Origin of the sequence: Chondromyces crocatus, from assembly GCF_001189295.1 — a bacterium.
In the GTDB taxonomy this organism is placed as follows: Bacteria; Myxococcota_A; Polyangia; order Polyangiales; family Polyangiaceae; genus Chondromyces; species Chondromyces crocatus.
The window spans coordinates 5,123,475-5,181,145 of record NZ_CP012159.1; the positions used below are offsets into that span (position 1 = coordinate 5,123,475).

Annotated in this window: 43 protein-coding genes and 2 pseudogenes (2 of these 45 cut by a window edge); 28 read left to right on the top strand and 17 right to left on the bottom strand. The window is 68.2% G+C overall.

The annotated features are described in order from the left end of the window. The 5 genes in view from CMC5_RS18905 to CMC5_RS18925 are tightly spaced (at most 14 nt apart) and all read right to left on the bottom strand, a layout consistent with a single transcriptional unit that may run on beyond the window. A protein-coding gene (locus CMC5_RS18905) for a hybrid sensor histidine kinase/response regulator (protein WP_050431740.1) crosses the window boundary here: on the bottom strand, positions 1–1,421 show its 5' portion. Its footprint begins 997 nt before the window's first position; the window shows 1,421 of its 2,418 coding nt (coding positions 1–1,421); it begins with the start codon at positions 1,419–1,421; the stop codon falls past the left edge of the window. A gap of 1 nt (position 1,422) precedes the next feature. Further along, positions 1,423–3,246: a HAMP domain-containing methyl-accepting chemotaxis protein gene (locus CMC5_RS18910; protein WP_082362599.1), complete on the bottom strand. Its 1,824-nt coding sequence runs from the start codon at positions 3,244–3,246 to the stop codon at positions 1,423–1,425. Positions 3,247–3,260: 14 nt separating this feature from the next. Then, on the bottom strand, positions 3,261–3,818 hold the full coding sequence (locus tag CMC5_RS18915) for a chemotaxis protein CheW (protein ID WP_050431742.1): 558 nt from the start codon (positions 3,816–3,818) through the stop codon (positions 3,261–3,263). Further along, on the bottom strand, positions 3,815–5,413 hold the full coding sequence (locus CMC5_RS18920) for a CheR family methyltransferase (protein ID WP_050431743.1): 1,599 nt from the start codon (positions 5,411–5,413) through the stop codon (positions 3,815–3,817). The genes CMC5_RS18915 and CMC5_RS18920 overlap by 4 nt, the downstream gene beginning before the upstream one ends. After that, complete coding sequence (locus CMC5_RS18925; RefSeq protein ID WP_169796591.1) at positions 5,410–5,862, bottom strand: chemotaxis protein CheW; 453 nt, start codon at positions 5,860–5,862, stop codon at positions 5,410–5,412. The genes CMC5_RS18920 and CMC5_RS18925 overlap by 4 nt, the downstream gene beginning before the upstream one ends. Positions 5,863–6,079: 217 nt before the next feature. Here CMC5_RS18925 and CMC5_RS18930 point away from each other — a divergent pair, with 217 nt between their 5' ends. The 4 genes from CMC5_RS18930 (at position 6,080) to CMC5_RS18945 (ending at position 11,585) form a co-directional block, all read left to right on the top strand. Further along, positions 6,080–7,306, top strand: a complete 1,227-nt coding sequence (locus tag CMC5_RS18930; RefSeq protein ID WP_245678506.1) for an imelysin family protein — start codon at positions 6,080–6,082, stop codon at positions 7,304–7,306. Between the two features lie 5 nt (positions 7,307–7,311). Continuing rightward, on the top strand, positions 7,312–8,736 hold the full coding sequence (locus tag CMC5_RS18935) for a di-heme oxidoreductase family protein (RefSeq protein ID WP_050431746.1): 1,425 nt from the start codon (positions 7,312–7,314) through the stop codon (positions 8,734–8,736). Between the two features lie 20 nt (positions 8,737–8,756). Continuing rightward, positions 8,757–9,899 (top strand): imelysin family protein, encoded by a 1,143-nt coding sequence (locus CMC5_RS18940; protein ID WP_082362601.1) that lies wholly within the window; start codon positions 8,757–8,759, stop codon positions 9,897–9,899. Between the two features lie 159 nt (positions 9,900–10,058). Continuing rightward, complete coding sequence (locus CMC5_RS18945; RefSeq protein WP_082362602.1) at positions 10,059–11,585, top strand: HTTM domain-containing protein; 1,527 nt, start codon at positions 10,059–10,061, stop codon at positions 11,583–11,585. 87 nt (positions 11,586–11,672) lie between these two features. On the opposite strand, the gene rtcA is transcribed toward CMC5_RS18945, so the two are convergent. Next, positions 11,673–12,692 carry an RNA 3'-terminal phosphate cyclase gene (gene rtcA, locus CMC5_RS18950; RefSeq protein ID WP_050431748.1) on the bottom strand — a complete coding sequence of 340 codons (1,020 nt, stop codon included), beginning with the start codon at positions 12,690–12,692 and terminating at the stop codon, positions 11,673–11,675. Between the two features lie 168 nt (positions 12,693–12,860). Here rtcA and CMC5_RS45960 point away from each other — a divergent pair, with 168 nt between their 5' ends. From CMC5_RS45960 to CMC5_RS18975, 5 genes are all read left to right on the top strand, one after another. After that, entirely contained in the window at positions 12,861–14,183 is a 1,323-nt protein-coding gene (locus CMC5_RS45960) for a hypothetical protein (RefSeq protein WP_050431749.1), read from the top strand. Positions 14,184–14,292: 109 nt separating this feature from the next. Next, a complete protein-coding gene (locus CMC5_RS18960) occupies positions 14,293–16,560 on the top strand; it encodes a type VI secretion system Vgr family protein (RefSeq protein ID WP_050431750.1) in 2,268 nt (755 codons plus the stop codon). A 4-nt stretch (positions 16,561–16,564) separates the two neighbouring features. Beyond that, positions 16,565–17,581 (top strand): DUF2169 domain-containing protein, encoded by a 1,017-nt coding sequence (locus CMC5_RS18965; RefSeq protein WP_082362604.1) that lies wholly within the window; start codon positions 16,565–16,567, stop codon positions 17,579–17,581. Continuing rightward, entirely contained in the window at positions 17,578–18,267 is a 690-nt protein-coding gene (locus CMC5_RS18970; protein WP_156338721.1) for a hypothetical protein, read from the top strand. The genes CMC5_RS18965 and CMC5_RS18970 overlap by 4 nt, the downstream gene beginning before the upstream one ends. Further along, a complete protein-coding gene (locus tag CMC5_RS18975) occupies positions 18,264–19,451 on the top strand; it encodes a DUF2169 domain-containing protein (protein ID WP_050431753.1) in 1,188 nt (395 codons plus the stop codon). The genes CMC5_RS18970 and CMC5_RS18975 overlap by 4 nt, the downstream gene beginning before the upstream one ends. A 78-nt stretch (positions 19,452–19,529) precedes the next feature. On the opposite strand, the gene CMC5_RS48550 is transcribed toward CMC5_RS18975, so the two are convergent. Further along, a complete protein-coding gene (locus CMC5_RS48550) occupies positions 19,530–20,984 on the bottom strand; it encodes a hypothetical protein (protein WP_050431754.1) in 1,455 nt (484 codons plus the stop codon). Between the two features lie 284 nt (positions 20,985–21,268). On the opposite strand from CMC5_RS48550, the pseudogene CMC5_RS18990 reads away from it, so the two are divergent. Continuing rightward, positions 21,269–21,970: pseudogene (locus CMC5_RS18990) on the top strand (GNAT family N-acetyltransferase); the annotation flags it as partial. 986 nt (positions 21,971–22,956) lie between these two features. Here the strand turns inward: CMC5_RS18990 and CMC5_RS18995 are convergent. From CMC5_RS18995 to carA, 3 genes are read right to left on the bottom strand one after another with little or no spacing between them, the layout of a single operon-like run. After that, positions 22,957–23,646, bottom strand: a complete 690-nt coding sequence (locus tag CMC5_RS18995; protein ID WP_050431757.1) for a hypothetical protein — start codon at positions 23,644–23,646, stop codon at positions 22,957–22,959. Beyond that, on the bottom strand, positions 23,643–27,014 hold the full coding sequence (gene carB, locus CMC5_RS19000) for a carbamoyl-phosphate synthase large subunit (RefSeq protein ID WP_050431758.1): 3,372 nt from the start codon (positions 27,012–27,014) through the stop codon (positions 23,643–23,645). The genes CMC5_RS18995 and carB overlap by 4 nt, the downstream gene beginning before the upstream one ends. Positions 27,015–27,016: 2 nt before the next feature. Then, positions 27,017–28,147 carry a glutamine-hydrolyzing carbamoyl-phosphate synthase small subunit gene (gene carA, locus CMC5_RS19005; protein WP_425394839.1) on the bottom strand — a complete coding sequence of 377 codons (1,131 nt, stop codon included), beginning with the start codon at positions 28,145–28,147 and terminating at the stop codon, positions 27,017–27,019. A 749-nt stretch (positions 28,148–28,896) separates the two neighbouring features. Between carA and CMC5_RS44690 the strand changes: the two genes are divergently transcribed. The 3 genes from CMC5_RS44690 to CMC5_RS42690 all read left to right on the top strand — a co-directional run bounded on the left by CMC5_RS44690 (position 28,897) and on the right by CMC5_RS42690 (position 31,938). After that, complete coding sequence (locus CMC5_RS44690; RefSeq protein ID WP_156338722.1) at positions 28,897–29,679, top strand: S1 family serine peptidase; 783 nt, start codon at positions 28,897–28,899, stop codon at positions 29,677–29,679. 228 nt (positions 29,680–29,907) lie between these two features. Beyond that, on the top strand, positions 29,908–30,339 hold the full coding sequence (locus tag CMC5_RS19010) for a transposase (protein WP_281180885.1): 432 nt from the start codon (positions 29,908–29,910) through the stop codon (positions 30,337–30,339). A 306-nt stretch (positions 30,340–30,645) separates the two neighbouring features. Beyond that, positions 30,646–31,938 carry an IS701 family transposase gene (locus CMC5_RS42690; RefSeq protein ID WP_245678508.1) on the top strand — a complete coding sequence of 431 codons (1,293 nt, stop codon included), beginning with the start codon at positions 30,646–30,648 and terminating at the stop codon, positions 31,936–31,938. 221 nt (positions 31,939–32,159) lie between these two features. Here CMC5_RS42690 and CMC5_RS19020 read toward each other — a convergent pair whose 3' ends face one another. From CMC5_RS19020 to CMC5_RS19030, 3 genes are read right to left on the bottom strand one after another with little or no spacing between them, the layout of a single operon-like run. Then, entirely contained in the window at positions 32,160–33,374 is a 1,215-nt protein-coding gene (locus tag CMC5_RS19020; RefSeq protein WP_050431762.1) for a molybdopterin molybdotransferase MoeA, read from the bottom strand. Next, positions 33,371–33,880, bottom strand: a complete 510-nt coding sequence (locus tag CMC5_RS19025; RefSeq protein WP_050431763.1) for a MogA/MoaB family molybdenum cofactor biosynthesis protein — start codon at positions 33,878–33,880, stop codon at positions 33,371–33,373. Before CMC5_RS19025 ends, CMC5_RS19020 begins: the two co-directional genes overlap by 4 nt. A gap of 13 nt (positions 33,881–33,893) precedes the next feature. After that, a complete protein-coding gene (locus tag CMC5_RS19030; RefSeq protein WP_050431764.1) occupies positions 33,894–34,769 on the bottom strand; it encodes a patatin-like phospholipase family protein in 876 nt (291 codons plus the stop codon). Between the two features lie 170 nt (positions 34,770–34,939). Between CMC5_RS19030 and CMC5_RS19035 the strand changes: the two genes are divergently transcribed. Beyond that, positions 34,940–35,896 carry a prolipoprotein diacylglyceryl transferase gene (locus CMC5_RS19035; RefSeq protein ID WP_050431765.1) on the top strand — a complete coding sequence of 319 codons (957 nt, stop codon included), beginning with the start codon at positions 34,940–34,942 and terminating at the stop codon, positions 35,894–35,896. A gap of 124 nt (positions 35,897–36,020) precedes the next feature. Here the strand turns inward: CMC5_RS19035 and CMC5_RS19040 are convergent, their stop codons facing one another. Beyond that, the gene (locus tag CMC5_RS19040) at positions 36,021–36,851 is read right to left on the bottom strand and encodes an acyl-ACP desaturase (protein ID WP_169796593.1); all 831 of its coding nucleotides are present in this window, start codon (positions 36,849–36,851) and stop codon (positions 36,021–36,023) included. Between the two features lie 464 nt (positions 36,852–37,315). On the opposite strand from CMC5_RS19040, the gene CMC5_RS48555 reads away from it, so the two are divergent. The 7 genes from CMC5_RS48555 to rodA all read left to right on the top strand — a co-directional run bounded on the left by CMC5_RS48555 (position 37,316) and on the right by rodA (position 44,681). Then, the gene (locus tag CMC5_RS48555; protein WP_050431767.1) at positions 37,316–38,212 is read left to right on the top strand and encodes an RNA recognition motif domain-containing protein; all 897 of its coding nucleotides are present in this window, start codon (positions 37,316–37,318) and stop codon (positions 38,210–38,212) included. Between the two features lie 315 nt (positions 38,213–38,527). Further along, entirely contained in the window at positions 38,528–38,689 is a 162-nt protein-coding gene (gene rpmG / locus CMC5_RS19050) for a 50S ribosomal protein L33 (RefSeq protein WP_050431768.1), read from the top strand. A 322-nt stretch (positions 38,690–39,011) separates the two neighbouring features. Beyond that, positions 39,012–40,046: a rod shape-determining protein gene (locus CMC5_RS19055; RefSeq protein WP_044248224.1), complete on the top strand. Its 1,035-nt coding sequence runs from the start codon at positions 39,012–39,014 to the stop codon at positions 40,044–40,046. Between the two features lie 124 nt (positions 40,047–40,170). Further along, positions 40,171–41,025, top strand: coding sequence for a rod shape-determining protein MreC (gene mreC / locus CMC5_RS19060; RefSeq protein ID WP_082362608.1), 855 nt, complete (start codon positions 40,171–40,173; stop codon positions 41,023–41,025). 10 nt (positions 41,026–41,035) lie between these two features. Next, positions 41,036–41,563: a hypothetical protein gene (locus CMC5_RS19065; RefSeq protein ID WP_050431770.1), complete on the top strand. Its 528-nt coding sequence runs from the start codon at positions 41,036–41,038 to the stop codon at positions 41,561–41,563. After that, positions 41,560–43,551 (top strand): penicillin-binding protein 2, encoded by a 1,992-nt coding sequence (gene mrdA / locus CMC5_RS19070; protein ID WP_082362609.1) that lies wholly within the window; start codon positions 41,560–41,562, stop codon positions 43,549–43,551. The genes CMC5_RS19065 and mrdA overlap by 4 nt, the downstream gene beginning before the upstream one ends. After that, positions 43,548–44,681, top strand: a complete 1,134-nt coding sequence (rodA, locus tag CMC5_RS19075) for a rod shape-determining protein RodA (RefSeq protein WP_050431771.1) — start codon at positions 43,548–43,550, stop codon at positions 44,679–44,681. The genes mrdA and rodA overlap by 4 nt, the downstream gene beginning before the upstream one ends. Before the next feature lie 908 nt (positions 44,682–45,589). Here rodA and CMC5_RS48960 read toward each other — a convergent pair. The 3 genes and pseudogenes from CMC5_RS48960 to CMC5_RS19090 all read right to left on the bottom strand — a co-directional run. Beyond that, positions 45,590–46,153, bottom strand: a pseudogene (locus CMC5_RS48960) (GTP-binding protein); the annotation flags it as partial. A gap of 110 nt (positions 46,154–46,263) precedes the next feature. Continuing rightward, positions 46,264–46,989: a PA14 domain-containing protein gene (locus CMC5_RS19085; protein ID WP_050435985.1), complete on the bottom strand. Its 726-nt coding sequence runs from the start codon at positions 46,987–46,989 to the stop codon at positions 46,264–46,266. Positions 46,990–47,237: 248 nt separating this feature from the next. Further along, entirely contained in the window at positions 47,238–48,248 is a 1,011-nt protein-coding gene (locus CMC5_RS19090; RefSeq protein WP_156338723.1) for a rhomboid family intramembrane serine protease, read from the bottom strand. Between the two features lie 347 nt (positions 48,249–48,595). On the opposite strand from CMC5_RS19090, the gene CMC5_RS19095 reads away from it, so the two are divergent. The 7 genes from CMC5_RS19095 to CMC5_RS19125 form a co-directional block, all read left to right on the top strand. Then, positions 48,596–49,261 carry an RNA polymerase sigma factor gene (locus CMC5_RS19095; protein WP_245678509.1) on the top strand — a complete coding sequence of 222 codons (666 nt, stop codon included), beginning with the start codon at positions 48,596–48,598 and terminating at the stop codon, positions 49,259–49,261. Beyond that, on the top strand, positions 49,261–50,034 hold the full coding sequence (locus tag CMC5_RS19100) for a hypothetical protein (protein WP_050431775.1): 774 nt from the start codon (positions 49,261–49,263) through the stop codon (positions 50,032–50,034). The genes CMC5_RS19095 and CMC5_RS19100 overlap by 1 nt, the downstream gene beginning before the upstream one ends. Further along, positions 50,034–50,636, top strand: a complete 603-nt coding sequence (locus CMC5_RS19105; protein WP_050431776.1) for a hypothetical protein — start codon at positions 50,034–50,036, stop codon at positions 50,634–50,636. The genes CMC5_RS19100 and CMC5_RS19105 overlap by 1 nt, the downstream gene beginning before the upstream one ends. A 122-nt stretch (positions 50,637–50,758) precedes the next feature. After that, positions 50,759–52,375 (top strand): J domain-containing protein, encoded by a 1,617-nt coding sequence (locus CMC5_RS19110; protein ID WP_050431777.1) that lies wholly within the window; start codon positions 50,759–50,761, stop codon positions 52,373–52,375. Positions 52,376–52,587: 212 nt separating this feature from the next. Further along, on the top strand, positions 52,588–54,417 hold the full coding sequence (gene dnaK, locus CMC5_RS19115; RefSeq protein WP_050431778.1) for a molecular chaperone DnaK: 1,830 nt from the start codon (positions 52,588–52,590) through the stop codon (positions 54,415–54,417). Positions 54,418–54,741: 324 nt separating this feature from the next. Next, on the top strand, positions 54,742–55,764 hold the full coding sequence (locus tag CMC5_RS19120; RefSeq protein WP_156338724.1) for a hypothetical protein: 1,023 nt from the start codon (positions 54,742–54,744) through the stop codon (positions 55,762–55,764). A gap of 9 nt (positions 55,765–55,773) precedes the next feature. Next, positions 55,774–57,671, top strand: partial view of a M1 family metallopeptidase gene (locus CMC5_RS19125; RefSeq protein ID WP_050431780.1) — the 5' portion only. 148 nt of this gene lie beyond the right edge of the window; the window shows 1,898 of its 2,046 coding nt (coding positions 1–1,898); the start codon lies at positions 55,774–55,776; its stop codon lies beyond the right edge, outside the window.

Here is a 57,671-nt window from a genome sequence, read left to right on the forward strand (position 1 = left end):
CTCACCCCGGCTTCGAAGATCAGCCCCAGCAGGTCGCGGAGATCCACCCCCGCGGCCCCTGGATGACCGCGCGCCGCGGCAACCTGCCTCAGCGCCTCCAGGTCGACACCCTTCCCGTCGTCACGCACCACGATGCGCGCGTCCCGACCGCTGATCGACGCCTCGATGTCGACGCTGCCGACCTCCGGCTTGCCGTTCGCGCGGCGGACGTCGGGCGGTTCGATCCCATGATCGATCGCGTTCCGCACCAGGTGCAGCAGCGGCTCGCGGAGGCCATCCCGCACCCGACGATCGATCTCCACGCCCGCGGCGCGGATGGTCACCGACACGGGGCGATCGAGGGCGCGGATCAGCTCGCGCGCGGCGCGTTCGATCGCGGGAGAGAGCGTCTCCAGGGAGACCACCCGCAGCGCGCGCGCGCGGGAACTGAGCTCGCTGGCCCCGATCGTGACGTCACGCCAGGCCTGGTCGTCCTGCAGCTCGGCTTCGGAAGCCCACCCGGCGAGGGTCCGCACCGCGGTGAGGCAGCGGTCGACCAGCCGACGGGCCTCCTCCCGATCGAGATCCAGCACCTCGGTCGGCTGAGGGCGGAGAAGCTGCCGCGAGCGCGTGAGGTCGGCGGTCAGACTGCCCACGAGATCGGCGAGCACGGTGTGGCGCGAGAGCAACGAGCTCCGCCTCCCCGCCGAGGCCAGGAGATCCTCGGCCGCAGCGAAGAGGTCACCCAGACGCGCCACGGAGATCCGCACCGTCTCGTCGGATCGGGCGCCCGAATCGGCGGCTGCCTCGACCACGACGGGGGCAGGGGAGATGGAGGTCGCCGTGGCGCTGGAGGAGATCGTCGTGCCCCCCGACGCCGCCGGGCTGGCTGGCGGGCTTGCGGAGGTGGACCTGGTGGGGGCGGTCGACACCATCGTCGCCGTGGCGCCAGGCGCTGGGGGCGCCAGCGGTGCGGCGTGCGGAACCGGGGGGGGCGCGGGGGCATGCCCGCTGGTGGTGAGCGGCGCCGCTGCCTGGGGCTCCTCGGCGCTCTCGATCCGACGCTGCGCCTCGGCCAGGGCTTCGTCGTCCGGGTCTTCGCCTGACGACAGCCGCGTCACCGCAGCCCGCAGCGCGCCGAGCGCTACATCGAGATCCGATGCCACCTGGGCCGTGTCGACGTCGCCGCCGTTGCGTACCGGCGCGAGCCGGCTCTCGAGCGCATGACAGAGGTGCTCCAGGCCGGGGTACCCCACGGCGTGGGCCGCACCCTTCAAGCTGTGCACCGCCCGGTAGATCTCGGCGACGGCGGGCTGCACCTCGCTCGGCGGACCCCCGGGCACGAGCGCTTGCGCCTCGTCCTCCAGCAGCGCGACGGTGTCTTCCAGCTCCCCCCGGAAGACCTGGCGCAGCTCGGAGAGCAGATCGCGTCCCGTGGTCACGTCAGATCTGGTACTGCGCGGTCGCGTCGCGCAGCCGTGCGGAGAGTTCGTTGAGATCCCGCGCCGCGCGTTCGATCTGGCGCGTCCCCTCCACCGTCTGCGTGGTCGCTGCGCTGATCGCGTGCATGGCCGAGGAGATCTGGCCGACCCCGGCGACCTGCTGCTGGATCGACGCCAGGATCTGGGTCGCGCTCCCCGTCGCCTCGGCGATCGTCGTGGCGAGCTGCTCGATGCGTTCTCCGGCCTGTCGCGCCGTGTCCACCGCCGCCGTGACCGCCTTGCTCCCCTCCTCGGTCACCAGGACCGCCGCGGTCGTCGACTTCTGGATGTCCCCAAGGATGGACCGCACCTGACCCGTTGCGCGCTTCGACTGCTCCGCCAGGCTGCGCACCTCCTGCGCCACCACGGCGAAGCCGCGCCCGTGCTCCCCCGCGCGCGCCGCCTCGATGGCGGCGTTCAGCGCGAGCAGGTTCGACTGCTCCGCCAGCTCGTTCACGGTGGTGATGATCTGCCCGACCGTCTGCGCCTGCTCGGACAGCGCCAGGATCCGCTCCGCGATCGAGTTGACCTGCTCCCGCACCCGCGCCATCGCCGCCACCGTCCGGTCCACGGCCTCGCTCCCGGCGTTGGACACCTCGACGCTCCGCCGCGACAGCTCGGCCACGGCCTGCGCTTGCTGCGTCGTCTGCTGCACCGTCTGCGACAGCTCGTCCACCGTCGTTGCCGTCTCCGCCACGGCCGATGCCGACTCGCTGGCGCCAGCGCCATGCTCCTGGGTGATCGACAGGATCTCCGCCGTCGCGCTCGACAGCGCCCCGACCGCTTCGTGGGTGCGAAGCGTCATCGTCCGCAGCGCCCGCCCCATCGCGTCCAGGTTACGACCGAGCTGCGCCATGTCGCCCGCGCCCTCGGCCTCCAGCGCTCCCGTCAGATCGCCTCGCGCCACCCGATCCACGAACTCCGCGTAACGGGCAACCAACCGCGCCAGCGACTCGCGCGCTTCGGCCTGTTCCGTGGCGCTCTTGCGCTGCTCCTCGAGCCGCTCGGTGAGCTCGTCGGTCATGCGGTTGAACGCCGCGCCGAGATCCGCGATCTCGTCGTGTCCCTCCACGTCGGCGCGCACGTTCCGCTCTCCCCCTCGGATCTGCCGTGCCGTGACCGCGAGCTGGGAGACGCGCCCCGAGATGCTCTGCGAGAGCGCCAGCGCGATCCCCACGGCGAGCAGGACGATCAGCCCCCGGCCCACCGTCATGATCCAGCGCGACTGGCTCATCACGCCGTGCGCATCATCGTAGATGGTGCGCGTCCTCGTGACGGTGCTGCTCACCACCTTGTTCAGCTCCTCGAGCCCCTCGTCCAGGAGCGGCCCGGTGCGGGTCCGCACCAGCTTCACGCTCTCTTCGAAGTTCGCGTTGTTCCGGTTGAGCGGGTAAATCTCCCGGATCCTCCGGTTGGCCCACTCCCGCCGCAGCTCGCGCACCCGGGTCAGCTTCTTGATCCGCTCATCGTTCGACGGAAAAGCGCTCTCCGCCTCGTCGAGCGCCTGATCGAGGTCCCGCTCGAGCTGCGCGATCTCGCCCTCGATTCGCGCCATCTCGGTGGGATCCTGCGTGAGGATGTGCAGGTAGTTCCGCCCGCGGAGCCGCTCCATCAGCGTGGCGGCGCGGCCGAGCGCCTGCGTCGGCTTCACCCCGTATGTGTAGAGGCCTTCGAGCGCGTCTTCCGTGACACGATCTTGGGCGAACCCGTAGATGGCGAGCAGCAGCACGAGCGCCACCACGGAAAGGAACCCTGCCCAGAGCTTCGTACCAACGTTCCACCGCATCACGGATGTGGATGTTACGTACGGGCCATTCGAGGCAAGGGAATATCGATGAAGAGCCTCGAAGAAGCGAAAAGCGCATCGAGATCGAGCACCGTGGTGCCGTCGTGATCCACCCCGAGCAGCACGGCTGCCACCTCCGGGGCGACCGTGGGAGGGGGCTCCTGCAGTGACGCCAGGTCGAGCGGCGTCGTGCCCTCGATCGCGTCGACCACCAGCCCGACCATCTCGTCATCCTTCCCCAGGAGCACCATCCTTCCATGTTCGGGCAGCGCTGTGAGCGGCAGCCCGAGCACGGCCCGCAGGTAGAACACCGGCACGACCGTCCCACCGCGAACGGTGAGCCCAGCCACTTCCGGAGGCGCATGGGGAAGAGGGGTGAGCCGGAGAATCTCGGCCACGCCTCGGATGCGGCTGGTCTGCAGCGCGCATGGCTCTCCGGCGACCTTCACCCGCAAGACCTCCAGCTCCGGGCGCGCCTGGCCGACGTCGATGGGAAGCGCGATCGCGCGGGTGCGCGTCTCCAGCAAGGTCTTCTGTTCCGCGGTCCATCGGTCGAAGCCGTGCTCGCTCATGATGTTCCCTTCAGACCGCTGCTCGGCTTGCTACCGGCCCGTAGCGCCAGGGCTTGTTCGAGACGCTGACAGTAAGCCAGCGCGTCCACGACGAGTGTATCGCCGAGATCGGCGAGGCAGGCCCCCTCGGAGAGCCCGAGCAGCAGCGTGCGCGCATTGCGCAGCCCACGCGCGGCTTCGGCCTCCTCGCCGGTCTGTACTGCTGCTGCTGCGGACACCAGGTGTGCGGCAGGACTTTGCGGCGTGAGCATCATCGCGCGCCGCGCGTCCTGGCTCGCCGCCTCCGCCCGACCCACATCGAGCAGCACCGTCGCGCGCAGCAGGTACAGCGAGGTCTCCATGGGCTCGGCCACGATCGCCTCGTCGAGCAGCGTGAGCGCCCGCTCGGTCTCGCCAGCATTCGCGAGCCGCCGCGCCTCGGCAGCAGGTGGCTCGCCGCGCGCTGCCACGTCCACCACGCCACGCGCTCCACCCTCGGGGGCCAGCGCCGTCTCGGCGACGGCGACCTTCGCACGCATCGGTACGACCCTCGGCTGCGATCGCGGCGTCGGAACCGGCATCGAGGCGGGAGCCAGGGCAATCGAGGCGGGAGCCAGGGCAATCGAGGCGGGAGCCAGGGCTGCGGAGGGCGGCGGCGGGGTCCCGGCCGCGGTGTCTCCGGGCGCCGCCGCCTCGCTCCGCGAGAAGGGCCTCACCGAGGATCTCGGCGCCACCGTCGCCGTCGACCTCGCACACGCCTCCTCCTTCACCCCGGCATCGACTTGGTAGACGTTGTGCCCTCGCTCCCGGCGCGGCGTGAGGCCGCTGTCGCTGCCGGGCACCGGATCCGACGGCGCCAGGACCAGCCAGCCACCGAGCGACAGCGCCGCCGCCATGCGCAGGAAGAACGCGGCCCGCACCTTCTCGTCCAGGTAGATCAGGACGTTGCGACAGAAAACCACGTCGACGTCCGCCGGCCACGGCGCGCTGGGCCGGACGGCATCCGCCAGGTTCAGGGGCTCGAAGCGCACCAGCGCCTGCGCCTCGGGGGCCACCCGCCGCAGCGCGTCTTCCTGGATGAACCAGCGCCGCTGCACCTCCTCCGACACCCCCCGGAAGGACCACGGCCCGTAACGCCCTGCCCGCGCCCGCGCCAGCGCCGTCGGGCTCAGATCGGTGGCGAGCACCTCCACCCGGGCCCGCGCCGCCGAGCCGAGCAGCTCCAGTGCCACCAGCGCCAGGCTGTACGCCTCCTCGCCCGTCGCGCACCCTGCCGACCAGAGCCGCGCCTGTCCCGCCGGACGACGCCGCAAGGCTTCCGGGAGCGCCAGCTCGCGCACCAGCTGAAAGTGCTCCGGATGCCGGAAGAAGTACGTCTCTCCGACCGTCAGCGCCGACGCCAGTGCCTGCTGTGCCGTGGGCTCCCGCGCGACGAGCCGCTGCAGGAGCTGCATCGGGTCTGCCAGCCCGAGCGCTTGCATGGTGCGACCGATCCCCACGTCGAAGTCCCGCCCGCGACCTCGCGTGAACACCAGCCCCAGGCTCTCCTTGATCTCGGCCTCCAGCGCGTGGCGCACCGGCTCGGACAGCGCCGGCGCATCCCGGCTCGGCGTCATGCCGTCGCCTCGAGTGCGACCAGGCCAGCGTCGATGGCGCGCTCGTCGTCGAGCGACAGCGTCGCGTCGAGATCGTGGATCAAGAGGAGCCCCCCTTCGACCGACACGATCCCCGCCACGTGCGCGAGCGTCAGGGGCGGGGGCGACACCCGCTCCTCCGGCACCTCGAGCAGCCCCTCCGCCCGGTCCACGATCAGCGCCACCCGCCGCCTCGCGCCGCGGGCCACCACCAGGTGATCTTCCACCAGGGGAGGGCGAGGCGGGTGCCCCAGCCGCACCCGCAGGTCCACCGCCACCGAGAGTTCCCCGCGGTGCGCGATGACGCCGAGCACATGGGCCGCGGTCCCCGGCAACGGCGTGATCAGCACCCGCTGGACGACCTCCAGGACGCGTACCGAGGGCAGCGCGTACCGGACCTCGTCGAGGCTGAACGTGAGGACTTCCAGCACCGAGAACACCCTACCACGCGACTCCGGCGTCGGGCGACTCTGCGTGTGATCAGTCTTACGTGACTGTCGTTTGAGGCACCATGCCGGAATTTTCGACGCCCGAGCGGTCCTGGTCCCCCGTATCCCCGTTTTTGTGGGCGTCACTGCCCCTGGCGTCCCCGGTGATGTCAGCGTGCTGGCGTTATTGACAGCGATTCGAGGAACGACTTATGAGGCGATGAAAATGAATATCGACTTCTCTGCTCCGTTCCGCACCGCCGCCTCCTGGGGTCGTGGTCTGCGTGTCCTCCTCCCTGCGGCGGCGCTCCTCGTGGGCTGCGGCGGTGACGACGACGGCAACACCCAGCCCACCGACGACTTCGAGGAGAAGGCCGCGCCCGTCGTCGCCCGCTATGCCGAGCTGGTTCACAAGAACTACTCGGACGCGCTCGATGGCGTCGTGGCCATCCGCAGCTCCCTCGCGACCCTCGTGCAGACGCCGACCGCAGCCAACCTGGCGGCCGCACGCAGCACCTGGCTCGAGGCGCGCAACCCGTATGGCCTGACCGAGGCCTACCGCTTCTATTTCGGCCCCATCGACAACGACGAGGGCCCCGAGGGGCAGATCAACGCCTGGCCGATGGACGAGTCGTACGTCGACTACGTCGTCGAGCTTCCGGATTCCGGGATCATCAACGATCCCGGCATGCACCCGACGCTCGGCACCGAGGCGCTGGCCGCACTCAACGAGGTGGGCGGCGAGGAGAACGTGGCGACCGGCTACCACGCCATCGAGTTCCTCCTCTGGGGCCAGGATCTCAGCGACACCGGCCCGGGCGACAGGCCCCACACGGACTACATCGACGGCCCCGACGGCACGGCTGCGAACCAGACGCGCCGCGGCGAGTATCTCCTTGCTGCGGGCGATCTGCTGTTCGAGGATCTGGAGGGCGTGACCAACGAGTGGGCAGCAGGAGCGGAGAACTACCGTGCGACGTTCGAGTCGCGGTCCAAGCGCGACTCCGTGCGCGACATCCTCCTCGGCATCGGGAGCCTCAGCGGCGCCGAGCTTGCCGGTGAGCGCATGCAGGTCGCGTACGACACGAAGGAGGAGGAGGACGAGCACTCCTGCTTCAGCGACAACACGCACAACGACATCCTGTACAACGCCCTCGGCATCCAGAACGTCTACCTCGGCCGCATCGGCACCACCGACGGCCCGGGCATCGACGACCTGGTCGAGGCGCGCAACCCCGAGCTGAACAAGAAGCTCAAGGAGCAGCTCGAGGCGAGCATCACGGCCATCAAGGCCATCCCGGTCCCCTTCGATCAGGCCATCCTGGGTGCCGACACCGACCCGGGTCGCGTCGCCGTGAAGGCCGCCATCGACGCCCTGCGCGCGCAGACGCAGTCCATCGTCGAGGTGGCCGATCTGCTCGGCGTCGAGCTCAACCTGGAGGAGTAACTGCCATGTCGTCCGCGATTCGAGTACGAGCACGCGCTGGCTGGAGCCTGGCACTCATCACCGCCGCTCTGGCAGGTTGTGCCAGCGAGGAGCCCTCGGCACCGAAGGGCCTCGAAGCCGAGGTGGGTGAAGAACTGAGCGGTGGCGCGACCACCATCTTCGACACCTCTCCCAGCGCATTCTCGTACTCGGCGCGGAACATGACCTCCGCCCGTCGCAGCGACTTCTTCGTCGGCAACTCGTTCTTCCGCGACAACTGGGTCATCGCGCCCGCCTCCACGAAGGGGCGCGATGGCCTCGGGCCCTTGCACAACGCCCGCTCTTGCTCCTCGTGTCACTTCAAGGACGGTCGAGGGCGACCGCCGGAGTCCATCGAAGAGCCCATGGTCGAGATGCTCATCCGTCTGAGCGTCCCTGGCGTCGACGGCGTCGGCGGCCCCGCTCCGGAGCCCATCTACGGCGGCCAGCTCCAGCCCAACGGCATCCCCGGTGTCCCCGGCGAGGGCCGCCCCCAGGTGACCTACGAAGAGGTCCCGGGCACGTACGAGGACGGCGAGGCCTACAGCCTTCGGCGCCCCACGTACACGATCGAGGAGCTCAACTACGGCCCCTTCGCTTCCGACGTCATGCTCTCCCCGCGCGTCGCGCCTGGGATGGTCGGCCTCGGCTTGCTCGAAGCCATCCCCGAGGAGACCCTCCTCGCGCTCGCCGACCCCGACGACGAAGACGGTGACGGCATCTCCGGCAGGCCCAACCACGTCTGGGATGCCCACGAGCGCACCCAGGTGATCGGCCGGTTCGGCTGGAAAGCGTCGCTCCCCACCGTGGAGCAGCAGACCGCTGCCGCGTTCCTTCACGACATGGGGATCACCACCGAGCTGCACCCCGACCAGAACTGCACCGACGCCCAGGCCGAGTGCCTCGCCGCCTACGACGATGGTGAGCCCGAGGCGAGCGCCAAGATCCTCTCCCGGACCACCTTCTACTCCGCCACGCTCGCCGTCCCCGGCCGGCGCAACTGGGAGGACCAGACGATCCTCCGCGGCAAGGCGCTCTTCCACGATGCGGGCTGCGCCTCCTGCCACACCCCCAAGCTTCAGACCGGCGTCCTCGAGGACTTCCCCGAGCTGTCGGAGCAGACCATCCGCCCCTTCACCGACCTCCTGCTCCACGACATGGGCGAAGGGCTCGCCGACGACCGCCCCGACTTCGAGGCCGATGGCCGCGAGTGGCGCACCCCGCCGCTCTGGGGCGTGGGCCTCATCCCTGTGGTCAACCGCCACCAGTTCCTTCTGCACGACGGCCGCGCGCGTGGCCTGGCCGAAGCCATCCTCTGGCACGGTGGCGAAGCCGAGCGCGCCCGCGAAGCCTTCCGCGGCATGCCCAGCGAAGACCGCGAAGCCCTGCTGCGCTTCCTGGAATCTCTCTGATTTTCCCTGGAGTCTCTCCGATGTGGACACGAACGAACCGAGGCCTCGTGCGCACCGTGAGCGCCCTCGGCCTGGGCGCCTTCCTGCTCGCTGGCTCCGTGCGCTGCTCGTCGAGCGAGGTCGTCGACAACCGCGGCCCGGTCATGCAGGACCTCGCCCGCAACGTCATGCTGCCGACCGTCGAGGCCCTGGCCACCGCCTCCACCCGCCTCGCCCCCGCCCTCGGCGCCTTCTGCGCGTCCCCTGACCAGGCCACCCTCGACGCCGCGCAGGACGCCTGGCGCGCCCTCCGTCAGCCCTGGGAGCACACCCAGGCCTTCCTGTTCGGCCCCTCGGATCAGCTCGGCACGGCCAACGCCATCGACTTCTGGCCCGTCCGCACCGACAGCGTCGACAAGGCCGTCACCTCGGCCCCCGACCCGGTGACCCCCGAGCACATCGCCACCCTCGGCGTGGCCACCCGCGGCATGCCCGCCCTCGAGTACCTCCTCTTCAGCCCCGACGGCGGCGACGCTGCCGTCCTCACCTCCCTGGGCGCCGACACCCAGGAAGCCCGCCACCGCTGCTCCTTTGCTGCTGCCGTCGCCACCGTGATCGAGACCGACATCGCCGCCCTCGCCGACGCCTGGCGCCCCGAGAAAGGCGCCTTCGTCGACGACGTCGCCAGCGCCGGCTCTGGCAGCGAGACCTTCCCCCGCGCACAGGACGGCATCAGCCGCGTCGTCAACACCGCCGTCGAGCTTCTCCAGAAGGTGACCGACGGCCGCATCGGCGCCCCCTCCGGCACCCGCACCGGCGGCACCCCGCAGCCCGCGCTGAGCGAATCCCGCTTCAGCGACAACACCAACACCGACCTCATCGAAGCCGCCCGCGGCGTCGAAGCCATCTACACCGGCAGCGCGGGCGGCACCTCGGGCCTCGGCCTCTCCACCCTCGTCGCCGAGCGCTCCGCCGAGCTGGATACCGCCATCCGCAACCAGTTCACCGACTTCGTGAACACCATCCAGGCCCTCCCGGCCCCCTTGCGTCAGGCCGTCGAGACCGATCCCGCCGCCGTCGCTACTGCCCTCGAAAGCGGCCGCGCCCTCCGCCGCCTCATCGCCGTCGACCTCGCCGGCACCCTCAGCGTCACCGTCACCCTCAACGACAACGACGGCGACTAGTACTGCGTACCCTGGATCAGGGGCCTGTCGGCCCCTACGCTCCCGATGGTCGCTACCCCTGCTTTCTTCGCAGATCGCTTGGCCAAGGACCCGGGACGAACCTGGGGAACACGATGCCAGGTACTGCGTATCAGGGGCCTGTCAGCCCCTGCGCTCCCGATGGTCGCTACCCCTGTTTCTTCGCAGCCGCCTGACGGTCGACCTTCCAACCCGGCACCGCGCCCCCTGCGCGCTCTCCGCGCTCTGCGCGCCCGCCTCGCCGCCCCCGTCGACATCGCCTCCCTCGTCGCCTTCCGCGTCCTCTTCGGCGCGATGATGCTCCTCAGCACCCTCCGCTTCTGGGCGCGCGGCTGGATCCACGACGTCTACGTCGCCCCCACCTTCCACTTCCACTACTTCGGCTTCCCCTGGGTGAACCCCTGGCCCGCGTGGGGCATGTACGCCCACTTCGCGATCATGGCCCTCGCCAGCCTGTGCATCGCCCTCGGCTTCCACTACCGCCTCGCCGCGATCACCTTCTTCCTCACGTTCACCTGGGCCGAGCTCTGCGAGAAGGCCACCTACCTCAACCACTACTACTTCGTCAGCATCGTCGCCCTGCTGGCCGTCTTCATGCCCCTCCACCGCGCCGCCTCCCTCGACGCGCGCCGCGACCCCTCGATCCTCCGCCCCACCGCGCCCACCTGGGCCCTCTGGACCCTCCGCTGCCAGCTCGGCCTCGTCTACCTCTTCGCCGGCCTCGCCAAGCTCAACGAAGACTGGCTCCTCCGCGCCCAGCCCCTCACCCTCTGGCTCGCCGCGCGCCGCGACCTCCCCCTCCTCGGCCCCTTGCTCTCCGCGCCCTGGTCTGCCCACGCCATGAGCTACGCCGGCGCCCTCTTCGACCTCACCGTCTTCCCCTTCCTCCTCTGGAAGCGCTCTCGACCCTTCGCCTACCTCGCCGTCATCGGCTTCCACACCGTCACCGGCATCCTGTTCCCGATCGGCATGTTCCCCTGGATCATGATCGTCGCGACGCTGGTCTTCTTCTCTCCCTCGTGGCCGCGCCGCGTCTTCGCCCCCCTCCTGCGCCGCTTCCCCTCGCTCCTCCCCGCACCGACCGAGCCATCGCTATCGCTCACCTCGACCGAGCCATCACGCGCCACGGCCAGCCCCCCGACCTCCACACCGCCCTCTTCTGCAGCGCGAGCGTTCTCTCCAGCGGCTCCCTCTGCCCCCCAGCTCTCCCGCCTCGCCACCGCCGCCCTCTGCGCGCACTTCGCCATCCAGCTCGCGTTGCCCCTTCGCCACCTGCTCTACCCTGGCCACTCTGGCTGGACCGACCAGGGCTTCCGCTTCGCCTGGCGCGTCATGCTCATCGAGAAGACCGGCCTCGTGACCTACCGCGTCCGCAACCCCGTCACCCAGCGCGTCTGGGTCGTCGACCCGGTCGAACGCCTCACCCCCCTCCAGGTCAAGATGATGGCCCTCAGCCCCGACATGATCCTGGAGTACGCCCACCACCTCGCCGCCGACTTCGCGCGCCGCGGCGAACCCGACGTCCAGGTCTTCGCCGACGCCTACGCCGCCATCAACGGCCGCCTCAACCAGCGCCTCATCGACCCCACCATCGACCTCGCCCGCGAACGCGACTCCCTGCTCCCGGCCCGCTGGATCCTCCCCCACACCGATCCCACGCTGCGCTGACCTGCGCGCCGCACGGCCGCCGCGCCATCCGCGCGTCGACGTGCTCACCCTCTCTCGAAGCGCTCCCCGTTCGCCTCGGCGCTTCCCTCAACCGCTCCCCACCTCCACCCGCCAAGCGTCCTCGCCTTCCTGCTCGAACCGCGTCTTCACCCCCAGAAGCTGCTCCAGCAGCCCCGCATGCGTCCGCGTATGCGACGACGGCACAACCGACCGGAACGACCCCCCTCCCGCCAGCGCCATCGGCAACAGAAGCTGATCCGCCAGGTACTCCCCCACCGGCACCCCGGCCGCCTCGTACGCCTTCACCTCCTTTCCCAGCCGCTCCCCCACCACCTCGGCGCGCACCCCCCGCTCCCCGAAGCTCGTGAACACCTCCGTCACGTGCTCGCTCACCACCTCGGCGGTCACCACGTTCCCTGGCCCGGCCACCCCCTCCAGCACCTCCGTGTGCAGCCACGCCCGCTCCCAACCCAGCACCTTCGCGGCCGCCTCCACCTCGCGCCGCGCGACGTGCACCGGCAGGTTCGCCACCCGCGCCACGAGCCGCCGACTGCGCACTTCCCCTCGCTCCAGCAGCGTCAACTTCCCCAGCGGCGCTGGCGTGATCGAAACCCGCACCCGCCCCCCGCCGCCCGGATAAAACCCGTACCGCTCCAGCTCCGCCGTCACCACCGGCCCCATCCGCTGCAACAGCGGCAAGTACGCCCGCTCCATGAAGTCGAACGGCGGCGCCATCGGATTGTGCGTCCCGCCCTCCAGCACCAGCTCCGAATCCCCCTGCGCCGACAGCAGCGCTGGCAGCACCGTCTGCAGCACCAGCGTCGCGCTCCCTGCGGTCCCCACCGCGAACGTGTGCACCCCGGGCGCGATCGACCCGGGCCGGAACGTGATCTCCGTCGACCCCAGCGCCGCGCCACTCACCTCCGCGCAGCCCACCCGCGCCGCCGCCTGCACCGCCGTCAGGTGCTGCCGCGCCAGCCCTGGCTTCGCGCGCCCCGCCCGCACCCGCACGAGCTTCACCGGCGTCCCCGTCACCAGTGACAGCGCGAGCGACGTCCGCAGGATCTGCCCCCCACCTTCACCCGTCGACCCATCGATCGTCAGCATCCTCGCGCCCTCTTCCTCGACTCCAGCGAGTCCAACTCCATCCGACCACCGGCTCCGGCGCCCAGCGCCCACGCTCGCGGCCCCAGCACGACCTGATACAACCACAGCATGAACGAAGCACGACAGCTCCGCTGCCCCGCCTGCGGAAGCCCTGTTCCCTTAAGAGACGTGAACGCCGCGGCCGTGGCCTGCCCTGCCTGTCGCGCCACCATCACCATCCCCGACGCCTTGCGGCACGCGCTGTCCTCTCATGGTGCCTCTGCGGTCGCAGGCTTCGCCGCCGTGCGCGCCGAGGCCGCCAGCGCCGCCACCGAGCGTGCGACGAAGGCTGAGCAAGAGCGCCGCGGCAACCAGATGTACGTGATCTACGCCGTGGCGATGGTCGCGCTGATGATCCTCTCGTACGCCTTCTCATACGCTCGCGTCCCGAACTGGCTGGGCACCCTGATCTTCACCCCGGTCATGCTCCTGCTGATCTTCGCCATGCTCTGGTACCCCATGTCGGGGGCGGGGAAAGGCACGCCCGCGCCCATCGTGAGCCCGGTCGCGGCGCCCCTCACCTGTCCTGGATGCGGTGGTCCCCACACCATCCAGGCTGCTGATCCTGCGGCTCCCTGCCGTCACTGTGGAACCGCCGTCGTTCCGACCTCCCAGCACCTCGCCCACGCGAGCGCGACCGCCATGGCCGTCGTGCTGCGGGAGCGCATGGCCCGCTACCGCGAGGAGCGCCGGCACCTGCTTCGCTACAGGTGGAGCTACAACGTTCCTCCGACCACGGTGCAGCGCTGGGCGCCCGTCGTCGGGGGCGGGGTGTTCTCGCTGCTCATGCTGCCGCTGGCCGTGACGAGTCTGACGGGGGCCGCCGAGGGCCGGAAGAACATCGGAATGTTCGTCGTCCTCACCTGCGGAGGCGCTCTGTTCGCGTACTTCTCGCATCAGCAGAACCAGAACGATGTGCGCACGGAGCACGCCGTCAGTTCCATCGCCCACGAACTGATGACCGCGCGGAGCGGACAGGGGCTGCCGAACCCCAGCGGGTGGCTCGACGCCTGGTGGGCGGCTCCCCTCGAGGGCCACCTCTATCCCTGTGGCGCCCACTATCGGGTCATCGCACTCCAGCCCCTCGGCTATCAGGTGCTCCTCGTCCTCAACCTCCGCCATGTGGGCATGCACAAAGGGTTTCAACCCACGGTCCAGCTCATGCTGTCAGCCTGGATCCCGGGCATCACCGATCGCAGCCTCGAGGAACTCGGCACCGTCGACCTGCTCCGCCGCTCGCCCACCCACGTCAAGCTCGTCGACGCCATCGAGATGGCTGGCTTCCGCGTCGAGCCCAGCACCGGCGGCCTCCTGTGCTTCCCCAGCGACGAGACGATGCACGCGCTGCGCTCGCAACCCGAGAAGCTCCACGTGCTCCCCTACGTGCTCGACGCCCTCACCCTCCTCGCCACCTACCTCGGCGCCCAGCGCTACACGCAGCCCTTGCCCTGATCGGCGCCCTGTACTCCCCGCGCATCCCCCCCTTCCGAGCCCACCACCGACGCTGTTAGCCTCCAGCCCATGGGGAAGGGTGGGGGACCGACGACATGAGGAGCCACGCGTGATCGAAGACGTCTTCTTCGCATGGGAGGGAGCCCAGGGCCCCGACGGACCCTGGCGCCACCTGGATGTGCTCGAAGTCCGCGGGACGGAGGCCCTCTCCGCCCTCTACAAATTCGAGATCGAACTCGTACGCCACGAGAACGCACCCGACGTCGGCGTCGAAGACCTCGTCGGCGCCCGCGCCGCCTTGCGCATCGCCACCAAGGTCGAACCCGCGTACCGCCTCATCCACGGCGTCATCGCCTCCGCCGAGGAACTCGGCGAGATCGACCACGGCACCCGCTACCGCGTCGAGCTGGTCCCTCCCCTCGTCCGCTCCACGATGATGAAGAAGAGCATCATCCACCTGGAGAAGACCCTCAAAGAGATCCTCGAGAAGACCCTCACCCGCACCTCCTGGGGCGCAGGCCTCCTCCCCCGAGACGCCGAGGCCCCGGAAGGCCCCGACGACGACGGCGACTTCCGCACCTTCAAGCCAGCCCGCGCCGTCTTCTCCTGGCGCTGCCTCGACATGTCGCGCCTCGCCGACCCGAGCGCGCGCCCCTACTGCGTCCAGTACAACGAGAGCGACTTCGCCTTCGTCTCTCGCCTCCTCGAAGAAGAAGGCGTCGCGTACCACTTCGAGCACACCCGCGACGAGTGCATCCTCGTCCTCTCCGACTACGACGCCGGCCGCCGCCGCGTGAAGGGCCACCTCGGCCCTGGCATCCTCGGCCACGTCGTCGAGAACGTCCGCATCGGCAGCCGCTTGCGCCCTCGCTCCGCCTCCCTCGACGACTACGACTGGCGCAAACCCCAGCTCGACCTCCTCGCCCAGTCCCCCGCGGGCGTCACCGACTTCCAGACCCACGAGCACCCGGGCCGCTACGAGACCTCCCGCGAGCTGGGCGAACGCCTCGCCGAGAAACGCGAACAGCGCCTCGACACCGAGCGCACCTGGGCCACGGCCGACGCCAGGAACCGCATGGTCCACGCCGGCACCCTCTTCACCCTCGACCACCCCAACAGCCGCTGGAGTGGCGACTACCTCGTCACCGAGGCCCGGTACACCCTCCGCCAGCGCGGCAGCTTCTCCTCCAGGGGCAGCCAGGGCGACGACGACATCTACCACGTCCACCTCACCGCCCTCCGCTGCGGCGCCCCGGGCAAGCCTGGCGAGTCGAACTACCGCCCCGCCCGCATCACCCCCCGCCCCCGCATCCAGGGCAGCCAGACCGCCGTCGTCACCGCCGATCCCTCCGCCGCCGAGGCCGAGATCAACGTCGGCGGCCCTCAGGACATCGGCTGCATCCGCGTCCGCTTCCACTGGGACATCGACTCCGGCCGCCACGCCATCGAGCCAACCTCCTGCTGGATCCGCGTCAGCCAGCTCTTCGCTGGCGCCAGCCACGGCGGCATCTGGAACCCCCGCGTCGGCGAAGAGGTCATCATCGACTTCCTCGACGGCGACCCCGACCGCCCCCTCGTCACCGGCCGCGTCTACAACGGCGTCAACAAGCCCGCCGAGAGCCCCACCGCCCGCCCCACCTGGAGCGCGATCAAGAGCTACGTCAGCCCGCGCAACGACAACTACAACATGATCGCCTTCGAGGACCTGCAAGGCAAAGAGCAGATCGTCGTCCACGCCGCCCGGAACCTCGACGAGACCGTCCTCGCCACGCACAACACCGGCGTCGGCGGCGACCAGAACTACGGCGTCGGCGGCAACCAGAACATCTCCGTCGACCGGAACCGCGATGTAACCGTCCACGGCAGCGAGACCCACACGGTCGATGGCAATCGCGCGCTCATCGTCCACGGCGACCAGACCCACAACATCGACGGCTCGGAGAAGACCTGGATCGGCGTCGATCAGAGCGTGTTCGTGAGCGGGAAGCGCGGCGTTCTCGTCAACGGCGGTGACAACATGCTGAACGTCGCTGCTGGCAATAACCTCATGACGATCTCTGGCAGCCACAAATCAAAGGCAGGTGACGATCACAAGTTCATCTCGCATGGCTTCAAGGTCGAAGCGGTGCTCACAGACCTGACGCAGGCCATGCTGACGGCCCAGTCGGGGAGCGCCAAGATCAGGATGACCGACGGGCTGATCGTGCTCGACAGCGGCGGCGGTGCGACGCTCGTGATGTCCGGAGACTCGGTTGCCATCAAGGCCTCCAAGATCTTCCTCGACGGCGGCGGTGCCATGGTGATGTGCCACGGCCAGATCGACCTGCTCGCCTCGCTGATCAACGGCAAGGCCGGCAACATCAAGCTGAACGGCTGATCGCATGCTCGTTCGCAACAAATCCGGCCGGCAGGTCAGCCTCGCCCGGACCGTGGTGAATGACGACCTCTCCGTCGCTGCACTGGTCGTCTCATCCCATTACCGCGCCCAGAATGGCGCGCTCGACCCCCTCCGGGAAGTGCCGGTGCCCACCCCTGCTGACCCACCTGACCGCAGAATGATTGCGCTCTGGAGGGGCGTGAGTGTGACGGCGGCAGGAGATGCGTATTGCCCTGTGACACCCCCGTTCGTGCGACCCGTCGCCCTCCGGGTGGGCCCCGAGATCCGGCGCCTCCTCGTCTTTGGAGACCGGCGATGGACCCGCGGGAACGACGGCGGCCTATCGGTGACGGCGCCGGCGAAGTTTGACCCGATGCCTTTGTCGTTCTCTCGTGCTTTCGGCGGAAGCCATGAACTGGGGCCTGGCCTGTTCCCTGGTACCGACCTCCCGATGCCTCGGCTCCAGGTGGCCTATCCCCTGAATCCCGCCGGGGTGGGCTTCTACGAGAGCGTTGCTTCAGCCGAAGACCAGCTCCTTCCGAACATCGAGCTACCCGACCAGCTCGTGCAGCGGGTCGATGATCGGCCCGAGCCAGCAGGCTTCTCCTCCTGTCCGGAGCTTCCGGCCCTGCGGCTGACGGAGGACACGATGTCCTCGCGCGATGGCCAACCCCCGAGGGGCCTTCAGCCACTCTCCATCGAGCAGCGACTCTCTCTCAGCCTTCGCGCTCTCCACCACGCACCAGGTCGCCTCATCTTCGCGCGTGTCCCCGTGGGAACCGAGATGACACTCGATGGGCTCGGTGCCGCGGCAAGCGCGATCCGGTTCGAGGTGCCACGCTCGCCGATCCGTGTCGGCATCCGGCGTGGGAGAGGAGACGAAGAGATCGCGCCCTCGTTGCGTAGCGTTCACATCGACGCCCGCTCCAGTGTCGTGTCGCTGGTCCACGCCCACACCTTCCACCATCATCCCGAGCGCGCCCCGGACTGGGTACGCGTCATCGCGCGGGGCAGCGTATGAGCGCCAATTTTTACAACAACTGGGGGATGGTCACGGGGGTCGACGTCCACTTCTTCATCATCCCAGCCAAACCCCCCATCCTGCCCTGGCCGCTCGTGTTCGGTGCGCCTTTCGAGTGGGTTCCATCGTTCCACAGCAAGCGGACCGAGAGCATCACGTCGATGGATGCCTTGATGATCCAGGGCGGCTTTGACCTGTACCTCGTCATCCATGTCCCGCTCGGGCCGCCCCCAGGCGCCATTGCCCCTGTGGCCACCATGGCCAAGATACTGGCCCTGTCCGGCTCCAAAGCGCAGCTGGCAGTCCAGTCGGTCACGGGCGAGGGAGGCAAGCTCGCCTGCTGCATCGTCGGGATGTTGAGCAAGAACGTCGAATGCAATGACCCGATCGATATGCTGACGGGGAATGTGCTCCAGCTCAACACCGTGCAGACTCAGCCCACCGCGGGCGACTATGCGAGCGCTCTGGCCAGTTATGCGGTCGACGCTGCGCTTGGTTGGGGGATCGGCAAGGGAATCGAGAGGGGACTCTCGAAATTCAAGGTCCAGGATGCAGTGGTCGAGTGGTTCACGGATGTGATCATCAAGCACGTCTGGCGACGCACGCCCGACGTTGTGGGGGAACGCGTCGATCTTCCGAGCTGGGTCGGTGACAAGGTTCAGAAGTGGATAGACGGAGAGAAATGACCACGTCGTCCACCTCGTCGGCCCCGAGCCCGCACCTGTTCTCTTACCGGCTCCCTGGCGGGCCGTACCAGATCGGCCTCGTCGCCAAGCGCGCCTACCGCATCCCCCAGCGCGGCGCCGCCGAGCCCCTCGCCGACGTTCCCATCGTGTGGACCGAGCCCGACTGGATCGAGTCCCACGCCGTCCCTGGCACCCGCAGGTTCCTCCACGACAGCGACAAGTTCGCCACCGCCAAGCCTGCCACCGACGTCCTCCTCCTCGGCACCGCCCACTCCCGCCGGGGCAACGTCCGCGCCCTCGACACCGCCATCGAGGTCGGCCCCGTGCGCAAGACGGTCCATGTCGAAGGCGACCGCACCATCGAGCGCGCCCCCGACGGCGGCCTCCGCTTCGGCCCAGCCGAAGGCTTCGAGACCCTCCCGCTCACCTGGGAGCGTGCCTATGGCGGCCGAGACCTCGACGAAGAGCAGCGCCGCTGGCCCAGGCCCCGCGGCAAGATCGACCCCCGCGTGCGCCCTGACCCCAACGAGCCCCCGCACGGCACGCTCACCTACCCCCGCAACTACGTCGGACGCGGCTACCGCCTCGGCCCGGACGCCGAAGCCCGCCTCGTCGGCACCCTCGCCCCCAACCTGGAGGACCCGGCGCACCCCCTCGACGCGCGCCGCCTCGCCATCCCCGAGCTGATGGACTGGATCGATGGCCCCATCCCGGCCTGCTACGCCCCCATCGACTACTTCACCTTCCCCCGCGCCATGTTCGTCCTGCGCCCCGACTTCAACCCCCCGCGCCGGAGGCCCTACGAGATCGACCTCGGCGCCCTGCGCACCGAGGACCTCGACGAACCCGCCTCCCCGCTGCCCACCGGCGACCCGCGCGCCTACCTCTGCGCGCCCCCGGGCCTTGGATCCCACCGCCTCCTGGGCCACGAACCCGTCAAGCTCTGGAACCTCCACCGCGACCGCGACCTCGTCGCCTTCGACCTCCCCGGAGACCGCCCCACCGTCGCGCTCACCCTCCCTGGCGTCGGCGTGAGGACCCTCGAACCCCACCTCGCCACCGTCCTCCTCGAACCCGACGAAGACCGCCTCACCCTCACCTGGGGCGCCGCCCTCGACGTCGCCATGGTCTTCCCCGACGAAGCCCTCGCCGAGATCGGCGTCCACGTCCGCTTCCCCCGCTGACCTCTCACCCGCGTCGCGACCGAAGCCCCCCTCCAGTCGCGTGCAGACCGCGCTTCCCCCGCTCGCGCAGGCGACCTCTCACCCCGGCCGCTTCTGGAGCAGCTCCCGGTAGCGCCCCGTCAGGTGACGCCACCGCTGCATCAGCGCTGGATCGCGCGCGAGCTGCTCTTGCCAGCGCCGGTCCACCGCCCGCCAGATCGCCACGCTCGCCACCTTGTAGCGACCCAGCGCCTGCTCCCCGTTCGCTCCCCCGAGCGACCACTCCGCGCACAGCGCCGCGTACTCCTCCAGCGACAGCGACGGCAGCTCCTGCGGTAGTGGCGGCGCCTCCGCGGGCGCCCCCGACGCGGACCCCGCCTGCGCCCCGGCGAAGGGCAGGGGAGCGCCCGTCTTGATCATCCCCTCGGGCAACGCCGTCGTCTCCCCCAGCGCCCGGTTCACCGCGTGTGGAGCGGGCGACGACGTCGCCGGCGTCGTCCCACGCGACGCCTCCGCGGCAGCGGCAGCCGACGGCGCAATCCCCGCCGGACGCTCCGTGAACGGCAGCGGCTTCCCGCGCGGAATGGGCAGCGCATCCGCCGTCACCGCGCCTGGATGCGGCCCGACGCCAGCTCCACCAGGCCCTCCTTTCGCGCCCACCAGCGCTGGCGGCACAGGGGTGATCCCGGGCGGCAACGCCATGATGCCCGGCTTCTTCTCCCCCTCGGGCCCTCCCGACGACGCCCCCGCCGACGACGCCCCCGCCGACGAGAGCCCCGCGCTGCCACCCGACGGCGCCCCTGCCGCTGCCGACGCGGACGTCGCCCCTTGCGACGCCCCGCCAGCGGGCCCGCCCTCCTTGAGGTACGACGGCACGAACACCTGCCGCGCCGCCCCCTCGCCCGCGGTGACCGGCGCCTTCCCCAGCACCGGAGGCGGCACGAGCCTCGCGGCCGCGATCGCTGCATCGTCCACCGGCCGCAGATCCGGGAACGTGTCGGCCGTCGCCGGATCGTGCAGACCCAGCAACCCCGACGCTTCCCGCGCCCCCTTCGCATCACCCCCCGCACCCGACCCCAGCGCCGCGCCGCGCGCGACCGATGCCGCCGACGCCGCCGACGCTGAAGCCCCCAGCGCCGCCCCTCGTGCCGTCGACGCCGCCGACGCCGTGAGCCCCTTCGGCGCCGCCTCCTCGCCCCCGGTGGCACCAGGCAGCGGAGCGAAGTCCGGATCCTCCTCCGCCCCTGGCAACGACACCCCGGCGCGGCGTCGCAGCTCGTCGGCACAGCGCGCCCCGTACGTCGCGGCGAGCTGCGCGTCCCCCGCCGAGATCCGGTCGATCATCGCCTGCGTCCAGTGCGCATCGGCTTCCGCCCAGTCGCTCGCGCTCACCTCGGCGCGCGACAGGATCTCCGCCCGCGTCTCCGGATCGCGTTGCAGCCGCTGCGCCGACAGCTCCACCCATCGCTCGAAATCGAGCGGCGGCTCATCGACGTCATCGAACAGCGGATCCCGCTCCGTCCCTTCGCCCATCACGTCCGTTCCCTCGCCCATCGCGCCCAGCGTAACGGTGACCTCTCACGGCGTGAAGCGGGCGCGCGCGCGAAACTGGACCCCTCGGGATCTCCATTCTGGAGCCCCTCACCCGACCCGCGCCGCGCTACCGTCGCCTGACGATCGCAGCCTCGCCTCCGCAGCGATCCACAGCGCAACGCCGTTCGCGAGCACAGCACGGTCCGTGAGCGCGACGCCGTTCGTCGGGCGCGACGCCGTTCGTCGAGCGCAACGCTGTCCGTAGAACGGAGCGACCTCTCCACACCGCCCGAGGAAGCCCACCGATGTCCACCCACCTCAACGATCTCGGCCAACCCATCGGCTCCCCCTTGCCTGACTGGACCCCGCGCCCGCCGCCTGCGCGCGTGACCCTCGAAGGTCGGACCTGCCGTCTGGAACCGCTGGACCCCCAGCGCCATGCCGACGACCTCTTCGCCGCCTACCGCGCAGCCCCCGACGGCCGCGACTGGACCTACCTGACCGTGGGCCCCTTCGACACCCTCGACGACTACCGACGCCACGCCGAGCGCGCCGCGAACAGCGCCGACCCCTTGCATTCCGCCGTGATCGACCGCGCCTCGGGCCGCGCCGTCGGCACCTTGTCCCTCATGCGCCACGACCCGGCGAATGGCGTCATCGAGGTCGGCAACGTGACCTTCTCCCCCCTCTTGAAGCGAACCCCCCTCTCGACCGAGGCCCACTTCCTGCTCATGACCTACGTCTTCGAGACGCTCGGCTACCGCCGCTACGAGTGGAAGTGCGACAACCTCAACGCCCCCTCCCGCAAGGCCGCCGAGCGCCTCGGCTTCACCTTCGAGGGCATCTTCCGCCAAGCCGTCGTCACCAAGGGCCGCAACCGCGACACCGCCTGGTACGCCCTCCTCGACGCGGACTGGCCGCCCCTTCAGCGCGCCTTCCAGGCGTGGCTCGCCCCCGAGAACTTCGACGCGCAAGGCCAGCAGCGGCGTTCCCTGTCCGAACTCCGCTCCCGCTGACCCGCTGACCGCTGCGCCTCCAGGCCATCTGAGGGCGTTTGCGCCGCGTCGTGTTTCCGGACGCGCCGCGCTGCCTCGATGCGACGCGCCGCCGAGCCTTGGCGTCGTACGAGCCTGCGCGTCGTCAGTGGTACGAGCCTGCGCGTCGTCAGTGACTGGCGGCGATGAACTTCGACCCGGATGCCGGGGGACCGTGGATCGCGGACGATCGTAGTTAACGTTCGGCGGAGATAACGCGCGTTGTGCAGCGAGACGCTGTGTCTGGCAGACACATCGGCAGGCAGACCTACCCGCCGGCCATTGCACCCGCTGGCAGACGCACCCTCGGAGAGCGCACCTGGCAGGCGCAGTGGATGGCAACCGTCCCCGCTTGCAGCCGTACCTGCTGGCAGAGGCAGTGGACGAAGTGCGCCCCGTTGTCGCCCTGGGAATCATGCCCATGGAGCTCGCGGAGCCGGAAGAGTGAGGGAGCCGTCCGCGGGACCGTGATGCAGGGATGAAGCTGCCTGACGGAGCTGACCCGGCGGAGATAAAAACTCAGAGACCCCCCTCAGTGAGCTGACCCCTCGGAGTTAAAAATTCAGAGAACTCCTGATGGGAGTACACCCTCGTGAGCTAAAAACTCAGAAAAATCCTGAGTGAGCTGACCCCTCGGAGTTAAAAATTCAGAGAACTCCTGATGGGCATACACCCTCGTGAGCTAAAAACTCAGAAAACTCCTGAGTGATTCCGTAAGGGGGAGTTAAAAATTCAGAGAACTCCTGAATGAGCTGACCCCGAAGAGATAAAAATTCACGCAGCACCTGATGTGGATACAGGGCGTTGCTTGGTCGATTCAGGGAGTCCCTGAAGGAACACCTCCTCGCCTGACCGCCGGGACGTAACGCTCACCAGGGAGCGTCGGTCAGCGTCTCCGGCATCAGCCGACCATCTCCGCGTCAGTCGGCGTCAGTCGGCATCAGCCGACCGTCTCGGCGTCAGCTGGCGTCTTCGGGATCGTCGGCGTCTTCAGCGAGCCGTGACCACGGAAACGGCGCTGGTGCGGGCTTGTCGTTCAGCCCGATGCGCTCTCCGTCGAGCGCGATCTTGCGCATCGCCAGCACCTCGACGTTGCCTTCGCTGGCCTGCAGGGCGACGGCAGCAGCTTCGGTCCGCGCTTCGCCGCCGATCGTCGCGTGCCGGTCGCCAGCGACCTCTTCGCGCAGCGCGCCTCCAGCGCTCACCGTCAGGTCGCCCTCGGCGCGCAGGGAAAGCTCGGGCGCGGCCAGCGTCATCTTGCGCGCGGCGGTCAGCTCCACCTCGGCGCTCGCGAACGACAGCACGGGGCCGGCATCCGTCACCTCGATGCGCAGCACCACCTCGCCACGACGACCACGGATCACCAGCCGATCGGCCGGCTCTCCCGCGCTGATCTCGTAGCGCCGCCCGGACGTGAGGGTCACCTCGGCCGACGCACGCGGCGCATCCACCTGCGCGAGCGCATCCCCCCGCGACGACGCCACCTGCGCGAGCACCCGCTCCGGTGCCCCTGCGCTCTCCGGCCCTGCCGCGGCGTGCGCCCCCCCAGGGCCCGCCGTAGCCTCACCCTCCACGGCAGCCTCGTCCTCCACCCCGGTGGCCTCGGCGGGCGCCACCTGGCCCCTGGCGTCGCCCCCCGGCCGGCTCACGGCAGCGCCACCGGGCTGCGGGCGAGGTACTCGTCGTAGGAGCGGATGGTCAGGTCTTGCAGCCGCTTCGAGCGCAGGGCTTCCACCACGGCGCGGGCGAGCTGCAGGTCGGTGATCAGGGGCAGGCCGAGGTCCACGGCGCGGCGTCGGATCAGGTAGCCGTCGGGGCGACCGAACTGGTCGTACTCGACGGGCACGTTGATCACGAGGTCGACCTTGCCCTCGTCCATGGCTTGCATCGCGGTCTCTCCCTCGTCGGGTTGCTTCGCGAGGGAGGTGCAGGCGATGCCCACGGCGCGCAGGGCTTCGGCGGTGCCGGGGGTGGCGTAGATGGGGAGCTTCAGCTGGTCGGCGATCACGCGGGCTTCGTCGGCGAACCAGTACTTGTCTTGCAGGGGGCCGAGGGAGAGGAGCACGCCCTTCTGTGGGATGCGGAAGCCGGTGGCGAGGAGGGCGTGCAGGAGGGCTTCGTGCAGGTCGTCGCCGAAGCAGCCCACCTCGCCGGTGCTCGACATCTCGACGCCGAGCATCGGGTCGGCGCCGGTGAGGCGCGAGAAGGAGAACATGGGCGCTTTCACGGCCACGTAGTCGAGGTCGAGGCTGTGGCTCTCCACCTTGCGAGCGACGCCGAGCATGCGCCGGGTCGCTTCGGCGACGAAGTTCACGCCGGTCACCTTGGAGACGAAGGGGAAGCTGCGCGAGGCGCGCAGGTTGCACTCGATGACCTTCACGTCGTTCATCTTGGCGAGGAACTGGATGTTGAAGGGGCCGGTGATCGACAGGGCGCGGGCGATCTTCTGGGCGATCTGGCGCACGCGGCGGATGGTGGCGATGTAGAGGGACTGCGGGGGCAGGACCAGGGTGGCGTCGCCGCTGTGCACGCCGGCGTTCTCGATGTGCTCGCTGATGGCGGCGAGGACGATCTCGCCGCGGTCGGCGACGGCGTCGATCTCCACCTCGCGGGCGTGGGTCTCGAACTTGGACACGACGACGGGGTGGGTGGGGCCGACGGCCTTGGCGCGGGCGAGGATGCGGCGCAGCTCGTTGGGCTCGTGGGCGACGCTCATCGCGGCGCCGCTGAGCACGTAGCTGGGGCGCACGAGGACGGGGAAGCCGCCGACCTGGTTCACGATGTCCATGGCGGCGTCGACGTCGGTGACGTGCGCCCAGCGGGGCTGGTCGACGCCGAGCTGGTCGAGGAGATCGCTGAACTTCTTGCGGTCTTCGGCGGCGTCGATGCTGGCGGCGCTGGTGCCGAGGATGCGCGCGCCGGCCTGGTGCAGGCGCAGGGCGAGGTTGTTCGGCACCTGGCCGCCCATGCTCACCACGATCCCGTAGGGCTGCTCGCGCTCGTAGATGTCGAGCACGCTCTCGAAGCTGATCTCGTCGAAGATCAGCTTGTCGCACGTGTCGTAGTCGGTGCTGACCGTCTCCGGGTTGTAGTTGACCATGATGGTCTCGTAGCCAAGCTCGGAGGCGGCCCGGATCGCGTTGACGCAGCACCAGTCGAACTCGACGCTCGATCCGATGCGGTAGGCGCCGGAGCCGAGGACCATGATCTTCTTGCGCCAGGAGGGCGACACGTCGGACGCGGCGGCGTGGTAGCTGGAGTAGAGGTAGTTCGTCTCCGCGGGGAACTCGGCGGCGGTCGTGTCGATCTGCGCGAGGTGCGGGACGATGCCGAAGCGCTTGCGCAGCATGCGGATCGAGCCGCGCGGGGCGCCGGTGAGGGTGCCGATCATGCGGTCGCTGAGGCCGAGCTGCTTGGCGCGGCGGAGGACGCCTTCCTCGATGGCCTCCTCGGGCGGGGGCGGGCTCGCCAGGGTGGGCGGTGGCACCGTGGCGCGCGAGGGCGGGGCTGAGGGCGAGCCGTTCGACGAGGGGGCGACGGACGGGGAGCGCACGGGGCTCGGCGGGGCGACGGGGCGCGGGGGCGGGCCGGGGCGGAGGGCCGACAGCTCGCGGTGCATGTCGACGATGGGCTCGATCTGGTCGAGGAACCAGCGGTCGATCTTGGTGAGATCGTGGATCTCGTCGACGCTCATGCCTTCCCACAGCGCGCGCGCGACGGCGAAGATGCGGAAGGGGGTGGCGTTCACGAGCTGGTCGCGGAGATCGGGCAGCTCGAAGGCGAGGGGATCGAGGCCCTTCACGCCGATGTCGAGCATGCGGATGGCCTTCTGGATGACCTCGGGGAAGGTGCGGCCGATGGCCATGACCTCGCCGACGCTCTTCATCTCGCTGCCGATGCGCAGGGAGGCGCCCTTGAACTTGCCGAGATCCCAGCGGGGCATCTTGCAGACGAGGTAGTCGAGCGAGGGCTCGAAGAACGAGGTGGTGCGCCGGGTGATCGCGTTCGGGATCTCGGGCATGGTGTAGCCGAGGGCGATCTTCGCGGCGACGTAAGCGAGGGGGTAGCCGGTGGCCTTGCTCGCGAGGGCGCTGGAGCGGCTGAGGCGCGCGTTGACCTCGATGACGCGGTAGTCGGAGCTCTTCGGGTCGAGGGCGTACTGGATGTTGCACTCGCCGACGATGCCGAGGTGGCGCACCGTCTTCAGGGCGACGGAGCGGAGGAGCTGGTACTCGTGGTCGTTCAGCGTCTGCGAGGGGGCGACGACGATGGACTCCCCCGTGTGAATGCCCATCGGGTCGAGGTTCTCCATGTTGCAGACGGTGATGCAGCCGTCGCGGCCGTCGCGGACCACCTCGTATTCGATCTCTTTCCAGCCGCGCAGGCACTCCTCGACGAGGACCTGGGGGACGCCGCCGGCGAAGCCGCGCGCCACGGCCTCGGCGAGGACCTCTTCGTTCTCGACGATGCCGCTGCCCTTGCCGCCGAGCGCGTAGCCGCCGCGGAGCATGACCGGGAAGCCGATCTCGCGGGCGGCCTGCATGGCCTCGGCGGGGGTGCGGCAAGCGCGGCTGCGCGCGGTCTTGACACCGATCTCGTCGAGGCGGTCGATGAAGAGGCGGCGATCCTCGGTGTCGCGGATGGTCTTGATCGGGGTGCCGAGGACGCGGACGTTGTGCTTGTCGAGGATGCCGCTGTCGGCGAGCTCGAGGCCGCAGTTGAGGGCGGTCTGGCCGCCGAAGGAGAGGGCGATGGCGTCGACCTCTTCCTTGACGATGATGCGCTCGACGAGGTCGGGGGTGACCGCGCAGAGGTGGATCTTGTCGGCGAGGCCTTCGCTGGTCTGGATGGTGGCGATGTTCGGGTTGACGAGGACCGTGGCGATCCCCTCTTCCTTGAACGCCTTGATCGCTTGAGAGCCCGAGTAGTCGAACTCCCCGGCCTGGCCGATCTGGAGCGCGCCCGAGCCGAGGACGAGCACGCGGCGGGGCTTCTTGGGGAGGTAGGCGCCGTACATGGTCAGTGGCCTCCGCGGGTGTCCCGCGCGTCGTTGGACATGGCGCCGCAGAGGCGCAGGAAATCGTCGAAGAGGTACGCGGCGTCCTTGGGGCCAGGGTTGGCCTCGGGGTGGAACTGGACGCTGAAGAAGGGCCGGACGCGAGAGCGGATGCCCTCGTTGGTGCCGTCGTTGATGTTCACGAACCAGGGCTCCCAGTCGGCCGGGAGGGACTCGTTGCGCACGGCATAGCCGTGGTTCTGGCTGGTGACGTAGCAGCGGCGGGTGAGGAGGTCCTGGACCGGCTGGTTCACGCCGCGGTGGCCGTAGGGGAGCTTGAAGGTGTCACCGCCCGCCGCGAGGGCGAGGATCTGGTTGCCCATGCAGATGCCGAAGATGGGGCGGGTGTACGTGCCGAGGAGGCCGCGGATCTGCTCGACGAGGGCGGCGACGTCCTTGGGATCACCGGGGCCGTTGCTGATCAAGATGCCGTCGGCGAGGGCGGCGTGCTCGGCGAGGTTCGCATGCCAGGGGACGCGATCGACGGTGGCGCCGCGTTCGAGGAGGGAGCGGACGATGTTGTCCTTGGCGCCGACGTCGACGAGGAGGATGCGGAGCTTGCCGCCCTCGTGGAGGATCGGGGCGCTGGGCGCGACGGCCTGGAAGACCTCGCGCTTCATGTCGACGGCGTGCGCGCTGGTGCGGTCGAGCTCCTGGTCGGCCGGGAGGAGCCAGCCCTTCATGGTGCCGGCCTCGCGCAGCTTGCGGGTGAGGGTGCGGGTGTCGATGCCGGTGATGGCCGGGATGCCCTCGCTCGCGAGCCAGGCGCCGAGGGAGCGCACGGCCGCGTGGTGGCTGTACCGCTCGACGTAGCTCTGGACGATGAGGCCCTGGACCTGGATGCGGTCGGACTCGTAGGGGCCGTCGAGGGTGCCCGCCTTGCGGGGGGCGGGGACGCCGTAGCTGCCCACGAGGGGATAGGTGAGGGTGAGGATCTGCCCGCGGTACGACGGGTCGGTGAGGGTCTCGACGTACCCCGTCATCGCGGTGTTGAAGACGACCTCGCCAGTCACCGCGCGGGGTGACCCGAAGCTCGTCCCGACCATGGTGCTCCCGTCTTCGAGGACGAGCTTCATCCGGTGCGCGTTCATCAAGGCGGCGGGACTATCTTCCAAGCGGCCGGGTCACGCAACAGCACGCAGTGAGGGAGCGGCGGGCCTGCGGGCGGAGGCGGCGAAAGTGATGAGCCTCGGTCGAGCCTCTGCCACGCTCGGCCAGGCCGCACGGTATGCTGTTCGTGGCGACCCTCGGCCAGGGACAGCGGGGTTGTCCCGTGCGGGACACGGTCGCGTGGTGGATCGACTTGCTGTTCCGAGGCTCCTAGGTTTCCGGGGAAGCAAGAGCTGTGCGGGTTGTGGGGGCGGCCGCATAACCTGCTGGATCCAAGCTCCTCGACCCTAGCCAAAACGCGTTGGAGGTTTGATGCAGCTGGAGATCCTGAACCATCAGTGGATCATTGGGGAAGACGTCCAGCCATGTTGGCATTTCTTGCCATGCAGTCAGGCTGTGAAGCCGATGGGTGGTAAGCCTGAGAAGCTTATTGGGCTCCCATCTCGAAAGCCCTTCCTTTGAGGTCTCTGATGGCGAGGAAGGGCGTCTCTGGATGGGAACTACCATGGACGGTGATCAAGGTCGCCCGTGAGTCCAGCAGAGTGGCGTCTGGGCAACCCTGCACGTGGTTCGATGCCTTTGTTTGAAGGATGGGTGACTATAAATAATCACCGCCAAGAGCTAACTGCAGCTGTAGTACTGAAGGCGAGGAGGGACTAAGGCGTTCATATAGCGCGAGGGATACCACGCTACAGGTTGTAGGCGATGAATTTGGACGAAGATCGGAGTCAGTATGGCGAACTATAATTTTAACAAGTGGTTCCGTGCCATGCGCCACATGATTGCTCACTCATCGACAGCAGTTTGGGGCAGGCGGCGGAGCATTGCTCCTGGACAGAGTTCGTTCGTTAGTGGCACTGGAACCCTGCTAGAAATTCACGGCTGCCCGATAGTCATGACCTGTTTTCACGTTCTAGAACCGATTGATGACGACGTCATGTTTGCCACAGGACGCCTCACCGAACAGAGGGAACGAGTGCATAGTCATAGAGTGTATGATGAATCGATCGATCTAGGAGCAGCAATTCTAAATGATCGTTTTTGTCCTGGTGATCGTCGATTTGTTTCCGCGAGCGATGCGGTTTTGCAAAACATAGATCGTGGTGAACCTGTGATTGTTTATGGTTTTCCAATGGGTCACCGTAAGATCCAAGTAGGGGCCAAGGTTTCTGCCGACGAAAGGAAGGCTTGGTTCAAATCAATGACTTATCTCTCAGTGATAGGCTATGAGCGTTATAATACTGCGCTGCAAGGCTACTTTCCGACGATTGAGTGGCTGCCGGCATCACATCCAGACATGGTACGGATCCTTCAGGTTTCGATTCCTGCTGGTGAAGATATCGACCGACGCGGATTCAGTGGCGGACCCGTTTTCTTGGCGAATTCACGTAAGCTAATCGGTCATGTTACGCATGTTCGGCAAGATGGCGATAAATCATTTTTCTTCGTGCCAATTGCGCGGAGTTTGGATTCTCTTTCTAAGCGAATTAATACAGTGTACGAACTGAAAAGCTAGATGTTTGTTGCAATGAGTGCTCGTTTCCTGTAGTGGCTATTCGACTTGGTGACCGTGTTCTTTAGAGCGGCATCCCGGATCCCATTATGGTGCGAGCGCTGAAACGAGCCGGGCTCGTCCGAAAAAAAGACACTACGTTCCAGCGAGCAAGACCGGCCTCCGGTTCAACGAGCGAGGCAAGCGTTTCGGCGCCGCGCGCGTCGGCATGGGTCCACCAAACTGATTTTCATCGACGAGTTTGGAGTGAACCTCGGGCAAACACGACGCTATGGCCGAGCGCAGCATGGGCAACGAGTTTGCGGGCATGCTCCGGCCAAGACTGAGCCGAACATCACGCTGACCATCGGCTTGTCACTGCAGGGCATCGTGGCTCCCTTGGCCTCTGAAGGTGCGACGAACGGTGTGACCTTCGACACGTACGTTCGTACCCAGCTCGCTCCGCAACTGCACCCAGGCGATGTCGTCATCGCCGATGGACTCGGCCACCAGCGAATGCGCAGCGTGCGCCAAGCCGTGCATGACCGCGGCGCTCACCATTGGATCTTGTCGCCCTACTCACCGGATCTCAGTCCCATCGAGGAAGCTGGTGCCAAGATCAAGCACTTCATCCGAGCGGAAGGACCTCGTACGATGGCGGATGTCTACGAGGACTTCGGCTAAATAAGCGCAGGGCAGCAGCTCCTCAACGGATGCGGCAGGATGGTTCAGGCATCGCGCCGCGTACGCCTATCCTCGTACCAAACCATCTTGGCCGCCGCTCTAAGATCAAACACTTCATCCGAGCTGAAGGTCCTCGTACGACGGCTGATGTCTACGAGGCCCTCGGCCAAGCGCTGGGCAGCATTTCTTCAACGGATGCGGCAGGATGGTTCGGGCATCGCGCGGCGTACGCTTATCCTCGTACCAAACCATCTTGGCCGCCGCTCTAATACTACAGTTGGACTTGGCTCTTGGCGGTGATCATGCATGGTCACCCATCCCTCGAAGGCATCGAATGACACGCGGGGTTGCCCGGACGCCACCCTACTGCACGCACCGGCGGCCTTGACCACGGTCTGGGACAGCGCTTGGTCACACCTGCTCGAGCGCGTGGGCGTGCATTTCTCGCGTTCTGATGTGCGGACTCACGCTGGTGCTTACCTCAAAGGCTTGCTCAGCCCGGTGGAAAGAAAGAATGGCTGGCAGCTTGCGGAGGTCGTCGGCGACCAGACGCCCTATGCATTGCAGCACCTGCTGGGTCGAGCGCGTTGGGATGCTGATGCGGTCCGAGACGATCTACGTGGCTACGTCGTCGAGCATTTCGGCGATCCAAGCGGTGTGCTCGTGATCGACGAGACGGGATTCCTCAAGAAGGGCACGCACTCGGCGGGCGTACAACGCCAGTACAGCGGGACGGCGGGGCGTATCGAAAACTGCCAGGTTGGTGTCTTCCTCGCTTACGCCACACCGCACGGTCATACCTTCATCGATCGCGCTCTGTATCTACCTGCGTCGTGGCTCGATGACCGCGGTCGATGCGAGCGCGCCGGGATCCATGCGGATGCGACCTTCGCGACCAAACCGCAACTGGCCTTGCAGATGCTCGAACGAGCGCTGGATGCTGGGGTAACCGCTTCCTGGGTCGTCGGAGACGAGGTCTACGGTCAAGACAGCAAGGTACGACAGTGGCTAGAAGAGCGCCGGCAACCGTACGTGCTTGCAGTGTCCAGTCAGCATCGCATCTGGAGGGACTTTCGACGGCTCAAGCTCAGCGAGCTGGTGGACCAACTTCCTGCCAGGGAATGGCACCGTCTCAGCGCTGGCAATGGTTCCAAGGGACCACGATGGTACGACTGGGCGTACGCTTGTTGTGAAGGCCCGGAGCCCAAGTCTTGGCAACGCGGCATCCTGTTCCGTCGCAGCGTCACGGATCCGTCGGATGTTGCTTACTACGTGGTAGGAGCAATCGCCCCAATCCCACTCAAAGCGCTCGCCTGTGCGGCCGGCAGCCGTTGGACCATCGAGGAGAGCTTTGAAAGCGCCAAAGGCGAGGTCGGTCTCGATCACTACGAAGTGCGCAGTTGGACCGGATGGTATCGCCACGTCACCTTGGCGCTTTGGGCCCATGCCTTCCTGACGGTCCAGCGAGCCGCTGCAGACGCCGAAGCGCCGAGAAGAAAAAAAGTCCGCTTCACCGGCTCACGACGCTCCGCTGATCCCGTTGACGGTCCCCGAGGTCCGACGTCTGCTCTGGTGGCTCCATTGGAACGCGCCTCCTGAACCAGACGCCGTGCTGCGATGGTCGTGGTGGCGCCGCCACCATCAAGCGATAGCTCGCCGCTGTCATTATCGACGCCGAGGAGCACGGTCTGCGTAGGTACAACTGTAGTACTAACCGCTTCGACTGTCGGGAGCGACGACGTCAGAGGCGCCCGTCATAATATATATATATATATCATGCCTGGGGAGTTCGGCAGTACGCGTGAGTGCGAGCCCTGCGATCAGGCTTCGCTGAGGCGCAGGGCCCAGAGGCGCTCGCCGTCGGCCACATGATCCTTGTCGGCGGGGACGAGGATGAGGGCGTCGGCTTCGGCGAAGCTGGTGACGGCACCCGAGGCCTGGTTGGGGAAGAGGTGGGCGACGAGCTCGCCCGAGGTGACGTCGAGGCGGGCGCGGAGGAACTCGGTGCGGCCGGGCTGGCGGCGCACGGAGCCGCGGATGCGGACGGAGAGGCGCGGGGCGTGCGGGGAGAGGTCGCCCTGGAGGGCGCGGAGCAAGGGGAGGCCGAAGAGGGTGAACGTCAGCGAGGCGGAGGCGGGGTTGCCAGGGAGGCCGAGGACGTGGGTGGTGGCGTCGCCCTGGGTGGCGCGGCCGACGCAGAGGGGTTTGCCGGGCTTGATGGCGACGCGCCAGAAGTCGAGGGTGACGCCAGCGGCTTCGAGGGCAGGGCGCATGACGTCGCGGTCGCCGACGCTGACGCCGCCGATGGTGACGACGAGATCGGCGCCGCGGAGGGCGTGGCGTACGGCGTCGCGGGCGTGGTCGGGGTCGTCGGCGACGAAGGGGGCGATGCGGGCGATGGCGCCTGCTGCGCGGGCGGCGGCGGCGACGAAGTAGCCGTTGGACTCGGGGATGGAGCCGGGTTCGCCCGGGATGCCCGGGGCGCGGAGTTCGTCACCGGAGCAGAGGATGGTGACGAGGGGGCGGCGGGTGACGAGGAGGACGGGGCGATCGAGGGCGGCGGCGAGGGCGACCTTGCCCGGGGTGAGGCGGGCGCCGCGGGCGAGGGCGATGGCGCCCAAGGCGAGGTCGGCGCCGCGGCGGCGGATCCAGGTGCCGCGCTGAGGGGGCGTCTGGAGGGTGATGGTGTCGCCGGTGCGCTCGACGTCTTCTTGCGGGACGATGGTGTCGGCGCCTTCGGGGAGGCGGGCGCCGGTGAAGATGCGGCACGCAGCGCCGGGTTCGAGGGTGGGCAAGGGGCCGCCGGCAGCGCTCTCGCCGCGCACGGGGAGGGACCAGGGGGCGTCGCCGACGAGGGTGTCGAGGGCGAGGGCGTAGCCGTCCATCGCGGTGTGATCGAAGGGGGGGAGGGCTTCGTGCGCGAGGAGGTCTTCGGCGAGGATGCGGCCAGCGGCTTCGTCGAGGGGGACGCGCTCGGCGCCGAGGGGGGTGGCGGAGGTGAGGAGTCGGTCGAGGGCCTCGTCGAAGGAGATCATCGGTGGTGGTGGCCTCCACGACCCGAGGCGAGGGCGACGGCGTGGGCGAGGATGGGGGCGAGGAGCTGGTTGACGGCGAGGTCGAGGGCCTTGGGGCTGCCAGGGAGGGCGACGACGACGCGGCCGCGCATGACGCCGGCGAGGGCGCGGGAGAGGATGGCGTTGGGGCCGACCTGGTCCCAGCTCAAGCGGCGGAAGGCTTCGCCGAAGCCGTCGAGGGTCTTGTCGAGGAGGGGGGTGAGGGCCTCGATGGTGCGGTCGCGCGGGGCGATGCCGGTGCCGCCGGTGAGGACGATGGCGTCGGCGGTGTCGTCGTCGCAGAGGCGGCTCAGGGCCTCGGTGAGGAGGGTGGGCTCTTCGCGGAGGATGGCGTGGGCGACGAGGTCGAAGCCGGCGTCGCGGAGGAGTGCGCCGAGCAGGCGTCCGCCTTCGTCGTCGTCGAGGGTGCGGGTGTCGCTGAGGGTGAAGGTGGCGACGCGGACGGGGGGCCTGGAAGGGGCGCTCATGGGGAGGGGGCGCTCAGGAGGCCGTGGGTCGCAGGGCGGTGTCGGAGGTCATGTCGTCGTTCGCGGGCGGGGGTTCGCGGCGGACGGTGGCCTCGATGATCGTGATGCGGTGAGGCATGGTGAGGGCCTCTTCGAGCGGGCCAGGCGAGAAGTCGAAGCGCTTCTGGCGAAGGGGGCGCTCGGGGTAGATGAGGCGGAGGCGCACGTGGGGCGGGACCTCGGGCGGGCGCTCGGGGGCGAAGATGGTGCGCGCGACGACGCCCTCGGGGTACGGGGTGACGACGGTGATCTCTTCGGCGCCGCGGTTGACGAGGGTGTCGATGAGGGTGTTGTCGGCAGCGCCGCCGTCGACGTGCAGCTCGCCGTCGAGCCAGGTGGGGCGCGCGTAGACGATGGGGATGTAACAGCTCGCGACGATGACGTCGTGCATGTCACGGCGCTCGCGGCTGGAGTGGATGACGAGGCCAGGGGGCGCTCCGGGTGGCGTCACCTCGGCCGCGCGGGTCTTGCGGCGGAGGAAGGAGGAGAAGGAGCCGACGGCGAAGGGGACGGCGCGTGTGGTGGCGACGAGGAGTTCGGTGTCGGTCTGGTGCAGGCGTTCCTCGGGGAGGTAGCGCTCGAGGGCCTGGCGCAGGATGACGCTCATGCCGAAGACGCTCCGCTCGCCCTTGAGGTAGCCGAGGGAGGTGACGGGGGTCTTGGCCATGGAGCGCCACATGGTGGGGCCGTCGGCAGAGAGGCCAGCGACGGTGATGGCACCGCAGATGGATCCAGAAGAAGCGCCCGCGACGAGGTCGAAGCGCTCGCCTGCTTCGGCGAGCCTGGCCATCACCGCGAACTGGAAAGCACCCCGGCAGGCGCATCCGGGCAGCGAGAGCGCGCGCATCATGGGCGCGGAGCCTAGCCCAAAGCCGCGGACCGGTCACCGAAGGTCGGCGAGGTTCGGGGGTGGTCGTTCGTGGGCGGCGATGTTCGGTGGCCGTCTCCGTCAGGTGGCTTCGTCCGCGGCTGCGCGGCTAGCGGTGGCTTCGCCTCCGTCGCTGCGCTAGGGGAGGCGCCGTGGCAGAGCCCCTGATCCCGTTCATCAACGCGCCGGAGATCCCGCTTTCGTTCCTGGAGCACGTGCCGCTCCTGGGGAACTACATCAACCCGGCGAACCCGCCCTCGATCAAGCCGTTCGGCACGCTCGTGGCGCTCGGGGTGTACATCGGGTCGGTGATCGCGATGCGGCACGCGCGGGAGCGCAGGCTGGACGAGCGCAAGATGAACGAGTTCATCCTGTGGATCTTGATCGGCGGCTTCGTGTGCGCGCACGTGCTCGACGCGATCTTCTACCACCCGGAGCGGGTGCTGCGGGATCCGCTCTACTTGCTGCGGCTCTGGGACGGGCTGTCGAGCTTCGGTGGGTTCATCGGTGCGCTGGGTGGTGCCGTCGCGTGGAGGATCTCGCGTGCACACCCGATCCTGCCGTTCTGCGAGGTGGTGAACAGCGCGTTCCCGCTGGCGTGGGTGTTCGGTCGCGCGGGGTGCGCGTCGGTGCACGATCATCCGGGGCGGCTGTCCGATGCGTGGTTCGCGGTGCGGTGGCCGCACGGGGCGGGCTACGTGGGGCGGTTCGATCTGGGGCTCATCGAGATGGTGCTGACCATCCCGATGGCGATCGCGTTCCTGTGGTTGTGGCATCGCAAGCCGTTCCGGCCGCTGGGCTTCTACACGGGGATCATGTGCGTGGCGTACGCGCCGGTGCGGTTCGGGCTCGACTTCATGCGCGAGAACGAGTCGACGCTGGTGGGCGGCGATCCGCGGTACGGTGGGCTGACGCCGGCGCAGTGGGCGTGCTTCGGGCTGCTGGGGCTCGGGCTGTACTTCCTGCGGATGGCGATGAAGGGGGACGGGGCGAGCGGTGGCGGTGGCGCGGTGGTGCCCGCGGACGACGAGTCACCCGACAGCGAGCGCGAGAGCGATCCAGAGCCGCGCGAGGGCGGCGTGGTGGATGCGCCGGTGGTGCGGGGGTAGTCCTGCGTTCTTCACGTTCGTCCCGGGTCCGTTGCCAAGCGATCTGCGAAGCAAGCAGGGGTAGCGACCCTCGGGAGCGCAGGGGCCGAAGGCCCCTGATCAGGTGCTCTTGGGGTACGCAGTACTAGACCGCGAGCTGGGTGGCGTCGGCGCGGTGGGGGACGCGCTGGGGCATCCAGGTCTCGGGGGCGTAGCCCAGGCCGTGGTCCTTCACGTAGCGGCTGAAGAGGTCGAACCACTCGAGGCCGGGCAGCTCGCGGATCTTGGACTCGATGCGCGGGATCGCCGAGCCTTGCGCGCCGTCGAAGAGGAACGTCAGGACGTGACACGCTTCGGCCGTGGGGCACATGCCGTCGCCCACCGGTGTCCAGGCGATCTTCAACGCCTTGCTCGTCACGACCTGGGAGGTGCGGGAGGCGAGGAAGCGCCGGGCGCTGTGTCGATAGAAGGCGTAATGGCGGAGTTCCTGCTTCATGATCCGCTGGCAGATCGTGGTGAGCACGGGGTGGTTCACCCGCTCGATCAAGGCCTGGTAGGCGCTGTACGTCGTCAGCTCCTGGATGGTGCCCCAGACCATGTGCAGCGCAGGGAAGCTGTCGACGAAGACGTGAGAGATGACCTTCTGACCGAGCTCGTCGATGTACTCGTTGAGCGCGCGCTTGCGGAAGAACTTGTTCCGGTAGTCCTCGCCGATGTCCTCGCCGTAGGCCTCGAGGAAGCGACGGAACGCGCGGCCGTGGAACTCCTCTTCGTAGAGCCAGGCGGTGAGGAACGGGATGAACTCGGGCTCGCGCTTCGAGGTGTTCGTCTTCATCAGCGCCTTCGTGTAAAAGAAGGTCGATCCCTCGGTGATGAGGAAATAGCGGAGCGTGCGCAGGGCCTCGGGTGTGAGTGGGTAGCGGGGGATCTCTGCCCACGGGATGTCGGTGAGATCGACCTTCCCCGATGTCGTCATGAATCGCTCGATATCGAAATTCTCCGCCATAACTAAGACCTCGAACTGGTGTTAACATGGTTCGGGCGAGGACGGAGCAGGTCGGCTGTCGCTGATTTGCGGCTCCGGAGAGCGGGCCGTCGAGGAGGGGGGGGCCTGACATTCCGGCCAGAGGGGCCTCGGAGGCGGCCGACAATTTCGCTGCATCTGGCCCTGGCGGGTCCCTTGACGCGGGAGGGGCGCCGGATATCGTGGGGTTGAGTTCGCACCAGAAGGTCGTTCATCAGACTCGATGGTCGAAATCGGCGCCGTGTCTCCCTCCAGGTTGCTCCCCACCCCAGCACGCGATTCGAGCTGGCATGCATCCAGAAGGGGCCGCGGTGTGCTCGCTGGCAGTGACGTCGTCATCAAGTCCGGGCAGCTTCGATGGTGTCCGGCAAACACGATACAGAGGGACTCGAAGGGGAACTCCCCTAGGTTTTCAAATGGCTGAAGATTCGCGGAAGTTGTTCGTTGCGGGCTTGCCCGATTCCATCACCGAGGATGTGCTCCGACAGCTCTTCGAGGCGACAGGCGGAAACGTCGTCGAGGTGAGCCTCCCGAAGGATCGGGCGACCGGGCGTCCGCGAGGCTTCGGCTTCGTGACGCTCGCGACGACCGATGAAGCCAATGCGGCGCGGCAAGAACTCGACGGGTCGTTCCAGGGCGGCAAGTCGATCTCGGTGCGTCCGTTCCAGGCCGAGCCCCCGAAGCGCGAAGGGCGCCCGATGGGGCCTGGCGGCGGTGGGCCTCCGGGCGCTGGCCCGGGAGGGCCTCGTGACTCGATGGGGCCGGCGGGGGCACCCGATCGTACGCTCTACGTCGGCAACCTCCCGTACGATGCGTCGCCAGAAGAGGTCGAGTCTCTGATCACGGCGACGGGATCCGGGCCGGTGGTCCGGGTGCATCTGCCGATGGATCCGGATGGTCGCAAGCGAGGCTTCGGCTTCGTGACGATGGCCAGCGCAGAAGCGGCGAAGGGCGCGATCGATGGATTGCGCGGCGCCGACGTGCGCGGTCGTCGTCTGGTGGTGAACCTGGCGCATCCGAAGGGGGAGCGTCCCCCGCGTGAAGAGCGGCCCGGTGGCTTCGGCGGCGGCGGGATGGGCGGCGGCGGCGGTGGCTTCTCGCCTGGTGGCGGTGGCGGTGGCGGGTTCGGTGGGCCTCCCCCTCCGCAGCAGAGCAGCCCCCCGCGCAAGGGCTTCGAGGAGAAGCGTCGGCGTAACTTCGATGACGGTCCGCCTGGCGCCGGTGGAGCCGGTGGCGGCAGTCGTCGTGGTGGCGGCGGTCGTGCCAACCAGTGGGATCGTCGAGGTACGACGGACGACGACTGGGACGACTGAGAGAACCGCACCGCCCACGGTGAGTTGACCGGAAAGAGAGCCCTCGGGCTGTGCCTCAGGGGTCTCTTTCCGCCTGCGGTGGGCGGTGTTCTGGTTGCCTCCCGGTTGACAACCGCATCAATTCTCGTACGGTAGGCGCGCTCGTGGCGGGCGGTCGGGGCTCGCGCGGACGTGCAGCCGCCTCTCGTCGAACCAGGCTCCCCGGGTCGAGGGAAAGCCGATTCTGATGAGCCGGGCGGTGCCGGTGACCCCCGAGTCGTTTGGGTGACCTCACCCGTCCCACCGACTCACCATCCCGTTCCTGGAGAAGCTCTCATGCGCGACATCATCAAGCTCACCTGCGGTAACTGCGGCCGCGCGAACTACCACACCACCAAGAACAAGCGGACGATGACGGAGAAGTTCGTCATCAAGAAGTTCTGCCCGGCCGAGCGCAAGCACACCGAGCACAAAGAGGGCAAGATCTCGAAGGGCTGAGCCGTTCGTGAGCCTGGCCTCCGCGCACTCGCGCTGGGCACCTGGTGTCCATGCGTGGTGAGGGAGGCGCTCACGACGGTCGCCTTCGAAGAACACCAGGCCCCCACGATGTGGCATCGACCACATCTTTCAATGCGACACGAGCCTGTCTGATGCGATGTGCCCGCAACGCCGGGAGAGGGCGGCCCCTTGCTCCGGCGTCGGCCCGCAAGTGGGTCTCCGATCTGCTCTGCCGGAGATCGGTCGATTTGGCTTCAACGAACGTCCCTGACCTTCACGGGCAGGGCCTCTACGAACGCGCTCGAGCGGTGAAGGCGGTGCGATGATCTTCGACTGGCTCTACGGCCTGTTCTCGAACGATCTCGCGATCGATCTGGGTACCGCCACGACCCTCATCTACGTGAAGGGCAAGGGGATCGTCTCCTGCGAGCCCTCGGTCGTCGCGGTCCAGCGAGACACGCGGGGCGGCAAGAAGGTGCTCGCCGTCGGCCGTGAGGCGAAGGAGATGCTGGGCCGGACGCCCGGCAACATCCAGGCCGTGCGCCCGTTGAGGGACGGTGTGATCGCCGACTTCGAGATCACCGAGGCGATGCTGCGCTACTTCATCGCGCGCGCGCACAACCGGCGGACGCTGGTCAAGCCGCGGATCATCATCTGCGTGCCATTCGGGATCACCGAGGTCGAGAAGCGCGCGGTGAAGGAGAGCGCCGAGGGCGCGGGCGCGCGCGAGGTGTACCTGATCGAGGAGCCGATGGCGGCCGCGATCGGGGCCGGCCTGCCGATCACGGAGCCGAGCGGCAACATGGTGGTCGACATCGGCGGCGGGACGACGGAGGTCGCGGTGATCTCGCTGGCCGGGATCGTGTACTCGCAGAGCGTTCGCGTCGGCGGCGACAAGATGGACGAGTCGATCGTCGCCTACATGAAGCGCAAGTACAACCTGGCCATCGGCGAGCAGACCGCAGAGCGCATCAAGATCACCATCGGCAACGCCTACCCGCTGGAGCAGCAGCTCACGATGGAGGTGAAGGGCCGTGATCTCGTCGCAGGCATCCCGAAGACGGTGATGGTCAACTCGGACGAGATCCGCGAGTCGCTGACGGAGCCGATCAACGCCATCGTCGAAGCGGTGCTGATCGCGCTGGAGCGGACGCCGCCGGAGCTCGCAGCCGACATCGTCGACAAGGGCATCGTGCTCACGGGAGGCGGTGCGCTGCTGAAGAACCTGGATGTGTTGCTGCGTGAAGAGACCGGTTTGCCGGTGATGGTCTGCGACGACCCCATCAGCGCCGTGGTGCTCGGGAGCGGGAAGGCGCTCGATCACCTGGAGCTGCTGAAGGAGGTCACGATCAGCTAGGATCAGGGGGCGCGGAGGGAAGGTCGGAGCCGTAGAGGGGTCGTCGCCCCCGGGCTCGTCGGGGAATCGCCACCCGTTCACTGGGGCTCTGAGAGCACGGGGGACGGATGGTGCGGAGGCTACGTTGAATCTGAAACGCTACCGCGACTTCCTGATCGTGATCCTGGCGCTCGCGGTGCCGTTCTGGTTCCTGCGCGCGAGCATGCGCGATCCGAAGCAGAACACCGGCGCAGACCGGGTGCTCGTCCGGATCGCGGCGCCCGTGCAGTACGCGGCCGCGACGCTGGCCCGCGGGATCTCGCACATCTGGGGCGATTACATCTACCTGGTCGACGTGAAGGAGGACAACGCGCGCCTCGCGTCCCAGATGGCCCGGCTGCGTGAGCGCGTGCGGCGCCTGGAGGCGCTGGAGGAAGAGAACCGGCGGCTGCGGCGTTTGCTCGATCTGCGGCAGAGTTTGCCCACCGACGTCGTGAGTGCGCAGGTGATCGGGAAAGATACGAACGAGTTCTTCCGTGTGGCGCGTGTGACGCTGGATCGCGAGGCGCGGGACATCGGCCCGAACCTGCCCGTGCTATCGGCTGATGGCGTGGTCGGGACGACGTTGAAGAGCGCCGGGGACAGCGTGGATGTGCGGCTGGTGGTGGACGCCGGCAGCGGCGTCGACGTGGTCGTGGAGCGCACGGGGGCGCGTGGGTTCATCCGGGGGACGGGGGACGAGACGAAGTACGCCTGCAGCGTGGAGTACATGCAGCGCACCGACGAGGTCGAGGTCGGGGATCTGCTGGTCACGAGCGGCGTGGGGCGGCGGTTTCCCAAGGGGATCCCGGTGGGGACCGTGACGCAGGTGGTGCGGCGCGACTTCGGCATCTACCAGCAGGTGTTCGCAGCGCCGGCAGTGGACTTCTCGCGGCTCGAAGAGGTGTTGATCGTCACCACCCCTCCGCCGGAGGAGTCGTCGGCCCAGAACCGGAGGTGAGGAGGTCGGGATGAGAAACTCTGCGTTCCTCGCCGTGGGCATCACGCTGCTGGTGATGCAGTCGAACCTCTTCCGGTTGATCGGGAAGCTCGACATCCCGGGCGCGACGCCGAGCCTGCTCCTGCCGCTCATCGTGTTCATGGGCGTCCACGAGTACTCGATGGCGCGTGGTGCCGCGCTGGCGTTCCTGCTGGGTTATCTGCTGGATCTGTTCGCCGGGGCGCCTGTCGGACTGTTCACCTTCATCACGGTGACCACGTTCGTGGTGGCGCGCGCCGCAGGGGTTCGCCTTGCGGCGCAGACGTTCTTGACCAAGCTTGCCCTCGCCTTCGTGTTCGGGCTGGTGGAGGGCGTGCTGGTGGTCATTCTGACGGCGATCTTCGGGGGTGACGCGGCGAGGCCACGGGCGCTGGCGTTGCTCGTGGCGCCGCACGCGGTGTCGACGGCCATCGTGGCGCCGCTCGTGTTCCGGCTGGCCGAGCGCGTGCATCAGATCACGATCACCGTGCCTCGGCCGGGTGAGGGAGGCGCGCGGTGAGCTTGCTGGTCCAGCGCTCCGACGTCAGCGAGTTCCGGCGGCGCTTCCGCTGGATCGCGCTGTTCATGCTGCTCGCGCTGCTCGGTCTCATCGTGAGGCTGTTCTACTTGCAGATCCTCGAGTCGGACGAGAACAGCGCGATCGCGCGCGAGAACATCGTCCGGAGGATCACGCTGGCGACGACGCGCGGGATCATCCGTGATCGCAACGGCGAGGTGCTGGCGGCGAGCCGGCCTTCGTACAACGTGTACGTGGTGCCTCGGCGTCTCGACATGGAGACGGTATGGCCGAGGTTGATGCAGTACCTGGGCGTGGGGGTCGACGAGCAGGCGCGCCTGCAGACGTTGATCACGGCGATCCGCGCCGGCGACAGCCCGCGGAAGAACCAGCAGATCCTGCTCAAGGAGGACATCTCCCGCGACGCGGTGGCGAGCCTCAAGACGCACGAGGCGGAGCTGCCGGGCATCGACGTGGTGCCCGTGCCGGTGCGCTACTACCCGTTCGAGGAGGTGGGGTCGCACGTGCTCGGCTACATGGCCGAGGTGGACGCGGAGCGGCTCGCGACGCTGCGCAGCGAGGGCTACGTGGAGGGGGATCGCCTCGGCGTGGTCGGGATCGAGCGGGCGTGGGAGAGCTACCTGCGGGGGACGCGCGGCTGGGAGAAGGTGCTGGTCGACGCGCGAGGGAGGCGGCGCCCGGGAGGCGAGGGGATCATCGATGATCCGCGGCGGGTGGATCCGATCCCGGGGCGCGATCTGCGGCTGACGCTGGATGCAGGCATCCAGAAGTCGATCGACAAGGCGATGCGCGGGCAGCTCGCCGGCGGTGTGGCGATGGTGGACGTGCGGACGGGGCGAATCCTCGGGCTGTACTCCAAGCCAGGCTACGACTCGAACGCGCTCTCGGGCGGGTCGGGCAAGCAGGTGATCCGGGATGCGTTCCGGCGCCTCTACTCGGATCCGCTGAAGCCGGCGCTCGACAAGACGCTCTCGGGTGCGTACCCGCCGGGCTCGACGTTCAAACCGTTCACGGCGCTGGCCGCGCTGGAGAAGGGGCTCATCGATCCGCGGCAGGGCAGCCAGTGCCGGGGCGCGCTGACGTTCGGCAAGCGTACGTTCCGCTGCACGCACGTGCACGGCGCGGTGGCGATGCAGCGGGCGATCACCGTGTCCTGCAACGTGTACTTCTACCGGCTCGCCGCGGAGTACGGCGTCGGGATGGATCTCATCGCCGAGATGGGGCAGCGCTTCGGGTTCGGGGCGCGCACGGGCATCGGGATCAATGCCGAGGCAAGCGGGCGCATGCCGACGAAGGCGTGGATGACGCTCCGGAACAAGGGGCAATTCCGGCTGGGCTTCGGGTTGAATGCGGCCATCGGTCAAGGCGCGACGACGGTGACGGTGCTCCAGCTGGCGCTGGCGTACGCGGCGCTGGCCAATGGCGGGACGCTGTACCAGCCGCAGATCGTGCGCGCCGTGGAGACGTCCGCCGGGACGGTGGTGCAGGAGTTCTCGCCGCGCGTGCGGCGTCAGATCGAGCTGCGCCCGGAGAACCTGGATCTCGTGCACCGCGCCATGGTCGGCGGCGTGAACGAAGAGGGCGGGACCGCGTACCGGGTCCGCGTCGCCGGCGTCGACATGGCCGGCAAGACGGGCACCGCGCAGGTGTCGCACAAGCTCGCGCGCGGGCAGGAGGCGGAGAAGGTGTGGTACTTCAACCGCGAGCACGCCTGGTTCGCCGGCTACGCGCCGACACGGGCGCCCGAGGTCGCGGTGGTGGTGCTGGTCGAGCACGGCGGCGCAGGCGGTAAGCACGCAGCGCCGGTGGCGTTCGAGGTGATCCGGGCCTACCAGGAGCTGGAGCGTCAGCACCGCGAGGTGCAAACGAAGGGGCCGCCGAAGCCAGGCGCGAACCCCTCACAGGCAGGGTCGCGTCCAGGAGGCGAGCGGCCGCGCAAGCGTCCGGGTGGGCGAGGAGGTCCGCGATGATCAGCGATGGGCTGGCAGGTGAAGAGCGTGACCATTTCGACTGGCCGCTGTTCATCGGCACGGTGCTGATCGGTGTGCTCGGGGTGATCAACCTCTACAGCGCGACCAGCGTGTACTCGGGGGCGCGCGCCGAGCTGTACATCAGCCAGGTTTACTGGCTGTTCGTCGGTGGGATCATCGGGGGCGTGCTGGTCGCGATCGACTACAGGCACCTCGAGCGGCTCGGGTACATCCTGTACACCTTCGGGGTCTTCTCGCTGGCACTGGTGTTCGTCCTCGCGAAGGACGTGCGCGGCTCCGCGCGCTGGATCGAGTTCGGCGCGTTCCGCTTTCAGCCCAGCGAGTTCATGAAGATCTTTCTGGTGATCGCGCTGGCGAAGTTCCTGCACGACGATCCGCGCAACGAGGGGCGCACGCTGCGAGATCTGGCAATACCCGCGGCGTTGACGGCGGTGCCGGCGCTGCTGGTGCTGAAGCAGCCCGATCTGGGGACGGCGTCGATCCTGACCTTCGTCTTCCTCACCATCGCAGCACTGACCAAGCTGCGCTGGAAGAGCATCGTCCTCTTCCTGGGGACGGTGATCGCCTCGATGCCGATCATCTGGACGTATGTGTTGCTGCCGTACCAGAAGGACCGTGTCCGGGTGTTCCTCAACCCGGAGGGCGATCTGCTGCGGCGCGGGTGGCACGCCTACAACTCGCGTGTGGCGATCGGTGATGGGGGGCTGTTCGGGAGCGGCTACCTGAAGGGGACGCAGAACCAGTTCCTCTTCTTGCCCGACCAGTACACGGACTTCCCGTTCCCGGTGTTTGCCGAGGAGTGGGGTTTCATCGGCAGCGTGACGCTGGTGCTGATCTACGCCTTTCTCTCGCTCTGGGGGATCCGCATCGCGTCGCAGGCGAAGGATCGCTTCGGCGCGGTGCTGGGGATCGGGTGTTCGGCAATCCTTTTCTGGCACGCGCTCATCAACATGGGGATGACCTCGGGCATCTTCCCGGTGGTCGGTGTGACGCTGCCGCTGTTCTCGTATGGCGGATCGAGCGTCTGCACGGTGATGATCGCGCTCTCCCTCCTGATGAGCGTGTCGGTGCGGCGCTACTCGGGGGTGCCGTCGATGGATCGGCTCTAGAGCGCCATCTGGGCGAGGCGGGCGCCGATCACGAAGCCGAACGCCGAGAGCGCGTCACGGGCAGAGATCTCGGCTCCTGCCTGGGCTTTGTGCGTCAGGGCGCGGAATGCGAGGTAGCGCCGCCCATCCAGGCCGAGAAGCAAGGGAATCACCGCCGGATCCCGCGCTGCATGCGTGGCGCCGAAGAGGTCTGCGGCGTGCTCGGTGAGGCGGAGGAGGAGGGCGTCGGCCCGGAGGATTGCGCGGGCATACTGCCCGCCAGCGATGGCGCTCTCGACGTCCGCGCACAGCTCGCGCTCACCAGGGGGCCAGAGCAAGGCGAACGAGACGCCACGCCGTGAATCGATGGCGGCTTTTCGCAGGGCCTCCGAGGGAGGGATGTCGTCCTCGGAGGACGCGCGTGCGTCGAGATCCTCGAGCAGCGAGCCTGTGGCCGTCTCCGGGGGATCTTCGCCTGGCAAGGGGAGGAGATCGTTCTCGTCGCTCGAGACGATCGGATCGTACGACGAGGTGAGATCGTCCTCGCTGCCGATCCCGGCATCGTCACGGGGGAGAAAGAGTTCGTTGCCGTCCGGGATGACGGTCCGCGCCGAGCTGAGTTCGTCGGAGCTGACGGCTTCGGAGCTGACGGCTTCGGAGCTGAACGCGTCGGAGCTGAGCGCGTCGGAGCTGAGCGCGTCGCTGCCGAGCGTCTCGGAGCCGGCCTCTTCCGAGACGGGCTCTTCGATGGTCGCGTTCGGCGGCATGGAGGACCACGTGGTGTGCGGGGCGCTCACGCGGGAGACCACGGGCTCGTACGCGAGCTGGGGTGAGGCGTCGCGCAGCGCCGTGACGAGGCCGCCCTCGATGGCGTCGAAGGTGGCGCCGAAGCCGGTCACCTCTTCGGGGAGGCGCTGCTCGAAGGCGCGCAGGACCCGCTCGCTGATGATCTCCAGGCCTTCGAAGACGCCGAGGCCGGTACGCGCCGAGGCGGGAACGGAGATGGCGTTGAAGGGGTTCAGCATCTCGTCGAGATCCTCGATCGACAGGAGGTCGGGGAGATCTCGCTTGTTGTGCTGGAAGACGAGGGGGATCTGGCCGAGCTCTCGGCCTTGCTCGGCGAGGTTCTCGCGCAGGTTCTCGAGGCTCTCCAGGTTGGCGTCGGCGCGGGCAGACTGGGAGTCGCTGACGAACACGATGCCGTCGGCGCCGGTGAGCACCAGCTTGCGTGTGGCGTTGAAGTAGACCTGACCGGGGACGGTGAAGAGCTGGAGCCGTACGTTCATTCCACGTACGGGCGGGAGGCGGACCGGCAAGAAGTCGAAGTAGAGGGTTCGATCGACAGGGGTCGCCAGCGAGACCAGCTTTCCCCGGTGCTCTGGCTTGGTGGTCCGGTGGAGGTATTCGAGGGTAGTCGTCTTCCCGCCCAGGCCGGGGCCGTAGTAGACGACCTTGAAGACGAGCTCGCGGGAGAGCGGGTTTACCGAAGCCATGGGCTCGGTGCGGGACGATACCCGAGCGTGGGGCCAGGAAGCGAGTATGCAGACGACCGGAGGGTCGGGTAGGGTCGAGTCACCCGACGCACCCCGTCAGTGGACGCCCTTCAGCGGACGCCCTTGAGAGGAGAGAGCTTGCCGTCCTGCCCCATGAGAACCTTCAGGGCGACGGAACCTCGGGCTGCCTGGAAATAGTCCAGCCGGAGCCAGTGGGCTCCTGCGGCCAGCGTGACCTCGCCCTCGGCGGTCTTGGCGGTGTGCACGCCGTCGTTGTCCACGACCAGCTTGTCGTCGATGAAGAGCTTCGCCCCGTCGTCGGAAGTGAGCTGGAACTGGTACTTGCCTTGCTTGGCGATGTCGAAGCGGCCTTCGTACTTGATGTAGAACCAGTCGTTCTGGACGAGGGCGCCAGGGAACCCGGCCGAGAACTCCTGGGGCTCGATCTCGAAGCGGTCGGTGTAGACCACGGCGAACGGGACCAGGAGGCTGGTGCTCGTGGGGAGCTTCTCGGTGCTGTCCGGGAGGACATAGGCCAGCCCCTGGAAGGCGCCAGCGCGGCCGCTGCCAAAGGCGTTTGGAGAGGTGATGCGGGTCGCCGTCGCCGGGACCTTGGGGTGCTGGCGGGTGGTGGTGGTGGCGGGGGTCGCGGGGGTCGTGGTGTTGGTGGTCTTCCCGGACCGGGGAGGGGGAGGGGCGGGGGCTTTGCCGCGCTGGGCGTTTCCACCCTGCTGCGGTTGCTGGGCCCCGCCGCCGGTCGTGATCTCGAGCGTGCAGCCGCCGATCAGGCACGCCGCCAGCAAGGGGGTTACGAGTCGGGTCGTGGTGCGAAGCATGATCATCTCCTCGAAAGCGACGATGGTGCAGCCTTAGACGGTCGAGTGCGCCGGAGCAATCACCGGGGGCGGCAGGAAACTGGGTGTGCTGGTCCAAACAGCCGAAATCCAGCTGGTTTTCGAGGAGAGCGTCGTTCGACTTGGAGGACTGGTGGGCGCTGGTGCGGCGGGGTGACGCCCTCGCCGCATGGGCGCGAGAGGAGGGGGAGCCATGTGGAGGAGGAAGGCAGGAAGGGGAGGGCCAGCGCTCAGGTGGCTCCGGTCCGCGTCGGCGCGCGCGCTTCACGCTGGTCGGGGCGTGGGGCTCCGGGGTTCTCGCGGGGGGCCTCGGGGGTCTCGTGAGAAGAAGGAGCGCGGTTCTGACCGAGCAGGTCTTGTTCCCACAATCGCCAGTGAGGAGAGCGCAGCGCGAGGAGCACGGAGGCGATGCTGATGAGGAGCCCCAGCGCCGCCGAGAGGTTCACCAGAAACTCGACCCGGCTGCGGGGCCTGGCCTGGAAACCGCGCTGCCTGCCGGCGAAGACCAGACCGAAGATGATGCCCAGGAGGAGGCCTCCGATGTGTGCGGCATTGTTGGCGCGGATCATCAGTCCGAAGACGAGGCTGTAGAACACAGCCTGAACGGCGAACTGCTTCCACCGTGGGTCCCGCAAGCGCAGCAGGACGCCCAGGATCAACCCCATGATCCCGAAGATGGCGCCGCTCGCGCCGGCAGTCGGGATGGCATAGGGGCTCGGGGAGACGATCGTCCCCCAGAGCACACTCGCGAGGAAGCCGAAGATCCCGGTGCATACATACGTGATGACGAGCCGGGCCGACCCCACCGCGGGCTCTGCGATGCGGGAGAGGTTGATCAGCGCGAGCATGTTCAGCCCGAAGTGGAGCACACTGAAGTGCACGAACACTGCGGAGAGCATGCGCCAGGGTTCCTGGACGAGTGCAGCAGGGCTGATCAGCAGGGCGCCGAAGCGGAGGGCGCCGAGGATGACCACCTTGCTGCTGTCCAGCAGGATCGGTACCGAGCCGCGGGGGAGCCAGACCGCGAGCTGGCCGGCGAACACGAACGTGGTGAGCGCGAGAAGGACCTTCGAGGCCAGCAGCCGCTCGCCGCCCAGCCGGCCGCTCACGCGCGCTGCACCCACGGCCACGGCGGAAAGCGGCGTCCCGCATCGGATGCAGTGGTCGAAGTCGGCGCCGTTCAGGGCGTTGCATCGCGCGCAAGGGCGAAGGCGTGAGCCCCCAGGTTGTCCAGCGCTCACGTCGAACCTCCCAGGGGGACCCCGCTCGTCGTCCCGCTGGACGGGCCATCGCTCCAGGCGTTCATGGCGGCTCACTCTGGTCGCAGCCGTCCGTAAGGTCCACGGCTTTCCTCCGTTGTCCTTTCGTGGATGCTGTGGTCCTCGAACGAACCCTGCCACGGTCCGACCGGACCGTCTGGCCGTCAGGAGATGGCGGTGCGACGTCGGCCCCCATCGGCCTCCGCCCAGCCCGGGGGGCGGCGGAGCTGGTCTCGCGCCAGCATCGGCTCTTCTCGCGCGTCCCAGCTCGGGTCGCGGGGCGGGGGGCGCAGGTCGCTCCGTGGGAGGAGCGGAAGGCTGGGCGGGGCGTGTCGCGTCCGGCTATGGTCGCGTCCGTGACGGCGCAAAGGCCAGACCTGGAGGCGGAGCGGCGGCTGTGCGAGCGCGCGGCGCAGGGCGATCGGGTCGCCCTCGGTCAGCTCCTCCGCACCCACGGGCCGGTGCTGTACCGCTCGGTGCTGCTGCCGCGCCTCGGCTCGGAGGCCGTCGCGCAGGATGCGCTGGCCGAGACATATGCGCGCGTGGTCGAGAAGTTCGGCCAGTTCCAGTGGCAGAACTGCGGAATCTATCCGTGGCTCCGGGTGATCGCGTTGCGCATCGCACTCGACATGCTCCGGGCGCGGAAGCGGGAGACGCTCTTCGAGCCGGACGATCTGCAGCGCGAGATCGATGCCTCCGAGGCAGAGCCATCGGGCCGCGCGGATGTGGAGCTGTGCGAGCAGCGGGATCTCGCGGAGGCGCGGACACGTGTGGAGGTGGCCCTGGGGCGGTTGAACCCGCGGTATGCCAGCGCGATCCGGTTGCGGGTCCTCGAGGAGCGGCCGAGAGAGGAGGTCGCTCGTGAGCTCGGTGTCACGGTGGCGACGTTCGATGTCGTCTTGCACCGGGCGATGACGGCGCTGAAAAAGGCGCTCGGGGCAGGTGTCGTACCGGGCGCGGTGTCCGAGCAGGGCGCGTCCAGGGAGGCGATGTGATGAAAGGCGAGCACACCCTGCGGCCTTCCTCGGCGGACGAGCGAGACCTGTCGGCGGACGAGCGCGAACGGATCGAGCGTGACGGCGGCTTCGAGGAGGCGTTCGGGAGCGATGAGGCGCCGACGGAAGAGGAACTCCGTGAGGCGCAGGCGCTCGCCGATGCGCTGGAGCGCGGTGACGATCCACTGGCGCGCGCGCTCCGGGTGGCCTCGACGCCGCGCGCGCTCGGGTCGGAAGATCACGAAGTGTTGCTCGCCCGCGCGCTGGGTGACGAAGAGGCGCCCGCGCTCGATGCCGAGCGTCGCGCCGCCGAGGCGCTTCGCGACTGGCTCGAGGCTCCTCGGGAGCAGCCAGAGGCAAGCTTCGAGGGAGAGGCGGCACTGGTAGGCGCGCTGCGCGCCGCGAACCGCCCTGCGCCGCTGCTGGAGCTCCGGAACGAAGCGCTCATCGCGCGGGCTCTGGGCCGGCATCGCCGCGCCACGCCGCGCCGCGTGATCCCGGTGACCATGGCGGCGCTGTCGAGCCTCGCAGCAGCCGCTGCTGCGGTGGCGTTGCTCCTGGTGCAGCAAGCGGACGCTCCTTCTGCCAGCGCGCCGCTGTCGAGCGCGGCGATCCCGGTGGAGCTGATCCCGTCCCGATCGACGGCCGAGCTGTTCGACCCCGCGTCGCCGTTCCCACGAGAGGGAGGGGAGACGGCGCGCATCGATCGGATCGCCACGGCCAGGGCGGCGGACCTTCGCTCGAACCGCTATGCTGCGTGGGGGGTACGGTGATGCGCCGCGCCAGGTCTCTCGCCAGCGTCGCTCTCCTCGTCGTCTCGCTCGCAGGGTGCGGAAAGAAGCACTCCGATGCTCCGGCCGGGACCACGGCGGCCGTCTCGTGCACTCCCTGCGAGGGAGCCTCCCCGGTGGTGGATCCCACCTTGCTCGCCTTTCTTTCGAAGGCGCGTGCCGCGCATCACCGCGCTGATCTCGCGCTCGAGGCGCGGGATCAGGACGGGGCCATTCGCGCGCTCGAGGCGCTCGGCGCGGGGCATGCTCCTCCAGGCCGTCCCTCCGAGGTCGCCGAGGTGATGGCCGACACGCACGCGCGGCTGGCGGATCTGCGAAGCGGGAAGGGCGATTTCGACGCCGCGGAGCGAGAGCTGGAGGCTGGGCTCGCGCTTGCGGTCGAGACCACGCACTTCCGGGGGCACCTCATCGAGGTCCGTGGCCTGGTCGAGGAGCGACGATCCAGGGCGCTCGCTGCGCGCGGCGAGCTCGAGGCCGCCGAGCGTGCTCGAAAAGCAGCGGTCGCTGCGTATGAAGCGGCGATTGCCATCCAGGATCAGGTGATCGCCGACGCGCTCGAGTCAGCCTCGGAAAAGCCGCGCTGATCCTCCGCGCTCCCCTCGGCAGGGGGTGATGCCCTGGAACGGCGGGGGGTGATGCCTTGAAAACTCCTTCCGGGACAGGGGCTTACCCCGCTAGACTGCCGTCCAGGAGCAGCCCTGCCCCGATGAGCGTTCGTGTCCCAAGACCCCAGCCGGGGTGTGATCTGCGGTCTCTTCCGCTGACCCCTGCCGAGGCATTTCTCCTGTCCAGAATCGACGGTACGCTCAACGAGCGGGATCTCGCCGCGATCACGGGGATGCCGTCGAGTGCGGTCGAAGAATCGCTCCAGCGTTTGCACGAGCTGGGCGCCATTCACCTCGAAGGTGCGGTGATCGGGCGTACCTCTGCGTCCCCTGCGGGTCCCGCACATCGGCCCACGCCGTCACCGTCTTCGGCGGCGGTACCGCCGCCCGCGCCGCCTCCTGCGGCTCCAGGCGGCGTGTCGGCTGCTGCCACCCACCGTGCGCCGGCGGCTCCTGTGATCAACCCCGCCGATCTGGCCGAGCAGGTCGATCTCTCGCCCGAGAAGCGGCTTCGCATTCTGGACCTGCATCAGCGGCTCGAGCTCCTCACGCACTACGAGCTGCTCGGCGTTCCGGAAGCGGCCGACAAGAAGCAGATCAAGGCTGCGTACTATGCGCTCGCCCCCGAATTCCATCCCGACACGTACTTCCGGAAGCAGCTCGGGAGCTACAAGCAGAAGATCGAGACGCTGTTCAACCGGATCACGGTGGCGCACGACGTCCTGACGACGAAGGCCAAGCGCGCGGAGTATGACGAGTATCTCGTCCAGTCCCGTGCGAACCAGCAGATGGCGACGATGATGGACGCTTCGAGGGATGTCGCGCGCATCGCCTCGGCCGTGGACGCCTCGGCCGAGGCTGCCGTGGTGAGCCCTGCTCCTGCGGCGGCGCATCCTGCGGCCCCGGCTCGTCCAGCCGCAGCTCCTGGGCAGCCGCCGCCGAAGCCGAGTTCTCCCAGCATGCCGGCGATCACCACGAAGGAGCGCCGCGAACTGCTGGCCCGCAAGCTGGGTGGAGCTCTCCGTCGCCCTTCATCGATGACCATGCAGGCCGTCAAGCCACCTGCTGCCGGCGCCTCCGTCCCTCTGGACCGCCCCTCCGAGCCAGGACCTTCGCCCGAGTCGGCGCGCGCCGCCGAGGTTCTGAAGGACCGCTACGATCATGCCCGCAGCGAGGCCGCCCGCCTCCAGATCGAGCGTTACGTCGCGCTCGGTCGCGGAGCGCTGGAGCGTGAGGACTTTGCGAGCGCTGCCAATGCCTACCGCATTGCGGCCTCGCTCGCGCCCGATGACGAAGCGCTCCAGAGAGCGTGCGCCGAGGTCCAGCGGCTGGCAGCGGCCGCCCTGGCGGAGGGGTACCTCAAGCAGGCGCAGTATGAAGAGAACCACGAGCGCTGGGAGGACGCCTCCTTGAGCTACGTCAAGGTGTGTGCGGGCAGACCTGACGACCCCGCCCCACATGAACGAGCCGCCTTCACCTTGCTGAAAGCGGGCAGCAATACCCGGCGGGCGGTCGAGTTCGCCCGACGCGCGGTCGAACTCTCCCCGGAAGCTCCGGAGATGCGCCTCACACTCGCGCGGGCTTACGCGATCGTGGGCCTCGGGAAGAGCGCGAGCGGCGAGCTTGCGCGTGCGGCGGAGCTGGCCAAGGCTGACGCGCGACTTCGTGAACTGGTGGCGCAGACACGAGAGCAAATTCGGCAAGGGAAGCCGATCTAGCCGGCTCCCCAACCCGGCCCGGGTGCGACGGGAATTCCACCCACGGCCGGGTGGCGCCTGCCCATCGTCCATCCTCGCCTTCCAAGCCGGGTGTCGCCTTTCTCTCGGCGCCTGGTAAGAATGGCTGGGGCTCTGGCCCGAGGACGTTCTAGATTGGGTTGCTTCAGCGGCGTCTGAAAGACCGCGGAGACAGGACAGGAGCAACGAACCTCATGGATCGTGTCATCGGCATCGACCTCGGCACCACGAATTCGTGCGTCGCCATCGTCGAGGATGGCGTCCCCACGGTCATCCCCAACCGGGGAGGGTACAAGACCACGCCTTCCATGGTCGCCATCACCGAGGCCGGCAAGCGTCTCGTCGGCCACATCGCCAAGCGTCAGGCCATCACGAACGCCGAGAACACCGTCTACGCCGCGAAACGGCTGATCGGGCGCAAGTTCTCGTCGCCACAGGTCAAGAACGCGATCCTCACGGCCTCGTACAAGATCGTCGAGGGGCCGCATGGCGACGTGCGCATCCAGCTCCGAGACCGGCCTTACTCCGTCCCCGAGATCAGCGCGATGGTGCTGCAGGAGATGAAGCTCTTCGCCGAGGACTACCTCAGCGAGACCGTCTCCAAGGCGGTGATCACCGTCCCGGCCTACTTCAACGACAACCAGCGTCAGGCCACGAAGGACGCCGGCACCATCGCGGGACTCGACGTCATCCGGATCGTCAACGAGCCCACCGCCGCTGCGCTCGCGTACGGCTTCGGCAAGCACATCGACAAGACGATCGCCGTCTTCGATCTCGGGGGTGGCACGTTCGACATCTCCGTCCTCGAGATCAGCGCCGGGGGCGTGTTCAAGGTCATCGCCACCGCCGGGGATACGTTCCTCGGGGGCGAGGACTTCGATGCGCGGATCATCGACTGGCTCGTTCAAGGCTTCCAGGAGAGCCACGAGGTGGATCTGCGCCAGGACCGCATGGCGCTCCAGCGCCTCAAGGACGCTGCCGAGAAGGCCAAGTGCGAGCTCAGCGCCGTGCTGGAGACCGAGGTCAACCTCCCGTTCATCATCTCCAACGCCCGCAACGAGGCGCTACATCTGCAGCGCAGCCTGAGCCGCGCGACGCTCGAGCAGCTCTGCGAGGATCTGGTGGAGCGCTGCGTGGAGATCTGCGCCCAGACGCTCGATGACGCTCGGCTCGAGAAGGACGAGATCGAGGAGGTCATCCTCGTCGGTGGGATGACCCGGATGCCGAGAGTTCAGCAGTCCGTGCGTGATTTCTTCGAGCGTGAGCCCTGCAAGGGGGTCCACCCGGATGAGGTCGTCGCGCTGGGAGCTGCGGTGCAAGGGTCCGCCCTCGTCGACGAGTCGAAGCAGATGATCTTGCTCGACGTCACGCCTCACGCCCTCGGGATCATGACCTTCGGATCGCAGTTCGAGGAGTTGATCCCGCAGAACACGACCGTGCCCACGAGCCGGTCCAAGATCTTCACCACGAGCCGCGACAACCAGACGGCCGTGAAGATCCTGGTGATGCAGGGCGAGAGCCAGAACGCGCCCGACAATGATCTCCTCGGTGAGTTCATCCTCACGGGTCTTCGTCGCGCCGCCAAGGGGCAGGTCGAGATCGAGGTGACCTTCGAGATCAACAGCGATGGCATCGTGTCGGTCAGCGCGCGGGATCTCGAGACGAACCTGCACCAGTCCATCCAGGTTACTGCCTCCAGTGGTCTCACGAAGGAGGAAGTCCATCAGATGATGGAGGACGCGCAGGAGTACCTGGTCGACCGTCGGGCGAACGATCAGTTCGAGGGCGTGCGGCAGGAGGCCGAGCGCCTCATCGCGGAAATCGAGCGGATGTTCCCGCAGGTGGAGCAGATCGTCGCGTCCAGCGATTTCGGACGCGACGCCATCGGCAAGGCCCGTGGCATCGTCGAACGCTCACGCTCCGCGATCGGCAAGCGAGATGCCGCAGCCGTCAAAGAGCACATGGAAGCCCTCACCCGGACTCACCGCATGTTCAAGGGTGTCGTGGCCAGGCCCAACGGTTGAGGAGGGGGAGCTTGATAAGGGACCGTCATGCAGTCGGCGCCGCCTGATCCCGAGGGCCTGGACTCTGCCTGGGACGAGGACGAGGACGACGCCCCCGAGGACGAGTCCACGCGGCTCATCGACTCGAAGGAGCTCTTCGAGCGTGCGGGCTTCACCATGGATGAGGCCACGGCGGACGAACCACCGGCGCGCGCGCGCAGCGGTCGGATCACGGCACGTGCTCCCACGGAGGAGTACCGCGCTCACGTGAGCCGCGCCCGTCCTTCGGGCTCGCACGAGACGCCGAACGTTCCCCAGGTAAAGCCGGTCTCGGTGGCGCCTTCCGTGGGCGATAGTTACGAAGACACGCTGGAAGCTTTGCTCAAGGAGCAAGCCATCCAGTTCGAGCCTGACGGACCAGGTGCCTCGTCGCGCCGCGAACCAGTGGCTGGAATCGGGGCGGTGGAGTCGTCCTCGGTCGCCGGTGATGACGAGCTGTTCGGCGGACTCGAGCCGCCCATCACGGGGCCAGTAGCCCGCGAAGCGGCGCGTGTTCAAGAGCGTCCTCCGGTGGACATCGACCTCGAACTCGGGTTCGACGTCCCCTCGTTCGACACGTCCGCGTCCGAGATTCCAGCGGCGTTTCCGACGCCGATCCCCGGCTCCTTTCCTCCAGCGACCCCTCCCCCGGGGACCCTCCGCCTCGGTCTCATCGAAGACGAGTTCGACCCGCTCAATGCCCTCGATGTGAGCAGCGAGCGACACATTCCGCCCCCGGTCGTCTCTGGACGGGTACCAGTGCTTCGTGGTGGTGAGGGGCCCCAGGCTCATGCTCCCACGCTGATCCCAGGGGCGTGGCCACCTCCCAGGCCTTCACAGCCGGTGAGCGCCGTACCACCAGAGGCCAGGCTCGTCGCCTACGCGCCAGCGCCAGCGCCACTCCCCTCGACCCCCATCCCGCTCCCCTCGGTGCCTCCGGTCGACGATCGGCGGCGGCAGATGCTCCAGCGGTTCGAGGCAGGGGACTACAGCTCCGCCCTCGTCCTCGCCGAGTCCCTCCTCGACGAGACGCCGGACGATCCGACCCTGCGTCGTTACGCTGACAGCTGTAATGAGATGCTGCGTCAGATGTACCGATCCCGGATCGGTGACGGCTCTCAGGTACTTCGTATTGCCATCTCCAATGAAGAGATTCGCTCCCTGAATCTCGATCATCGCGCCGGCTTTCTTCTCTCCTGCATCGACGGCATGAGTTCAATCGACGATGTCCTCGATGTGTCCGGGATGCGTGAACTGGAGGCTCTCCGGATTCTCTACGAGCTGGTGCAAGAGAACATCGTCACGCCCTGCGACGATCTCCTGCGCTGAGGGAGCGTCATGCGGAGCGCTCTCCAGGTCGCTGGGGGCCTTGTCCTGGCCTTCTCCGCCGCTCAGGGGGCCAGGCTCCTGCCTCGGATCACCCCGGTGCTCCGGCCTCTGGAGGAGGGCGCTGGCGCGTTCGTTCACGCCCCCTCGGCAAACCTGCCTGATGTGGCGAATGCGCCGACCGAGACGGGCTCGGGCCGCCCGGGAGCGCTTCCTCCTTTCGATGGACGCCTCGCCGAGCACGCGACCTCGGTGGCCAGCTATACGCTTCGAGCGCAGCTCGATCCTGTCGCCCACGTCATCCAGGGAGAGGGGACGCTCGCCTGGCAGAACACGTCTCGGGTGCCTCAGGAGGCAATCTACATCCACCTGTACCTGAACGCCTTCAAGAGCCAGCACTCCGTCTTTCAGCGCGCTGCGCTCGACGGCTTTCGCGGAGAGGCCAGACCTGGTGAGCACGGCTGGATCGACGTGACCAGGTTTGCCGTCCGCGAGATGGATGGGATCGATGTCTGGCCCGGCGCACTCGCCACGTCGCCCGATGATCCGCACGACCAGACGGACATCCGCGTTGCCCTTCCGCGACCCGTCGCTCCAGGCGAGCAGCTCACCATCGATCTCGCGTGGAAGGCGCACCTGCCGCCCATCGTCCTGCGCACCGGCTACCACCGGAGCTTTCACATGGTCGCGCAGTGGTTTCCGAAGATCGCGCGCCTGGAACCCGATGGCCGCTGGGCGCACTTTCCGTTTCACCGACTCTCGGAGTTTCACGCGGACTTCGGGAGCTACGATGTGACCGTCGATGCTCCCGCGACCTTCGTGGTCGGCGCGACGGGTCACCTCGAGTCCGAGGTCCGGAGAGGCGATCGCATCGAGCGGCGCTATCTCCAGGCGGATGTCCATGACTTCGCCTTCGCAGCCTGGGACCACTTCCGAGAGAAGACCGCCACCACTTCGGAAGGGGTCGTCCTCCGCTGTCTTTACCCTGCCGGGCACGACGCGCAGGCGGCTCTCCAGCTCGAGCTTGCGCGTTTCGGCCTCCTCCACTTCGGAGAGCTTTTCGGGCGTTATCCCTACCGGACGTTGACCCTGGTCCATCCGCCGGCAGGCGCGACCGAGGCCGGCGGGATGGAATACCCGACCCTCATCACGACCGGCGGCACGTGGGACACCCTGTTCCATGGCGACCAAGGCCTCGCCAGCCTCACCCTGCACGAGATCGCGCATCAGTGGTTCTATGGCCTCGTTGCCACCGACGAGCACCGGTTCCCTTTCCTCGATGAGGGCCTCACCACCTGGGCCGAGGCCGACGCTCTCCGCACGCTTTACGGTCCAGGTTCCTACTTTTCGCGTGGCGGTTTGCAGATCGACGCGTCGACTGTCCACCGCCTCGGTGCGCTCGAGTCGAGCGCTGATGGTCCGCTCGGTCAATCCGCCGCCGGGTTCCTGTCGGGGACCGAGTACGGCAACCAGGTCTATGCGCGCATGGCGACCTTGCTCGCGACGCTCGGTCGGGTCTACGGGGACGAGGTCGTGCGCGCCGCCGTTGGACGGTACGCGCGCACCTTCCGCTTCGCCCACCCCACGCCGGAGGATCTCCTCGGCGTCATGCGTGAGGTCGCTGGTCCCACCGCGGCTGAAGCGCTTCGTTCGGTCCTCTTCGACGGGGCTCGCGTCGACTACGCGATCACCGAGATCCAGCCCCATGCACCCGAGCCGCTCCCTGGAGTGGGTGCCGGCACCGCATCTCCCGCCTACACCGGGCTCGTCGTCGTCCGGCGTCGCGGTTCCCTCGTCCTCCCCGTCGACGTCGTGTTTCATGCTGCGGATGGCAGCACGCAGCGCGTTCGCTGGGAGGCCACCGAGCGTGCTGCGCGCATCGTCTATCAGGGCTCATCTCCTCTCGTTGC

What these genes read in the sequence shown, in the direction of transcription:
- CMC5_RS18910 (WP_082362599.1), bottom strand. Translation starts at nt 3,246, where the DNA reads ATGCGGTGGAACGTTGGTACGAAGCTCTGGGCAGGGTTCCTTTCCGTG.
- CMC5_RS18915 (WP_050431742.1), bottom strand. Translation starts at nt 3,818, where the DNA reads ATGAGCGAGCACGGCTTCGACCGATGGACCGCGGAACAGAAGACCTTG.
- CMC5_RS18920 (WP_050431743.1), bottom strand. Translation starts at nt 5,413, where the DNA reads ATGACGCCGAGCCGGGATGCGCCGGCGCTGTCCGAGCCGGTGCGCCAC.
- CMC5_RS18930 (WP_245678506.1), top strand. Translation starts at nt 6,080, where the DNA reads ATGAAAATGAATATCGACTTCTCTGCTCCGTTCCGCACCGCCGCCTCC.
- CMC5_RS18935 (WP_050431746.1), top strand. Translation starts at nt 7,312, where the DNA reads ATGTCGTCCGCGATTCGAGTACGAGCACGCGCTGGCTGGAGCCTGGCA.
- CMC5_RS18940 (WP_082362601.1), top strand. Translation starts at nt 8,757, where the DNA reads ATGTGGACACGAACGAACCGAGGCCTCGTGCGCACCGTGAGCGCCCTC.
- CMC5_RS18945 (WP_082362602.1), top strand. Translation starts at nt 10,059, where the DNA reads ATGGTCGCTACCCCTGTTTCTTCGCAGCCGCCTGACGGTCGACCTTCC.
- rtcA (WP_050431748.1), bottom strand. Translation starts at nt 12,692, where the DNA reads ATGCTGACGATCGATGGGTCGACGGGTGAAGGTGGGGGGCAGATCCTG.
- CMC5_RS18965 (WP_082362604.1), top strand. Translation starts at nt 16,565, where the DNA reads ATGCTCGTTCGCAACAAATCCGGCCGGCAGGTCAGCCTCGCCCGGACC.
- CMC5_RS18970 (WP_156338721.1), top strand. Translation starts at nt 17,578, where the DNA reads ATGAGCGCCAATTTTTACAACAACTGGGGGATGGTCACGGGGGTCGAC.
- CMC5_RS18975 (WP_050431753.1), top strand. Translation starts at nt 18,264, where the DNA reads ATGACCACGTCGTCCACCTCGTCGGCCCCGAGCCCGCACCTGTTCTCT.
- CMC5_RS48550 (WP_050431754.1), bottom strand. Translation starts at nt 20,984, where the DNA reads ATGGGCGAGGGAACGGACGTGATGGGCGAAGGGACGGAGCGGGATCCG.
- carB (WP_050431758.1), bottom strand. Translation starts at nt 27,014, where the DNA reads ATGTACGGCGCCTACCTCCCCAAGAAGCCCCGCCGCGTGCTCGTCCTC.
- CMC5_RS44690 (WP_156338722.1), top strand. Translation starts at nt 28,897, where the DNA reads ATGGCGAACTATAATTTTAACAAGTGGTTCCGTGCCATGCGCCACATG.
- CMC5_RS42690 (WP_245678508.1), top strand. Translation starts at nt 30,646, where the DNA reads ATGGTCACCCATCCCTCGAAGGCATCGAATGACACGCGGGGTTGCCCG.
- CMC5_RS19020 (WP_050431762.1), bottom strand. Translation starts at nt 33,374, where the DNA reads ATGATCTCCTTCGACGAGGCCCTCGACCGACTCCTCACCTCCGCCACC.
- CMC5_RS19025 (WP_050431763.1), bottom strand. Translation starts at nt 33,880, where the DNA reads ATGAGCGCCCCTTCCAGGCCCCCCGTCCGCGTCGCCACCTTCACCCTC.
- CMC5_RS19030 (WP_050431764.1), bottom strand. Translation starts at nt 34,769, where the DNA reads ATGATGCGCGCGCTCTCGCTGCCCGGATGCGCCTGCCGGGGTGCTTTC.
- CMC5_RS19040 (WP_169796593.1), bottom strand. Translation starts at nt 36,851, where the DNA reads ATGACGACATCGGGGAAGGTCGATCTCACCGACATCCCGTGGGCAGAG.
- CMC5_RS48555 (WP_050431767.1), top strand. Translation starts at nt 37,316, where the DNA reads ATGGCTGAAGATTCGCGGAAGTTGTTCGTTGCGGGCTTGCCCGATTCC.
- rpmG (WP_050431768.1), top strand. Translation starts at nt 38,528, where the DNA reads ATGCGCGACATCATCAAGCTCACCTGCGGTAACTGCGGCCGCGCGAAC.
- CMC5_RS19055 (WP_044248224.1), top strand. Translation starts at nt 39,012, where the DNA reads ATGATCTTCGACTGGCTCTACGGCCTGTTCTCGAACGATCTCGCGATC.
- CMC5_RS19065 (WP_050431770.1), top strand. Translation starts at nt 41,036, where the DNA reads ATGAGAAACTCTGCGTTCCTCGCCGTGGGCATCACGCTGCTGGTGATG.
- rodA (WP_050431771.1), top strand. Translation starts at nt 43,548, where the DNA reads ATGATCAGCGATGGGCTGGCAGGTGAAGAGCGTGACCATTTCGACTGG.
- CMC5_RS19085 (WP_050435985.1), bottom strand. Translation starts at nt 46,989, where the DNA reads ATGCTTCGCACCACGACCCGACTCGTAACCCCCTTGCTGGCGGCGTGC.
- CMC5_RS19100 (WP_050431775.1), top strand. Translation starts at nt 49,261, where the DNA reads ATGAAAGGCGAGCACACCCTGCGGCCTTCCTCGGCGGACGAGCGAGAC.
- CMC5_RS19105 (WP_050431776.1), top strand. Translation starts at nt 50,034, where the DNA reads ATGCGCCGCGCCAGGTCTCTCGCCAGCGTCGCTCTCCTCGTCGTCTCG.
- CMC5_RS19110 (WP_050431777.1), top strand. Translation starts at nt 50,759, where the DNA reads ATGAGCGTTCGTGTCCCAAGACCCCAGCCGGGGTGTGATCTGCGGTCT.
- dnaK (WP_050431778.1), top strand. Translation starts at nt 52,588, where the DNA reads ATGGATCGTGTCATCGGCATCGACCTCGGCACCACGAATTCGTGCGTC.